The sequence below is a fragment of the Kitasatospora terrestris genome (genome assembly GCF_039542905.1).
In the GTDB taxonomy this organism is placed as follows: domain Bacteria; phylum Actinomycetota; class Actinomycetes; order Streptomycetales; family Streptomycetaceae; genus Kitasatospora; species Kitasatospora terrestris.
Genome location: NZ_BAABIS010000001.1, coordinates 4,791,565 through 4,848,283, shown reverse-complemented (window position 1 = coordinate 4,848,283; position 56,719 = coordinate 4,791,565). Strand labels below are relative to the sequence as shown.

Here is a 56,719-nt window from a genome sequence, read left to right as displayed (position 1 = left end):
CACTCGGAGAGCTACCGATCGTGTCACTCATAGCCGGCTCCCAGCGCCCGCCGGACGTCCGTCCGGCACGGGTCTTTCCATCCCAGGGAATGCCCGGGGACACCACCCCCGCCACCCGGCTTGCCAAGTCTTGGGCCCGAATTGGCGAGGCCTGGGGGAATCCGAGGCCGAAGCTTCGCCGACCCCGGGTTTACGGAGTGCTTCTCTCCAACGTACGCGCGCCGGGGCCGGGCGGCACGCCCGGTCACCCCGCGTGCTTGGCCGCCACCACGGCGTCGAACACCTCGCGCTTGGGCAGGCCGAGTTCGGTCGCGACGGCGGCGATCGCCTCCTTGCGGCGCTCCCCCGCCTCCTCGCGGACGGCGACCAGCCGGGCCAGTTCGGCCGGGGTGAAGTCCTGCGGTGCGGCCGGCGGGGCGCCCGCCACCACCACGGTGATCTCGCCCTTCACGCCGTCCGCCGCCCAGGCGGCCAGCTCGGCGAGCGGGCCGCGCCGGACCTCCTCGTAGGTCTTGGTCAGCTCGCGGCAGACCGCGGCCGGGCGGTCCGCGCCGAACGCCTCGGCCATCGCGGCCAGCGTCTCGGCGATCCGGTGCGGCGCCTCGAAGAAGACCATGGTGCGGGGCTCGGCGGCGATCTCGGCCAGCTGCCGGGAGCGGTCGCCCGCCTTCCGGGGCAGGAAGCCCTCGAAGGTGAAGCGGTCCACCGGCAGCGCGGACAGCGCCAGCGCGGTGAGCACCGCGGACGGGCCGGGGACGGCGGTGACCTTGAGGCCCTTGGCCACGGCGGCGTCGACCAGGCGGTAGCCGGGGTCGGAGACCGAGGGCATGCCGGCGTCGGTGACCAGCAGCACCCGCGCGCCGCCCTCCAGGGCCTCGACCAGCTCGGGCGTCCGGGCCACCTCGTTGCCCTCGAAGTAGGACACCACCCGCCCGGCCGGGGTCACCCCCAGGGCCTGGGTCAGCCGGCGCAGCCGGCGGGTGTCCTCCGCGGCGATCACGTCCGCGGCGGCCAGCTCCGTGAGCAGCCGCGGCGGCGCGTCCGCGACGTCGCCGATGGGGGTCCCTGCGAGTACGAGCACACCAGTCACCCCCACATCCTCCCCCACGATCGGGGACGGCCGCTCCGGGCGCCGGTCGCGAGCAGATCCCCGCTCCCCTGTCGGCGCCGCCGGTTGCGCCCCTACGATGTGGCGCGTGAGCGGCGACCTGGAACGCATGGACAGTGGTATGGACCACCCCGAGCAGGGCGGTGTGTCCGTGCTGGACCCGGCCGAGGGCCGGGCGAAGGCGGTGGTGCCGGCGCAGCGGCTGGTGCCGCCGATGCCGGACGGTCCCGGGGTGACGCCCGAGGACGTCCCGGCCTCGCCCGCGCTGGCCCGGCTGGGCATCGTGCTGCCCGCCCCGCTGTGGGCCTGGCTGTGCCGCTGGTCCGGCTGGCTGGGCCCGATCGCGGTGGCGGTCTTCGCCGGCGTGCTGCGCTTCTCCGGACTGGGCACGCCGAACGCGCTGATCTTCGACGAGACGTACTACGCCAAGGACGCGTACTCGCTCTGGCACGGCGGCTACGAGACCTCCTGGCCGGACGACGCCAACGGCCAGATCACCGCGCCGAACCCGAACATCCCGTTCCGCACCGACCCGGCGTACATCGTGCATCCGCCGGTCGGCAAGTGGATCATCGGCCTGGGCGAGCAGCTGTACGGCATGAACCCGTTCGGCTGGCGGTTCATGACGGCGGTGCTCGGCACCCTGTCGGTGCTGATGATCGCCCGGATCGGGCGGCGGCTGTTCCGCTCCACCCTGCTGGGCTGCGTGGCGGGCCTGCTGCTCGCGGTGGACGGCCTGCACTTCGTGATGAGCCGGGCGGCGCTGCTGGACCTGGTGGTGATGTTCTGGTTCCTGGCCGCGTTCGGCTTCATGCTGCTGGACCGCGACCGGACCCGGGCGCTGCTGGCGAAGCGGCTGGCGGACGGGATGACCGGCGACTGGCTGTTCCTCGGCTGGCGCCCCCACCGCCTGGCGGCGGCGGCCTGCCTGGGCCTGATGACCGCCACCAAGTGGAGCGGCCTGTACGGGCTGCTGGCCTTCGCACTGCTCGCCGCGTGCTGGGACGCCTCGGCCCGGCGGCTGGCGGGCAGCCGCAACTGGCTGCTGTGGGGCCTGTGGGACGCGTTCCTGGCCGGCCTGGTGATGGGCGTGGTCACGCTCGGCGTGTACCTCTCCTCCTGGACCGGCTGGATCCTCAGCTCGACCGCGCCGGGCAAGGGCGGCTACTACCGGGACTGGGGTCTGACCCACCCGGGCTTCGGCCCGGACTGGCTGCGCTCGCTGTGGCACTACCACGTGACGATGGAGGAGTTCCACGTCAACCTGCACAGCCCGCACACCTACCAGTCCAACCCGTGGAGCTGGCTGCTGCAGGGCCGGCCGGTGTCGTTCTTCTACGAGTCGCCGAAGAACGGCCAGGCGGGCTGCCACGTCGCCGAGTGCGCCCGCGAGGTGCTGGGCATCGGCACGCCGCTGCTGTGGTGGGCGGGCGTCGTGGCGCTCGGGTACTGCCTCTACCGCTGGCTGATGCGCCGCGACTGGCGGGCCGGCGCGATCCTGTGCGGCCTGGCCGCCGGGTACCTGCCCTGGTTCTTCTTCCAGGACCGGACCATCTTCCTCTTCTACACCGTGGCGTTCGTGCCGTTCGTGGCGCTCGCGGTGGCGATGATGGTCGGCGCGATGATCGGGCCGGCCGGGGCGTCCCAGGACCGCCGTTCAGTGGGCGGAGTCGGAGCGGGTCTGCTGATTCTCGCCGTCATGTGGAACTTTCTGTACTTCTACCCCCTCTATACAGGGCAGACGATTCCGATGGAGGACTGGCGGGCCAGGATGTGGTTCACCAGCTGGATCTGATGCCCTTGGTCTACCGTGGGCTGGCCGGATCCGTCGGCATACAGACCCATGGGGGATGACAGCGTGAACAAGGGCGCGAAGATCGGTGTCGCCGCCGTCGCCACGGCCATGCTGGCCGTGGCCGGCTACGGCGCGTACAACATCGCCGGTGCGTTGACCGGCTCGGACGCGGCGAGCGCCGCCAAGCCGCGCACGGTGGTGGCCGAGCCGCCGACCGCCGAGCAGGCGGCGGCCGCCGCCAAGGAGTTCCTCGACGCCTGGGCCAAGGGCGACGTGATGGCGGCGGGCAGGCTGACCGACGCGCCGGACGCGGCGACCGCCGCGCTGACCGCCTTCCAGGACAAGGTGAAGCCGAGCGCGGTCCACCTGACCGCGGGCGGTCCGACCAGCTTCCCCTCGCCGTCGGCGTCCGCGGGTGCCAAGTCCTCCGCCCCGGCCGCGCCCTCGGCATCGGCCTCCGCCTCGACAGCCGCCGCGCCGACCGGGGTCCCGCTCTCCTTCAAGGCCAGCATGGAGTTCGCCGAGACCGGCACCCCGTGGGCCTACGACGGCATCCTCGGCCTGGTGAAGATGAGCGACGGCAAGGCCGCCGTGCACTGGGTCCCGTCGGTGATCCACCCGCACCTCGGCGCGGGCGAGACCATCGCGGTGAAGCCGGTCTACGGCACCCCCGGCACGGTCACCGACCGCAACGGCAAGCCGCTGGGCGGCTTCCCCTCGCTCACCGGCGTGCTGGACCGCTTCAAGACCCAGGCCCCGCAGGGCGGCTCCCCGGAGGACGCCGGTTCGGGCGTGCTGATCAGCCCCGACTCGGGCAGCGGGGCTCCGGAGAAGCTCTTCACCATCAAGGAGCCCAAGCCCGTCCCCGCGCTGAAGCTCACCCTGGACGCCACCCTCCAGCAGGCCGCCGAGGCCGCCGTGGCCGAGCAGTCCAAGGGCGGCACCCGGCCCGCCTCACTGGTCGCCATCGAGCCCAGCACCGGCTACATCCTGGCCTTCGCCAACGCCCCGGCCACCGGCCAGAACCGGGCGTTCTCCGGCGCCACCGCCCCCGGCTCCACCATGAAGGTCGTCACCACCGCCGCACTGCTGGAGGCCGGCGTCACCCCGTCCACCCCGGTGGCCTGCCCGGCCACCACCATGGTCACCGGCCGCCCGGTCGCCAACGACTTCCCCGACGCCCGGCCGAACAACACCTTCGCCGACGACTTCACCCAGTCCTGCAACACCGCCTTCATCGAGAAGGGCGCCGCCGTCCTCAAGCCGGACACCCTCCCGAAGATCGCCAAGGACGTCTTCGGCCTCGGCCTGGAGTGGAAGACCGGCCTGTCCAACTTCGACACCAAGATCCCCACCGAGTCGAACATGGCCGGCGCCGCCTCCGAGTTCATCGGCCAGGGCAAGGTGCAGACCAACCCGCTCGGCATGGCCTCGGTCGCCGCCACCGTCCAGAGCGGCGTCTTCAAGATGCCGGTCCTGGTCCCCGGCATGGAGCAGAAGCCCGCCGCCCGACAGCTCTCCGGCGACGTGCTGGGCAACCTCCGCACGCTGATGACCCAGACCGCGAAGAGCGGCACCGCCGCCGAGCCGATGGCCGGCATCCCCGGCGCCGCCGCCAAGACCGGCACCGCCGAGGTCGACGGCAAGGACACCAACAGCTGGTTCACCGCCTACCGCGGCAACCTCGCCGTCGCCGCCGAGGTCGAGGGCGGCCTGCACGGCGCCCAGTCCGCCGGCCCCGCCGTCGCCAAGCTGCTGCGGATCGGCAACGGCTGACCCGACGGCCGGGCGTCAGCCCCTGCCGTAGACGGCGGCGACGTTGTCGGCGGCCGGGTGCGCCCGGCCGCACGGGCCGGCGGCGAACGCCCGCAGCAGGTTCTCGGTGACCCTGCGGGTGAAGTCCCCGGTCCGGCCGTCCAGCCCGTGGTTGCCGTTGCCGCCCGGCCCGGTGGCGTCCAGCGACTCCACCCAGCGCATCGTCCCGGTCGCGAACAGGCCCGCCCCGCCGGGCGCCGAGTGGTAGGCGGTGTCCGCGAAGCTGTTGCGGCCGTCGCAGACCACCGGCGAGTGGGAGAGGACCTCGATCGGCCGCGGCGTCGGGAAGGCGGTGTTCACCCGGTCGTACTCGACGCCGACCAGGTGCGCGAAGGAGTCGCCCGCCTTCGCGCCGGTCCCCTCGTACAGCCAGTGGCCGGGTTCGGTCACCACGTACGGCGCGTCCACCGGGTAGCCGTCGTAGATCACGCCGAGCAGCGAGCTCTCCGGGTCGGCACCCGGCGGGGAGCGGAAGTCGGTGGTGGCGGGCTTGCCCTGCTTGTACCCGGGGTCCTCCTGCCAGGCGCCCTTGTAGCAGACCACGACCCGGTCCGGTCCGAGCTCGCTCGGCTCGTAGCGCACCCGGCGGTAGCAGCAGTTGGCGCCGAGGACGGCCAGGTTGGTGCCGGCGTCCCGGGCGGCGGCGACGTGCGCGCGCTGCTCCGGCGACCAGTACTCGTCGTGCCCGAGCGAGAGCACCGCCGTCGCCCCCGCCAGCAGCCCGGGGTCGGCGGCCACGTCCACGCCGGTGGTGTACGCCAGCGGGATGCCGAGCCGCTCGGCCAGCGCGATCAGCGGCGCCTCGTACACCAGGAACAGCCCGGCGCCGTCGGCGTAGGCGTACGGCCGGTCGAAGGTGACCCGGAGCGACCGGGTCGGCAGGCCGCCGGTCGGGCCGTTGTAGAGGTTGTGACCGCCCCACTCGTTGTAGGCCTGCCAGGTGGCGACGGCGTTCACCACCACCGTGCGGCCGGCGGTGGAGCGGGAGCGCACGGTGATCGGGACGTAGCGCTGGCCGGCGCCACCGTCGGCGTCCAGCCGCAGCAGGTAGCTGCCCTCGGGCCAGCCGGCGGTGTCCACGGCGGTGGTCCGGGGCCAGTCGGTGCGGACCATCCGGGTGCCGGGGTCGACCGTCGGCGCCTTCTGCCGGACGCCGGCCAGCGGCCCGGACCGCCAGACCAGGCGGGCCCGGGCCCCGCCGTACCAGCCCATCCGGTACGCGGAGACCCGGAAGCCGGGCGCGGTGGTCGACACGTGCAGCCCGAACGACTCGCCCGGCAGCACGCTCACCCGGTCGGCGAAGCCCTCGATCGCACCCGGAGGACCGGCGTCGGTCACCCGCCAGTCGGCGTTGCCGGGCCGGGAGCCCTCGTCCCGGGCGGCGCTCGGGGACGGGCTCGGGCTCGCCGTCCCGGACGGGTCGTCAGTGTTCGGCGGCGGATCCGTCCGGGCCGGGCCACACCCCGTCAGACCGGCTGCCGTGCCGACCGCCAACCCCAGAAACCGCCGCCGCCCGTTCACCGCTCGATCCTACGGTCCGGCGCTCGGGGGAGGCGCCGCGCCGGGCGAGCCGCGGCCAGATCACCAGAACGGTCGGCAGCGCGAGGTAGCCGAACCGGCCGGCCGGGGCGAGCGTGAAGGCGACGGTGAGCCCGGCGGCGAGCAGGTCGCAGGCGGCCACCGCGGAGGTCGGCGGGTAGGCGAGCAGCCAGAGCGCGACGGCCAGGCCGCCGACGCAGAGCAGGCTGAGCGAGATGGTGTGCCCGATCGGCCCGAGCCCGGCCAGCACCTTGCCGGGCAGCGGGCTGCCCGCCGGGGTGTGCACGGCCGTCATGCCGAGCGGGAAGCGCACCACCTGCTCGCGGAGCTGCCGCAGGTGGCCGGCCGCGATCGGGAGGATCACCGCGAGGCTCATCCCGGTCCCGATCAGCGCCGCCTCGGCCGCCCGCCGGCGGCCGTACAGCCGCCAGAGCATCAGCACCGCGACCGGCATCGCCGGCCACGCGGTCCACTTGAGCGTGCAGGCGAAGGCGAGGACCAGCCCGGCTCCGGTGGCGCGGCCGCGCGCGGCGAGCGCCATGGCGAGGCAGCAGACGCCGATCAGCGGCAGGTCGACCCCGCCGACCACCAGGGCCATCGCGATCAGCGGCGAGCTGGTGAGCACCGCGAGCGGCAGCACCGGGGTGCGGGCCAGGGCCGGCTGCAGCAGCCGCCAGCCGGCCAGCAGGCAGACCAGGAAGGTGAGGGCGAACCAGATCCGGGCGTCCCCGAGCACCCGGCTGACCGGCCCGGCGCTGCCGAGCACGGCCCGGGGCAGCCCGAAGACCGCCATCGCGGGCAGGTAGGGGTTGTAGTCGGTGACCTGGGCCGGGTCGGGCAGGTACGGGCTGCCGGTGCGCAGCAGCAGGTCGGCCGCGCGTTCGACGACCATCACCTCGGACTGGTGCTGCCCGTGCAGGGCCAGCCGGACGAGCGGCGCGGCGACCGCGCCGAGCGCGGCGGTGGCGGCGGCCAGCCGGGGCGCGATCCGGGGCGGCAGGGTGAGGCACAGGACGCCGGCCAGCAGGTAGGCGGGGGCGGCGACGGAGCCCCAGAAGACCTGGTTGCGCAGGTCGGAGACGAGCGGGAAGGCGGCGGCCCAGCCGGCCGCGACCAGGCAGCCGGCCGCCTGGACGACCGGGTTGGCGGCCCACCGGGCGGCGGCGGTGCGGGGCCCGCGCTGGCGCGGGACACCGCCGCCGGCCGCTCGTCCCGGGTGCCCCTGCACGGCGCATACCGCCTGCTCGGCGCGGTGCTGGGGTCGGGTGCTCGCCATGCCTGGAAGGTTAGGGGTGGGGAGCGTGTGCTGTCCCAGGACTCGGCGTGCTTGTTCTGTGGAGCTTCCTGACACCCCGTCTCACAAGGGCTTTCGTGGAACGGGGTGTTCCGGGGAGTCCAGGGCGTCTCAGACCTTGGTCACGTCGGCCTGCGGCTGCGCCAGTCGGGAGTGCTTGACGCTGTAGCCGAAGTACACCAGCACGGCCACCGCCAGGCTGACGCCGAAGGCGATGAAGGTGTCCCGGTGCAGGCCGGTGATCAGGTAGATGCAGAAGCCGACGCTGGCCAACGGGACGACCGGGTACAACGGGACTTTGAAGCCGCGCTCCAGGTCGGGCCTGGTCCGGCGGAGGACGATCACGCCGATGCTGACCACGGTGAAGGCGACCAGGGTGCCCAGCGAGGTCATGTCGGCGAGCAGCTTCAGCGGGAAGAACGCGGCGAGCAGCGCGACGGCCGCGCCGACCACCCAGGTGTTCCAGACCGGCGTGCCGGTGCGCGGGGAGAGCCGGGCGAAGCGCTCGGGCAGCATGCCGTCGCGGCCCATCGCGTAGAGGATCCGGGTCTGACCGTAGATCACCACCAGGGTGATCGAGAAGATCGACACGATGGCGCCGAGCGCGAAGACGATGGCCGGCCAGCTCTGCCCGGTGACGTTCTGCAGGATCTGCGCGAGACCCGCCTCCTGGCCCTCGAACTGCTCCCAGGGCTGGGCGCCGACCGCGGTGATCGCGACCGCGACGTAGAGCAGGGTGACCACGACCAGCGAGATCACGATCGCCAGCGGCATGGTGCGGCGCGGGTTCCGGACCTCCTCACCGGCGGTGGAGACCGCGTCCAGGCCGATGAAGGAGAAGAAGATCGAGGAGGCGGCGACCTGGACGCCGGCCATGCCGAGCGGCATGAACGGGGTCAGGTTGCCGGAGGAGAAGCCGGTCAGGCCGACCACGACGAAGAGCACCAGGATGGCCAGCTTGATCGCCACCATCACGGCGTTCACCTTCGCCGACTCGCTGACGCCGCGGACCAGCAGCACCACGCACAGGGCCACCAGGACCACCGCGGGCAGGTTGACGTAGCCGCCGTCGCCGGGCGGCGCGGTGACCGCCGCCGGCAGGGTGAAGCCGAAGGCCAGGTCGAAGAACTGGTTGAGGTACTGCCCCCAGCTGACCGCGATCGCGGAGGCCGAGACGCCGTACTCCATCAGCAGGCACACGCCGACGCCGAAGGCGACGACCTCGCCCATGGTGGCGTACGCATAGGAGTACGAGGAGCCGGAGACCGGGATGGCGGAGGCCATCTCGGCGTAGCAGAGCGCGGTCAGGCCGGCGGTGACCGCGGCCAGCACGAAGGACAGGACGACGGCCGGTCCGGCCTCCGGGACGGAGGTGGAGAGCACGAAGAAGATGCCGGTGCCGACGGTGGCGCCGATGCCGATGGCGGAGAGCTGTCCGAGGCCGATGGAGCGGCGCAGGTGCCCCTGGCCCGTCCCCTCCTCGGCCGCGCCGCTCTCGGCGATCAGGGTGTCGACGGGCTTGCGCCTCAGCAGCCGCGCGCCGAGGGACTGGGTGGTGCTCACGAGGGTGGTTCTTTCTTGGTGAGGGTTGATCAAGCACGGACAGTACCAAACCTGTAGATGGCTGCTGATCAGCCACCGAGCACGGCCTGCATCACCGACCGGGCGATCGGCGCGGCCAGGCCGCCGCCGGTGACGTCGGTGGCGTCGCTGTCGGCGATCACCACGGCCACCGCCACCGGCGGGACGTCGTTCGACCCGGCGGGCTTCGCCCAGGAGATGAACCAGGCGTACGGGACGCCGCTGTTGTCCACCCCGTGCTGGGCGGTGCCGGTCTTGCCGCCGACGGTGGCGCCGGCGATCCGCGCGTTGCGGCCGGTCCCGTTCTGCACCACGTCCACCATCAACTGCTGGACCTGCCCGGCGACCGAGGGGCTGAGCGCCTGCCGGTAGGTGGCCGGGTGCATCACCTGGACGCTGGTGCCGTCGCTCTTGGCGAGCCTGTCCACGAGCTGCGGATGCATCACCCTGCCGTTGTTGGCGACGCCCGCCGCGACCATCGCCATCACCAGCGGGGTGGCGGCGGTGTCGTACTGGCCGATCGAGGAGAGCGCCACCTGCGACTGGTTCATCGAGGTGTCGAAGTTGGACCGGGCGGCGCGCACCGGGACGTCCAGCCGGGCGTCGTTGAAGCCGAAGCCCTCGGCCGTCGAGACCATCCGCTCCAGTCCGACCTGCACGCCCAGGTAGCCCATGACGCTGTTGCAGGAGTTGACCATCGCGGCCTCCAGCGACTGGTTCGGCTCGTTGCAGGCCGAGGTGTCGTTGTTCAGCGGCGTGGTGGTGCCCGGCATCACGTACGGGTACGGGGCGCCGGTCGGCGCGTCGACGTCGGTGACCACGCCGCTCGCCAGCGCCGCGGCGGCCGTCACCACCTTGAAGGTGGAGCCCGGCGGGTAGGTCTGGCGCAGCGCCCGGTTGAGCATCGGCTGGTTGGTGTCGGCCTGCAGCCTGTCCCAGGCCTGCTGGTCGGCGGCCGAGGAGCCGGCGAAGGTGCCGGGGTCGTAGGACGGCGTCGAGGCCAGCGCCAGGATCCGCCCGGTGGCCGGCTCGATCGCCGCGACCGCGCCCTGCTGGCCGCCCAGGCCCTTGATCGCGGCCTGCTGGGCGGCCTTGTCGATGGTGGTGTACACGTCGCCGCCGGGCTGCTGCCGGCGGGCGACCTCGTCCCACACCGCCCAGCTCGCCAGCCGGGGATCGGTGCCGGAGAGCAGGTCGTCGTAGATGCCCTCCAGCTGGGTGTTGCCGTAGGTCTGCGAGGAGTACCCGGTGACCGCCGCGTAGGTGGGGCCCGCGGTGTAGGTGCGCTCGTAGGCGTACTTGCCGCCGGTCGGGGCGGAGCCGGTGATCGGCTCGCCCGCCACCATGATGTTGCCGCGCGGCTGGGAGTAGCGCTCGATGGTGAGGCGCTGGTTGGCGCTGTTGTGGTCCAGCGCCTTCTTCTGGAAGACCTGCACCCGGGTGGCCTGCGCGGCCAGCGCGACGATCAGCACCAGGCAGAAGGTGCCGGCCCGCCGCCCGGTGGTGGAGATGCCCGGCAGGTCCTGCGGCTCGCCGTCGGCGGAGCGTTCGCGGGTACGGCGTCTCATGACCCCTCCGGTACGGCCTGGGCCGGCACCTCCGGCGCGGGCCGGCGCGCGCTGTCGCTCATCCGCACCAGCAGCGCCACGATGATCCAGTTGGTCACCACCGACGAGCCGCCCTGGGCGACGAAGGGCAGCGCCATGCCGGTCAGCGGGATGAGGTCGAGCACCCCGCCGGCCACCACGAAGACCTGCAGGCCGACGATCGAGGCCAGGCCGATCGCCAGCAGCCGGCCGAACGGGTCGCGCAGCGCGATCCCGGTCCTGAACCCCCGCGAGACCAGCAGCGCGTACAGCATCAGCACCGAGACCAGGCCGACCAGGCCGAGCTCCTCGCCGATGGTGGCCAGGATGAAGTCGGACTTGGCGGCGAAGCCGATCAGGATCGAGTGGCCGAGCCCGAGGCCGGTGCCGAGCAGGCCGCCCCAGGCGAAGGCGAACAGCGACTGGGCGATCTGGTTGGGCCCCTGGCCGGCGGCGATCGAGCCGAGCGGGTCCAGCCAGTCGGTGACCCGGCTGTGCACGTGCGGGGAGAACCGGCCCACCCCGACGGCGGCGACCGCCGCCAGGAAGAGGCCGATGGCGATCCAGCCACTGCGCGCGGTGGCCACGTACAGCATGATCACGAAGAGGCCGAAGAACAGCAGCGAGGTGCCGAGGTCGGTCTCCAGCACCAGCACGCCGACGAACGCCGCCCAGATCAGCAGCACCGGCCCGAGCACCCGCCCGTGCGGCAGCTGGAACCGCCGGATCCGCCGCCCGGTGAGCGCCAGCGCGTCCCGGCGGACCGCCAGGTACTCGGCGAAGAAGACCGCCAGCAGGATCTTGGCCAGCTCGCCCGGCTGGAAGGAGAGCGGGCCGAGCTGGATCCAGATCCGCGAGCCGTACACCGGCGGGAAGAAGATCGGCAGGATGAGCAGCACCAGCGCCACCAGCGCGCCGATGTACGCGTACCGCCGCAGCACCCGGTGGTCGCGCAGCAGCACCACCACCGCGATGAACAGCGCGACGCCGAGCGTCGACCAGAGCAGCTGGGTGGGCGCCGCGGAACTGCCCGGGGTGGCCAGGTCGAGGCGGTAGATGACGACCAGTCCGATGCCGTTCAGCAGCACCGCGATCGGCAGCGGCAGCGGGTCCGCGTACGGGGCGCGCCAGCGGACCACGCCGTGCGCGACCAGCGCCAGCGCACCGAGCGCGGCACCGTACCACGCCGTGTCGGGCGGTACGGTGCCGTCGGTGTTGACGCCGACCTCGATGTAGCCGAAGACCGCGATCAGGACGGCGGCCAGGACCAGGGCCAGTTCGGTGTTGCGCCGGGTCCTGACCGGCCGCCGGGCGGGCACGCCCGCCCTGACGGTCGCCGGGGAATTGGCCACTGAGGGTGGCGCTCGGTCAGACGCCGGCCGGCTGGGCGGCCTTGGCGATCTCCTTGAGGTGCTCCTCCTCCTCGTGGCTCAGCGAGGTCTGGATCAGCCGGCCGCCGAAGGCCGCCACCGCCGGGACCACCTTGTCCGCGGTGGCCTTGCGGACCAGCGCGAAGACCGCGGCGCCGCCCGGTTCGAGCTGCTCGCCGACCTGGCGCATGAAGTTGTCGTCCACGCCCACGTCGGTGGAGGCGCCGACCGCCGCGCCGGTCGCGCCGCCGACCGCCGCGCCCAGGAACGGCATGAAGAACAGCAGGCCGATCACCCCGCCCCAGAGCGCGCCGGACGCGGCACCGGCGCCGGTGGTGGACACCGCCTGGTGCAGCTTGACCTTCCCGTCGGCGCGGCGCTCGACCACGACGACGTCCTCCAGCTCGATCAGCTTCTGCTTCTGCAGGCCGACCAGCTCGTCCCGTACCTGCTGGGCGGTGGCGAGATCGGGGTACGCGATGGCGAACAGGTTGCTCACGGCGGGGTCCTTCCGACGCTGCGGACGTGACGGTCACCCAGCACCCTAGCCATGGTTTGCCATATTTATTCTCGTTCGTGCCGGTGTGTCCGATTTTTTGGCAGTTCAGGGAGGATCTGCCGCTTGGACGGGCGTGTTGCCGAAGGATTTTCGGCCTACGACTGGAAAACCCGAAAGTTCTGCCTCTTCTCAGCAGGGCATGGCGTACGGCATGATCCCCGGCGGTACCCCTCGACCCCAGGAGGAGTCTTGCCCAGGCTCGCCCTCGCCACCGCCGCCGCGCTCACCGCGCTGGCCGGCCTCGCCACCCCGGCGCTCGCCAAGCCCGCCCCCGGCGGACCCGTGACGCCGGTCGGCAGCGTCTTCATGGTCAACCCGGTGCAGTCCACCGGGAACGAGTCCCTCACCGACACCAAGGACGCCGCCACCGACGTCCCCGCCTCCGCCTACGCCGCGGTCGCCCTGCGCGGCCTCGACGGCAGCGGCCACCTCACCGGCCGGTGGGCCGCCGTCCGTTCCGAGACCGGCACCCCCGCGTACTCGGCCACCGGCGACTACCGGTACACCCGCGACGACGACCGCTTCGAGCAGGTGATGGCCTACTTCTGGGTCAACGAGGCCCAGGAGTACCTGCAGTCGCTCGGCTTCGGCAGCGAGCTGCCCGGTGCCAACAACCGGGTGCAGAACGTCCGGCTCAACCAGTGGGGCTCCGACAACTCCTTCTTCACCGACAAGAAGGACGAGATCCGCTTCGGCAAGGGCGGCGTCGACGACGCCGAGGACGCCGAGGTGATCGTCCACGAGTACGGCCACGCCGTGCACGAGGCCCAGGTGCCCGGGTTCGGCAGCTCTCCCGAGGCCGGCGCGATCGGCGAGGCCTTCGGCGACTACCTCGCCGTCGAGGTCTCCAATGCCGCCGACGCCCGCTACGGCTGGCCGCGCCTCACCCCCGACGCCTGCGTGGCCGACTGGGACTCCACCGGCTACACCCCCGGCCCGGTCCACTGCCTGCGCCACCTCGACACCGGCAAGACCTACGCCGACGTGGTCGGCGAGGTCCACGCCGACGGCGAGATCTGGTCCCAGGCCCTGTACGACATCCGCAAGGCGCTCGGTGCCCGCACCGCCGACCGCATCATCGTCAACGCCCAGTTCTCCTTCGCCCCGGACACCACCTTCGGCGCCGCGGCGCTGAAGACCGTGGCGACGGCCCGGCAGATGTACGGCGACGGCGCGGCCGAAACGGTCCGCCACGCCTTCACGGACCGCCGGATCCCGGGCCTGTAGGGCCCGGAACCCCCGGGTCTGCGCACGCCCCCTGCCTGCGCAGGCCCTACTCCTGGCGGCGGCCGGCGAGCAGTGCGGCCGCCGCCAGGGCAGCACCGGCGACCAGCAGCGCCTCCGGCAGCGCCAGGACGGGCAGGTGCAGGCGCTCGCGGCGCGAGGCGCCGATCAGCGCCCGCAGCACCAGGTTGGCCGGGGTGCCGGCCGTGACCAGCGCCAGCGTCGCCGCCGCCAGGCCCAGCGGGATCCCGTACTGCGCGCCCAGCACCACCGGGCGGTTGAACAGCGAGCCGATCGCCACGCCCGTCAGCACGCAGACCGCGGTGACCAGCAGGCCCGCCGGCACCGTCCACGCCCTGTCCGACCGCGCGTCCCCGGACATCAGCAGCACCGCCGCCAGCCCGAGCGCCCCGAGCGCCGAGGAGGTGAGCAGCGCCGCCAGCAGCGCCCCCAGGTGCGTCCGCACCGGGCCCGCCGCCGCCACCACGCAGGACCGCGCCGCCGCCGGCTCCGCCGTCACCGCGCAGCGCACCAGCCAGGCCGCCACCGGCACCAGCACCGCCCCCGAGAACGCCAGCGCCCCGAACGCCTCCTCCCCCGCGGACATCCCGACGACCAGCAGCAGCACGTACGCGAGGACCGGCGGCAGCCAGCGCTGCGACCGGAGCAGCAGCTCGGTGTAGTAGGCGACCAGGGCACCGAGCGGCGCGCGCGACCCCGCCGCCGCGACGCCCGCCGGTGAGGCCGGCTCCGGGCCGAAGGACGCGGCCGCCGGGGCCTGCGCCGCCGACCGCACCGGCCCCGGGCCGCCGTCCGACTCCCCCACCGCGCGGATGTGCGCGGGCGGATCGATCGTCAGGAGCCGCCGCAGCAGCGCGTCCGAGTGGCGGGCGTCCACCTCCAGCAGCGTCGCGCCGTCGGCCAACGGCTTGCGGGCCGGCGCCCCCGGCAGCCACTCGGGCACCGGCCCCTCGGCCTCGATCCGGACCAGCGGCCCGCCGGGCTGCTGCTCGGCGGGCCCGGCCGCCCGCAGCGTGCCGTCGACAACCGCGTACGCCGCGGTGGTCGTCCCCGCGAGCCGGTTGGGGTCGTGGTCGACGAACAGGACCCGGCCGCCGCCCGCCGTCCGCTCGGCGACCGCGGTGTCGAGCTCGGCGCGGGCCACCCGGTCGAGGCCGGTCCAGGCCTCGTCGAGGAGCAGCACGTCGGCCTCGGCGAGCAGCGCCTGCGCGACGGCGACCTTCTGGCAGGTGCCCTTGGAGAGCCGGGCGATCGGCGTCCCGCTCCGCCCGGCGATGCCGAAGCGCTCCAGCCAGTACCCGGCCCGCCGCTCGGCCTCGTCCCTGCGCAGCCCGTGGATCCGGCCCAGGTGCCGCAGGTAGCCGTGCGCGTGGAAGGGCAGCGCGGGCGGGAACCGCTCGGGCACGTACGCCCGCCGTCCGTCGACCACCACGTCGCCGGTGTCGGCCCGCTCGATCCCGGCGACCAGCCTCAGCAGGGTCGACTTGCCGCTGCCGTTCGGGCCCTCGATCCGGACCAGTTCACCCGACCCGACGGCGAGTTCCGCGTCGCGCAGGATCCAGGGCGTGCCCCGGCCGTACCGCTTCCCCACCGCACCGAGCCGCATCCGTCCCCCTCGCACCGTCCGGCCCCAGTGTGCCCCGGTGGCGGTAGGCCCGGGGTAAGCCGGTGAACTGATGCTCCATAGGATGCGGCCGTGATCACGACGAAACGACGATGGCCGGTCCGACCGGCGAGCCTGCTGGGAGCTCTGGCGATCACCGCCGGTGCCGTCCTCGCGGGCCTGCCGGCCCACGCCGACGAACCCGGCGCTCCGGCGGCAGCCGCCGAACCCCCCAAGGTCGACCTGGTCCTGGACGTCAGCGGCTCCATGCGGGCCACCGACATCCAGGGCAAGAGCCGCCTGGCGGTCGCCCAGCAGTCCCTGAACGAGGTGATCGACGCCCTGCCGGCGGAGACCGAGTTCGGCATCCGGACGCTCGGCGCGACCTACGCGGGCGACAACAAGACCGAGGGCTGCAAGGACACCAAGCAGCTCTACCCGGTGGGGAAGACCGACAAGGTCGAGGCGAAGACCGCCGTCGCCACCCTGCGGCCCAGCGGCTGGACGCCGATCGGCCTGGCCCTGCGCGGCGCCGCCCAGGACCTGGGCACCGGCCCGACCACCCGCCGGATCGTCCTGATCACCGACGGCGAGGACTCCTGCGCCCCGCCGGACCCGTGCGACGTGGCCCGCGAACTCGCCGCCCAGGGCATCCACCTGGTCGTCGACACGCTCGGCCTGGCGCACGACGACAAGACCCGCCAGCAGCTGCTGTGCATCGCCAACGCGACCGGCGGCACCTACACCGACGTCCGCACCCAGGAGCAGCTGACCCAGAAGGTCAAGCAGCTGGTCGGCCGGGCCGGCGAGACCCACGCGGTGACGCCCGCCAGGACGACCGGCACCGACAAGTGCGAGACCGCCCCGCTGCTCGGCCCCGGCGTCTACACCGACCGGCAGAAGTTCTCCGAGCACCGGGTCTACCGGGTGCCGGTGAAGCCCGGTCAGGAGCTGCGCGCCTCCGTCTCGGTCACCCCGGACCGGGCCGTCGCCCGGGACTACGGCGTCCTGCTGCAGGCCACCGACACGCACGGGCAGGAGCTGGTCCGCGGCACCGACGCGGGCAGCGGCCGCACCGACGTCGCCTCCACCGGTGTCCGCTGGTCCGCGGCGGACGACGACGGGGCCTCCGCCTCGCCGACCGGCACCGCGGCCGCCGGCACGACGGTCTGCCTGGTCGTCTCCAACTCCTTCGCCGGCCAGGCCGGCGTCCAGGCCGACCCCGGTCTGCCGCTGGAGCTGACCGTGGACGTGGCCGCCGCCTCGCCCGCGCCGGACGGCCCGGCGATGGGCCTGGGCCGCGGCTGGATCCTGCTGCTGGTCCTCACCCTGGCCGGCCTGCTCACCGGCCTGGTCTTCGGCTGGGTGGCACGCTGGCGGATCGCCGTCTGGCGGGAGAACTGACGATGCGTACTTCCATCCGCGCCGCCCTGCCCGCCCTGGTGCTGGGTCTGACCGCGCTCACCGCCCCGGCCGCCGTCGCGGCCTCGCCCTCGCCGTCCCCCTCGGCCTCCGCCTCCGGCGGCTCCGCGGCCAAGGCACCGCTGAACTCGGCCGGGACCAGCTTCCTGACCGCGACCACGCTGGCGCCCGGACAGGACGCCTCCGTCGCCGCCTCCACCGGTGACTACCTCTACTGGGCGTTCGCCGCCTCGGAGGGGCAGACCGACACCGTCCGGGTCGACGTGGAGCTCCCGCCGTCCGCCGACCGGCACGGCGCGCAGACCTGGACGGTGGAGCTGTTCGACGGCCTGCGCCGCCGGCAGTCCTGCACCGCCGGGCCGCAGAACGCCACCGCCGAGCAGAGCGCCGCCACGGTGACGGTCGCCTGCACCCTGCGGCAGATCCGTTCCTGGGCCGAACCGTGGTCCGGCGACCCGCTGCCGGGCACGTACTACGTCCGGCTCTCGGTGGGCGACGTGCCGCAGGCCGACCTCGGCCTCGCCGCGCAGGTGAAGCTGCACGTCGGCGCCAAGGGCGGCGCGGACGACGCGCAGCCCGAGGGCGGCTCGCTGAAGGCGCCGCTGGTCCCGCCGGTCAACCCCGGCTCCACCGCCGCCGCCTCCGCCCCGGCCGCCGGCGCGTCCGCCGCCCCGTCGGCCGGCGCCCCGCACGCGGCGGCTCCGGCCGAGCCCGAGTCCCACTGGTACTCGGACCTGTTCTCCGGCTGGAACACCCGCTGGTGGTGGACGATCGCCGGCGGCGCCCTCGCCGCGCTGGCCGGTGTCGCGGGCTACCGCCTCACCCGCCACCCGCGCGGCCACCGCCCCACCGGCGCGCCGGTCCCCCGCCAGGCCGCCCCGGCCCCCCAGCCGCCGGCCCCGGCGCCGTACGACCCGTACCGCAACTGACGGCTGCCACGCGACCGGCCCGGGAGCAGGGGTGCTCCCGGGCCGGTGCCGTACCCGGGCTCAGCGCGAGGCGGCCGCCAGGTCGGCGAGGAGGCGGGCGGCCGAGGTGCCGAGGCCGGACGGGGCGCCGACGGCCGGACGGGGCGGGGCCTCGACGGGGGCACGGCCGCTCTCCAGCTCGGCGTCCGGGTAGCGGCGGGTCTCCCGGTGCCAGGTGAGGACGGCGGCCATCCAGTCCTGCAGCTCGCCCAGGTAGTCGTCGAGGGCCTGCCGGGCTTCGGCGCCGAGCGCGAGGTCGTCCTTGAGCAGCGGGAGCTCACCGCTGATCAGGTGCTCGAACTGGCGCATCCGGGAGTCGACGAGGTCGGTGACGATGTGCAGCGCCTGCGGCCGCTCGCAGCCGAAGAAGTTCTCCACCACCCGCACCAGGTTGTGGAACTCGCCCTCGAACTCGACCTCCTTGCGGTACGAGAACACGTCGTTGACCAGCCCGCCGTGATCGGCGGCGGCGTGCTCCAGCGCCTCCACGGTGCCGCTGGAGAGCACCGCGTCCGGCAGGGCGCCGCCGTGGCCGAGCCGGGCCAGGCCCATGGTGAGGTCGGCGCCGAAGGTCGCGCGGCGCATCTCGATGTAGTCGACCGGATCGGGGATGCGGTTCTGCGCCTGGTTGGCGAGCTCCCACAGCCAGCTGTCCAGCATCACCTCGACGGCCCGCCGGAACGTCCGCCGCCCGCCCGGGCCCAGCGGCCCGGCGGTGCGCTCCCAGAGGTCGGCGAGGCCGCGCTCCAGCGCGTTCAGCGGCGCGGTGCCGGCCGGGCCGTCCAGCGGCATCAGCGCGCGCAGCCGCTCGTTGGCCAGCCGGGCGCCGACCAGGTCGCGGCCGCGCCCGAACACCGCCGGGTAGTAGTCGTCGGCGTAGGTGCCCCAGCTGAGCCAGGCGGAGCTCAGGTCGAGCTCCTCGGCGGTGGCGTCGGGGTCGATGCCCGCCGCGCAGAGCGCGAAGTCGAACCCCCGCAGCTTCGGCTCGTCCCAGAGGTCGGAGGCCGGCACGCCGGGCTGCGGCTCCAGCAGCCCGATCCGGTCCGACCACTCGACGACGCCGCGGCGGGCCGCGTCCAGGTGCGGGTTGAGCCGGGTCGGGTACGGCATGTGCAGCTCGGGCGGCCGCCCAGTCGGTCCGACCTCCCGGCGCGGGACGTGGGCGACGCTGCGCAGCCCGGGGACGCCCGCCGCGAGGCGGATGCTCGCCGCCGAGGTGCCGAGGCCGGTCGGGGCGAGCGCGGGCGCCCCGGCGCCGCCGCCGTTCATGTAGCGGCTGGAGCGCAGGTGCCACTCGTGGCCGCCGGACTGCCAGTCCTGCAGGCCCTTCACGTAGCCGGCGACCCGCCCGCACTCCTCGGGGCTCAGACCGAACTCCAGCATCAGCGGCGGCACTTCGGTCAGCGCGGTGTTCTCGAACTGCTGCAGCCGGGAGGTCAGCAGGTCGTTCACCGAGTCCGCCGCCTGCTGGGTCGAGCAGCCGAGGAAGGTCTCCAGGACCAGCACCCCGTTGCTCAACTCGCCTTCGTCACCGATCTCCCGCTCGTACGAGAACAGGTCGTTGCGCAGGTGCACCGCGTCCGAGAAGGCGTCGCGCAGCACCCGCAGCGGCCGCGAGTGCGCCACCGACGCCGGGACCTCGGCCTGCGCCGCGAACTCCACCAGGCCGGCCGACCAGGGCGCGCCGCCGACCTTGCGGCGCATCTCGATGTACTCGACCGGGTTGGCGATCCGGCCCTCGTCGATGTTGGACAGCTCCCACAGCGACTCGTTCAGCAGGTGGCGGGTCGACTCGGCGAACCGGGCCCGCCAGTCGGCCGACATGTGCGGGACCGTCCGCCGCCAGAGGTCCGCCAGGCCCGCCTCGACCGGATTGGTCGGCTCCGGGAAACCGGCCGCGAGGTCCATCGGCATGAACGCCGGCAGCCGGTCCAGGTACGCCTTGCCGCCCTCGCGGTCCAGCGTCCGCTTGAACATCTCCAGGAAGTGGTCGTCGAAGAAGAACACCCAGGTGTACCAGTCGGTCACCAGGGACAGCGCCTCGGCGTCGCAGTCGGGGTGGGTGCAGGAGCAGAGCAGCGCGTAGTCGTGCGAGTCGAGGTCGTGCTCCTCCCAGACGCCCGAGCCCTCCAGCATCCCCAACCCCCGTGCCCACGCCTTGGTGTGCACCCGCGCCTGCTCGTAGTGCGGATTGGTCCGCGCCGGGTACGGCACGTAGAAATCCGGAAGTTCGAACGGCTGCGCCACTGGTACCGCCCCATCGTCGAGTCCACCACGTCCCTGCCGTCCCGAGCCTGCACCGTCCCCCCTCCCCCAATACGCCTTCCACACGGGAAAACCACCCCATCGAGCGACACCCGGGCAGCACGGGCTTCTCCGCCCTCACCGACGGACGCGCCGGACCGGCCTGACAGGCGGTCGGGAAAACAGAAATCCCGCCCGGTCCAGTGGACCGAGCGGGATTTCCCGTTGGGTGGAGCTGAGGGGATTCGAACCCCTGACCCCCTCGATGCGAACGAGGTGCGCTACCGGACTGCGCCACAGCCCCAACGAGAAGAAACTCTATCACCTCCGCGGACCCGCCCGTGACCACCACCGGACGCGGGTCGCCCCGCCGTCGGACCGGTGGTCCGGGGCGGGGCGGGGCGGTCATTCGTTGGCGGCGCGGGGGCGGGGCGCGTAGTCCTCTGCGGCCGGAGGCGGGGCCGGGTCGGCGTACTGGTCGAAGAGCTGGGTGCCCGGCGCGGCAGCCTGGCGGCCGGAGTCCCAGGTGCCCGGCGCGCCGAGGTCGAGGTTGCGGGTGACCCGCGGGGCGACCGGGGCGGTCACGTAGGTGGGCAGCGGGACCGGGACGGGCTCCCAGGAGTCGGGGCCGGCGGCGGCGCGCTCGCGCATGCCGTCGACCCACTCCTCGTGCTCGGTGGCGTCGGCGACGGCCGAGGCCGGGTGCTCGGGCTCGGTGGCGAGCCGCAGGTGCGGCCGGGCCGGCTCGGCGGGGCCGGCGGGCTCGGGGTCGGCCGGTGCGGCCGGGGCCGCGGTGGCCCGGGCGGTCGCGGGCTCGGCGTCCTGCCGCTCCCGGGCGCGGGCGCGGAACCGCTCGGCGGCCTGCGCGGCGCGGACCCGGTCGAGCTTGACCTCGTACCGCTGGCGCTCCAGCCGGCGCAGGTGGCCGATGTAGGCGGTGAGCAGGACGGCGGGGAGCGCGGGCACCCAGATGAAGGCGATCCCGGCCACCGCCGCGACGATCGCGCCGAGCGCGAAGGCGACGAACAGCAGGGTGACCATACGGCGGCGGCGGGCGAGCAGCCGGGCGCGGCGCTCGGCGGACTGCCGGTGCTCGTCCTGCCGGGCGGCGCGTTCGGCCCGTTCGGCCCGCTCCTCCCGTTCGGACCGCGGCTCGCGGGCGGCTCCGGCGGACCGGTCGGCGCGGGACGCCTCGGTGCCGGTCGCCCCGGTGGTCGGCGGCGCGGGCACGGCCGCGGGCGCGGCGTCGGGGCCCGCCGCCGCGGCGGTCGGCCCGGTCGGCGCGGGGGACGCCTCGGTCGCGCCCGGCTCCTCCGCCTCGGAGGGTTCGGACGCGTCCGCGGACGCGGGGTCGCTGTCGTCGTCGCGGTGCTGGTCGTCGAGGGCTCGGGCCGCGCGCCGCTCCATGGCCGACCGTCCGGCCAGCAGGCGGATCGCGGTGCTGAAGCGTTCCGTCGGACGGGACTCGTTGAGCTCGTCCTGCCTGCGGAGCCACATCGGCACCAGATAGGCAGCCCAGGCCCCTACGATGACCGCGTAGATAAGGCCGCTACTGCTCACGTTTCACACGGTACGGGCGCCGGGGAAGGGCTGGCAGCAATTTGGGGCGGCGTGTCGTTCGATCAAGCTGATTCTCCGACTATTTTGCCGGTATTTGTGGCGGCTCGCCCCGGGCGCGATGCCATATTGATATCTATTTCGAACAGATATTCAATTTACCGGTCGGCGGCGGTTCCTGATGGCGCGCCAGCGCGGCATCAGCCCCTCCGGGACCTCCTCGGCGGTGAGCGCGTACACCAGGTGGTCCCGCCAGTCGCCGTCGATGTGGAGGTAGCGGGGGCGCAGGCCCTCCTCGCGGAAGCCGAGCTTCTCGACCACGCGCCGGCTGGGCCGGTTCTCGGGGCGGATGCAGACCTCGATCCGGTGGAGTCCGAGGTCGAGGAAGCAGTGGTCGACGGCGAGGGCCACGGCGGTGGGCATGATGCCGAGTCCGGCGACGGCCTCGTCGATCCAGTAGCCGACGTTGGCGGAGCACATGGAGCCCCAGGTGATGCCGCCGACGGTGAGCTGGCCGACCAGGGTGCCGCGGTGCAGGACGACGAACGGGAGCATCCGGCCGGCGGCGGCCTCGCCGCGCAGGTAGCGGACCATCTGCCGGTAGGTGGGCCGCGGCGCGGCGGACCGGCCGGCCGGGGCGGGCGGCACGGTGGCCTCCCAGCGCCGCAGCCAGTCGCGGTTGCGCCGGCTGACCTCCTGCCAGGAGCGCTGGTCGCGGGCCCGGATCGGGCGCAGCTCGACGTCGCCCTCGCGCAGATCGACCGGCCAGCCGGCGTTCAGCTCGTACTCCCCTCGTCCGCCCCGGCTCCGTCGGCCGGGCGCGGGTGGTCGCCGCCGCCGAGCTGGTCGACGGCGTGGGCGAGCAGCGGTTCGAGGACCGCCAGGCCGTCCTTGACGCCGCCGGTGGACCCGGGCAGGTTGACGATCAGGGTACGTCCGGCGAGGCCGGCGAGGCCGCGCGACAGGGCGGCGGTGGGCACCTTGTCGCGGCCGTACGCCCGGACGGCCTCGGCGATGCCGGGGATCTGCCGGTCGATGACCCGGGCGGTCATCTCGGGGGTGAGGTCCATGGGGGAGATCCCGGTGCCGCCGGTGGTGAGGACGACGTCGTACCCGGCGGCGACGGCCTCGCGCAGCGCCTCCTCGACGGGGGCGCCGTCCGGGACGACCCGGGGGCCGTCGACGGTGAAGCCCATCCCGCGCAGGCCGGCGACCAGCAGCGGGCCGCCCTTGTCCTGGTAGACGCCGGCGGAGGCCCGGTTGGAGACGGTGACGGCGAGCGCGCGCATCACGCCTCCCGCTGCCAGTCGCCGCTCTTGCCGCCGGTCTTGGTGAGCACCCGGACGTCCTCGATGCTCGCCGCCTTGTCGACGGCCTTGACCATGTCGACGACGGTGAGGCCGGCGACGGCCACGGCGGTGAGCGCCTCCATCTCGACGCCGGTGCGGTCGGCGGTCCGCACGGTGGCGGTGATCTCGACGGCCTCGTCGGTGACCGCGAGGTCGACCTTGACGCCGGAGATGGCGATCGGGTGGCAGAGCGGGATCAGGTCGGGGGTCTTCTTGGCGCCCATGATCCCGGCGATCCGGGCGACCGCGAGGGCGTCGCCCTTGGGGACGCCCTCGCCGCGCAGCAGTTCGACGACGCGCGCCGAGACCCGGACCCGCCCGGCGGCGACCGCGGTGCGCACGGTGGTGGCCTTCTCGGAGACGTCGACCATGCGGGCGGCGCCGGTGTCGTCGACGTGGGTGAGGCGGTCGCCGGGGGGTGTGTCGGTCACGGGGTGGCTCCATGCAGCGCGGGTCGAATACCGCGCTACCGTACAGCCCCGACCCGGTCAGTCCGTGAGAAGGACCACATCGAGGACGGTGCCCGCGTCGAGCGAGGTGGTCTCCTCGGGGACGGTGATCAGGCAGTTGGCCCGGGCGAGCGCGCCGACCAGGTGGGAGCCCTCGCCGCCGACCGGGGACACCGTGCCGTCCGCGTACCGGCCGCGCAGGAACTGCCGGCGCCCGGCGGGCGAGCGCAGCGCGGCGGTGCAGGTGGCCCGGACCACCGGGCGGTGCACGTCGGGGGCGCCGAGCATGGTGCGGATCACCGGGCGGACGAAGAGCTCGAAGGAGATGTACGAGCTGACCGGGTTGCCGGGCAGGGCGAGCAGCGGGACGCCGCCGGTGCCGCCGAGCCGCCCGAAGCCCTGCGGCTTGCCGGGCTGCATCCGCAGCCGCCGGAAGTCGACGCCGCCGTAGGACTCGAAGACCTCCTTGACCACGTCGTACGCGCCGACGCTGACGCCGCCGCTGGTGACGATCAGGTCGGCGCGGCCGAGCTGGTCCTCCAGCACGGCGCGCAGGGTGGCCGCGTCGTCGGGGACGCCGCCGACCCGGTAGGCGATGGCGCCGGCGTCGCGGGCGGCGGCGGTGAGGGTGAAGGAGTTGGAGTCGGAGATCTGGCCGGGGCCGATCGGGTCGCCGGGCCGGACCAGTTCGCTGCCGGTGGAGAGCACGACCACGCGCGGGCGGGGCCGCACCCGGACGGTGCCGCGGCCGATCGCGGCGAGCAGGCCGAGCTGGGTGGGGCCGAGCACGGTTCCGGCCTCCAGCACCTGCTCGCCCGCGGTGATGTCGCTGCCGCGGCGGCGGATGTGGGCGCCCTCGGAGACCGGTCGCAGCACCCGCACCTCGTCGCCGGTGCCGGTGCCGGAGGCGGCGCCCATCGAGTCGGCGGCCCGGCCGGTGCCGGTGCCGCCGTCGGTCCACTCGACCGGGGCGACGGCCTCGGCGCCGGGGGGCAGCGGGGCTCCGGTCATGATCCGGGCGGCCTGCCCGGGGCCGACCTTGGGGAGGTCGCCTGCGCCGGCGGCGATGTCGCCGACCACCGCGAGCACCGAGGGGTACTCCTCGGTGGCGCGGGCGGTGTCGGCGGTGCGGACCGCGTAGCCGTCCATCGAGCTGTTGTCGAAGGGCGGCAGGTCGACGCCGGCGGCCACGTCCTCGGCGAGCCGGCAGCCCTGGGCGTCGAGCAGCTGGAGCTCGATCGCGGGCAGCGGGCCGACCGCGGCGAGGACGTCGGCGAGGTGCTCGTCGACGGTCCAGTAGCGGGGCGACGCCGGGGCCGGGGTGCCCTCGCAGCAGCTGTCGGTGGTCCCGGTCATCGCCTCACTCGCCTTCGTCGTGGGTCAGCCCTGCATCTCGCCGGCGACGAACTGCGTGAGCCAGCTCCGGAACTCCGGGCCCAGGTCCTCACGCTCGCACGCCAGTCGGACGATAGCGCGAAGGTAGTCGGCGCGGTCGCCCGTGTCGTAGCGGCGACCCTTGAAGAGCACGCCGTGGACGGGGCCGCCGGCGTCCTCGTCGCGGGTGGCGAGCTCGCGCAGCGCGTCGGTCAGCTGGATCTCGCCGCCGCGGCCGGGCTCGGTCTCGCGCAGCACGTCGAAGACGGCCGGGTCGAGCACGTACCGGCCGATGACGGCGTAGTTGGACGGTGCGTCGGCGGTGTCCGGCTTCTCGACCAGGTCGGTGATCCGGAAGACGTCCTCGCCGAGGCCGTTGGGCTTGACCGCGGCGCAGCCGTAGAGGTGGATCTGCGCGGGGTCGACCTCCATCAGCGCGACGACCGAGCCGCCGAGCTCCTGCTGGACCTCGATCATGCGGGAGAGCAGCGGGTCGCGCGGGTCGATCAGGTCGTCGCCGAGCAGGACCGCGAAGGGCTGGCCGGCGACGTGCTGCTCGGCGACCGAGACGGCGTGGCCGAGGCCCTTGGGGTCGCCCTGGCGGACGTAGTGCATGTTGGCCAGCTGGACGGACTCCTGCACCCGGCGGAGGCGGTCGTGGTCACCCTTGCGGGTGAGCAGCTCCTCCAGCTCGTACGCCCGGTCGAAGTGGTCCTCCAGGGCCCGCTTGTTGCGGCCGGTGACCATCAGTATGTCGGAGAGCCCGGCGGCGGCGGCCTCCTCGACGACGTACTGGATGGCCGGCTTGTCGACGACCGGCAGCATCTCCTTGGGGGTCGCCTTGGTCGCCGGGAGGAAGCGGGTCCCGAGGCCGGCGGCCGGGACGACGGCCTTGGTGACAGGGGTGCGGGCGTTCGTCTTCGTCATGCGTTGACCTTACTGAGGCATGGTTTCCGCCTGGCTGAGAGCGGAGTGAAGCGGCTGTGAGAGACCGCCTGACACCCTACCGGGCTTCTGCGGCGGATTTTCCGCGCGGTTGAGGGCTCCGCGCCAGCAGTCGCCGCCCTCGGCGCGGGCGGCGGCGAGGGCCCGGTCGGCGGCGCGCAGCAGCGGGGCGGCGTGCGAGCCGTCGCGGGGCAGCACGGCGACGCCGATGGCGGCGGTGAGGCCGCTGCGGGCGCCGGGGTCGGGCTCGGCGGGGGTGGCCGGCGTCCAGTTGAGCAGCCGGTGGCGGCGGACCGTCCAGCACAGCCGTTCGGCGACCTGCACGGCGCCCTCGACCCCGGTGTCGGGCAGCAGCACCAGGAATTCCTCGCCGCCGTACCGGCCGAGGGTGTCGGAGCGGCGGATCTCCAGGCCGAGCCGCTGGGCGAGGTCGCGCAGCACGGCGCCGGCCCGGGTGCGGCCGTGCTCGGCGACCACCGCGTCGAAGCCGGCGATCTGCAGCATCAGCACCGCGAGCGGGCGGGGTTCGGCGGCGGCCGCCTCGGCGCGGCGGGACCGCTCGATCTCGCGGTCCAGGGTGATCTGCAGGTGGCGGTAGTTCCAGACGCCGGTGAGCGGGTCGCAGGAGGCGGTGCGCCGGAGCTCGTCGCGCTCCTGCTCCAGCTCGCAGATCCGTTCCTGCAGCCCGGCCTCCCGGGTGCGCGCGGCCGCCACGGTGCGGCGCAGCCGCAGTCCGTACCAGCCCGCGGCGACCAGCGCGGGCGCGCTGAGCCCGGCGAACGCCTGGACCAGGAGCGGGGTGGACATAGCGCGGCCTCCGCGTGTCAGGCTCGTGTCAGCACCATCGACGGCGAGCAGGGGAGTTTCCGGTGACTGCCAATCCATTGCCCAACGACAAGGCGGCCCTGAGGTCACGGCTGCTGGAGCGGAGGCGGGCACTGGGCCCGGAGGAGCGGGCGGCCGCGGCGGCCGCGCTGGCCGGGCACGCGGCGGGCCTGGCCGCGCCGGGCGCGGTGGTGGCGGCGTACGTGTCGGTGGGCGGCGAGCCGGGCACCCGCCCGCTGCTGGACGAGCTGCGCGGGCGCGGGGTGCGGGTGCTGCTGCCCGTGCTGCTGCCGGACAACGACCTGGACTGGGCCGAGTACGCGGGCGCCGGGGAGCTGGCGCCGGCCGCCCGCGGGCTGCTGGAGCCGACCGGGCCGCGGCTGGGCCCGGAGGCGGTGTGCGGGGCCGCCGCGGTGCTGCTGCCGGGCCTGGCGGTGGACGGCCGGGGCATCCGGCTCGGCCGCGGCGGGGGCTCCTACGACCGGGTGCTGGCCCGCCTCGCCCGGGCCGGCGCCCGCCCGCTGCTGGCCACCCTGCTGTACGAGCACGAACTGGTCGACCGGGTGCCCGCCGAGGACCACGACCTCCCGGTGGACGCCGTGGTCACCCCGACGGGCCTGCGCCGCCTGCCCTCCGCCGGCTAACCGGCGGTCAGCGAGAGGACGTGCTGGGCGGACTTGGCGACCGCGTCCGCCGAGTACGCCCAGGGCAGCAGCTCGCCCCGGGCCCAGAGCTCGGTCTGGTCGTTGTAGTTGGGGTGGAAGGCGTGGCCGGAGGCGCCGCCGACGTTGATCCAGCGCGAGGCGTCGAAGTTGCTGAGGTCCACGACCATCCGCATCGACGGGATCCAGTCCACCTCGTACCCGGCGGCGGCGTTCCAGCCGGCCGCGTCGACCGCCGCGGTGCCGCCGGCCAGCTGGTACGGGCCGCGGTTGAGCAGCCGGTGCACCAGGCCGGAGGCGACCGACGACTCGTCGGTGCCGAGGGTGGGCTCCTTGAGGGTCAGCGTGTGCAGCCGGCCCCAGGTCCAGGTGGAGATGTCCTTGCCGAGCTTGGCGGTGAGCTCCTGGCGGGCGTCCTTCATCGCCTCGGCGAGCAGCTTGTCCATGCCCTTCTGCGGCAGGTGGTTGGAGTCGATGTACTCCCACCAGCCGCTGTCCGGCTGGGTGAGCTGCTGGCGGACGACCTCCATCCAGCGGTCGCCGCCGTCCGGCTGGGCCTGCGAGGGCTTGCGGGTGCCGCACTCGGTGACCGCCTGGGCGGCGCCGCCGACGGCGTCGTCGGGCAGCGTCGAGTCGCGCTTCTGACGGACCAGCAGGCAGTCGCCCTCGGCCCGCAGGTCGGCCGGGAACTTCTGGCCGTAGGCCAGGGTGAGCAGGTTGCGCCAGACCCCGTTGTAGTACGCGGCGGCCGCCGAGTCGGCGTCCTGCCGGTAGTTCCAGTCCTTCAGCAGGTCCTGGGCCTCGCGCACGTACGGGTCGTCGATCTGCACCTTGAGCAGCAGCGGGACCAGGGTCTTGGCCATCACGCTGGTGTCGTCCAGCTGGATCGCCTGCATGTCGTCCGGCGAGATCTTGCCGCCGTTCTTCAGCTTGTCCTGGATCTGGTCGTTGATCTCCTTGGCCCGGGTGCCGTACTCCCAGTCGGTGGTGAGCAGGAACGGGTAGCTCGCGTCGGCCACGGCCTGGTTGGCGGTGACGATGTAGCCGGAGGCGGGGTTGTAGCTGTACGGCAGCGACTTGAAGTCGATCGTGCCGGTCCACTTCCAGCTGGAGTCCCAGCCCGGCGCGGGCCAGCGGCCGTCGCCCTTGGCCCGGACCGGGATCACGCCGGGCGCCTGGTAGCCGATGTTGTTCCGGGTGTCGGCGTAGATCAGGTTCTGCGCGGGGACGGCGAAGTCCTTCGCGGCGGCCCGGAACTCGTCGAAGTCGCCCGCCCGGTTCAGCTTGAAGACGGCCTCCATGGTGGAGCCCGGGGTGAGCGCGGTCCACTGCAGGGCCACGCCGTAGCCGGCCGCCCGGTCGGGGGCGGCGTTCCCGGCCGGCGCGTACGTGCCGACCTTCTGCTGCTCCTCGCTCTGGTCGGAGATCAGCGGCAGGCCCTCGCGGGTGGAGCGGACGGTGATGGTGCGGTCCTCGCCGCCGGCGACCTTGATGGTCTCCTTGCGGGTGGTGAACGGCACGTCCTTGCCGTCCACCTGGTAGGTGTCCGGGCCGGTGACCTTCTCCAGGTACAGGTCGGTGACGTCGGCGCCGAGGTTGGTGAAGCCCCAGGCGATGTCCTTGTTGTGGCCGATCACCACGCCCGGCATGCCGGAGAAGGTGTAGCCCGCGGTGTCGAAGGTGCACGCCTTGTTCAGCGCGCGGCAGTGCAGGCCCATCTGGTACCAGATGGACGGCATGCCGGGGCCCAGGTGCGGGTCGTTGGCCAGCAGCGGCAGGCCGGTGGTGGTGTTGGTGCCGCGCACCACCCAGGAGTTGGAACCGATGCCCTGGCCCTGCGGGCCGAGCAGCTGCGGCACCGCGGCGATCCGGTCGGCGAGGCCCTTGAGCACGCCCTGGGTCGCGGCGGCGGCCTGGGCGGTGGGCGGGGCGGCGGCCGCGGCGCCGTCGGCCGGCTTGTAGGTGCCGTCGGCGCCGACCTTGCCGGTCTTCACGATGGTGCCGTTGCGGTCGTACGGGTACGCCGGGTAGAGCTGCTCGATCTTCTCCTTGGAGAAGTCCTGGGTGAGCAGCGAGCGGTCGATCTCCTCCTGGAGGTTTCCGGAGAGGTTCCAGGCCATCGCCTTGAGCCAGGCGACCGAGTCGACCGGATCCCACTTCTCCGGCTGGTAGCCGCTGTTCACCGCGCCGAGCAGGGCGTACTCCAGCGAGGCGCCGGCCCCGCCGGGGTGCTCGGCGAGCCAGGCGTTGACGCCCTCGGTGTAGGCCTGCAGGTTCTTCTTGGTGGACTCCGAGAGCAGCGTCGGGGAGTCCCACTCCTGCTGCGCGACCCGGCGCCAGCCCATGGTGCGCAGGAAGGAGTCGGTCTCCACCTGGCCGGAGCCGAACATCTCGGAGAGCCGGCCGGCGGTGATGTGCCGGCGGACGTCCATCTCCCAGAACCGGTCCTGGGCCTGGACGTAGCCCTGGGCCCGGAACAGGTCGGCGTCGCTGTCGGCGTACAGCTGCGGGATGCCGTTGGCGTCGCGCTTCACGTCCACCGGGGCGGCCATGCCGGGCACCCGGACGGTCCCCTCGACGTCGGGGAAGGAGGAGCGCACCGTGTCCACCGCCCACCAACTGCCGCCGGCCGCGCCGGCCACCAGCAGGACGGCCAGCACGATCACGATCAGACGAGCGCGCCGGAACTTCTTCGAGCGGGGCATCCGAATCCTTGTGGCGAGGGTGACTGCGGCCGTGACAGTGCACCACATTAGGACGACGGGCCTGCACGAGGGGCACGGGGGAACCCCCTAGTTCAAAGATCAGGTAAAATGTTAGACTGGGTAACGTTTCGTCCCCTGCCCCACCCCCGCCGCCGTCCCTCCCCTGCCGAGGTGCCCCTGCGTGACCGTTGACCACCTGAACCAGTTCCTGCTCGAGGTTTCCGTGATCCTCCTGGTCGCGGTGGTCGCGGTGCGCATCTCCACCCGCTCGGGGCTCCCCTCGCTGCTGATCTACCTCGGCATCGGCGTCGCCCTCGGCCAGAACGGCCTCGGCGTCACCTTCAACAACGCCGAGCTGACCCAGGTGCTCGGCTACGCGGCCCTGGTGGTGATCCTCGCCGAGGGCGGCCTGAAGACCAGCTGGAAGGCGATAAAGCCGGTCATGCCGGCCGCCACCGCGCTCGCCACCCTCGGCGTCGCGGTCTCCGTCTTCGTCACCGCCGCCGGCGCGCACTGGCTGGTCGGCCTGGACTGGCGCACCTCGCTGCTGCTCGGCGCGATCGTCTCCTCCACCGACGCCGCCGCGGTCTTCTCGGTGCTGCGGATGGTGCCGCTGCCCAAGCGGCTGACCGGCCTGCTGGAGGCCGAGTCGGGCTTCAACGACGCCCCCGTGGTCATCCTGGTGGTCGCCTTCGCCACCGCCGGCGAGGCCGACGCCTGGTACGTCCTGGTCGGCACGATCATCGCCGAGCTGGCCGCCGGCGCGGTGGTCGGCTACGCGGTCGGCCGGATCGGCGCGTACGGCGTGCGCCGGGTCGCCCTGCCCTCCTCCGGCCTGTACCCGATCGCGGTGCTGGCGCTGATCGTGCTCGCCTACGCGGGCGGCGCACTGCTGCACGCCTCCGGCTTCCTCGCCGCGTACGTGGCCTCGGTGGTGCTCGGCAACGCCAAGCTGCCGCACGGCCCGGCGGTCCGCGGCTTCGCCGACGGCCTGGCCTGGATCGGCCAGATCGGCATGTTCGTGATGCTCGGCCTGCTCTGCACCCCCGCCACCATGGGCAGTGCCGTGGTGCCCGCGCTGGTGGTCGGCGCGGTGCTGGTCTTCCTCGCCCGGCCCGCCTCGGTGCTGCTCACCATGACCCCGTTCCGGATGCCCTGGCGCGAGCAGGCCCTGCTCAGCTGGGCCGGGCTGCGCGGCGCGGTGCCCATCGTGCTGGCCACCATCCCGGTGGTCTACGGCGCCGAGTCGGCCCAGCAGGTCTTCAACGTGGTCTTCATCCTGGTCGTGGTCTTCACCCTGCTCCAGGGCCCCACGCTTCCGCTGGTCGCCCGCTGGCTGCGGATCGGCGAGGGCGACCTGGGCCAGGATCTCGGCATCGAGTCGGCGCCGCTGGAGAAGCTGCACGGCCAGTTGCTCTCGGTCGCACTCGCCCCCGGCTCCCTGATGGCCGGCGTCGAGGTCGGCGAGCTGCGGCTGCCCAAGGGCGCCGCCGTCACCCTGGTGGTGCGCGAGGGCTCCAGCTTCGTCCCGGACAAGACCACCGTGCTGCGCCCCGCCGACGAACTGCTCGTGGTCACCACCGACGAGGTCGCCGAGGCCGCCGAGAAGCGGCTGCGCGCGGTCGACCGCGGCGGCAAGCTGGCCGGGTGGCTGAACGGTCGGTGACGATGTTCACCTTGCATTGGCAGGCCGTTTCGGGCGGCAGCCGGTACAATGAAGGTACACATCTGACGATTGCATCCGTACCACCTGCCTGATGCAGAGTCGGCGCGACCGCTCGGCGGCCCGGCCCGGTGACCTTCCCGGCCGAGGTATCTACCCCGGTCGACGCGCGAGAGGACGACTCTCGGCGCGCGTCCGGGCCCCACCCTCGGCCCCCGGTCCGCGCTACCAGGCGGCAGAGAGGACCGACCGTGGCGGCCCGCCGAACGGTCGACAACCCCACCCGCAACCGCGCCGGCTACGGCACGCTGCTGCGCACCCCCGGCACCCGGACCTTCCTGGTCCCCGCCTTCGCCGCCCGCCTGCCCTACGCCATGCTGAGCCTCGGCATCGTGCTGCTGGTGCTGGACACCCGCGGCTCCTACGGCCTGGCCGGTGCCGTCGCGGCGGCGTCCGCCGTCGCCCAGGCCCTGGTCGGCCCGCAGACCGGCCGGCTCGCCGACCGCTACGGGCAGTCCGCCGTGCTGGTCCCCGGCGTCCTGGTGCACGCCGTGTCGGTCGGCGCGCTGATCGCCCTGGCCCTCGGCCACGCCCCGGCCTGGACGCTCTTCCTGGCCGCCGTCCCGGCCGGCGCCTCGGTGCCGCAGATCGGCGCCATGGTCCGCGCCCGCTGGGTGGCCAAGCTGGCCGACGACCCGGCCGGGCTCAACACCGCCTTCGCCTTCGAATCGGTCACCGACGAGTTCACCTTCGTGATCGGCCCGGTGCTCGCCACCGCGATCGCCACCGGCGTCTCCCCCGCCACCGGCCTGGTCGCCGAGGCCGTGCTCACCGTGGCCGGCGGCCTGGCCTTCGCCGCCCAGCGCGCCACCGCGCCCGCCCTGAAGGTCCCCGCCCCGGGCACCGCGCGCGAGTCCGCGCTGGCCGCACCCGGCGTACGGCTGCTGGTCGGGGCCTTCCTCGGCGTCGGCACCGTCTTCGGCGCGATGCAGGTCTCGGTCACCGCCTTCGCCGAGTCGGCCGGCCGGGCCGGGACGAGCGGCATCGTGTACGGCGTCTTCGCCGGCGGCTCGATGCTGGCCGGCGTGCTCTACGGCATGATCGCCTGGCGGCACTCCGCCCGGCAGCGGATGCTCGGCTGCTACGCGCTGCTGGTGCTCGGCTGCTCCACCCTGTGGGCGATGCCCAACCTGGTCGCCCTCGCGATCGCCGGGCTCTTCTGCGGCCTCGCCATCGCGCCCACCCTGATCACCGGCTACACCCTGGTCGAGACCCTGGTCGCCGACGGCGCCAAGACCGAGGCCTTCACCTGGCTGACCGGCGCGATCGGCCTCGGCCTGGCGGCCGGCTCGACCGCCGCCGGCCAGCTGATCGACCACGGCGGGCCCTCGGCCGGCTTCCTGGTCCCGGTGGTCGGCTCCGGGCTCGGCCTGGTGGCGCTCGTCACGATGCGCCGTCTGCTGGTGGCCCCGGCCACCGCGGCCCGTACCGTTGCCAGGAGCGTCCCGCTCCGGCCGCAGCCGGTCGGCGCCGCCTCGCGCGGCTGACCGCGCGGCCGACGCTGGACTGACGCGGCGGAATGCCGCATCATGGACCGTTGTTAGCACTCATCAGGTGAGAGTGCCAGGGGGAGTGCAGGAGGAAGAGCAAGTGCCCACGTACCAGTACCAGTGCACCGAGTGCGGCAACGGCCTCGAGGCGGTGCAGAAGTTCAGCGACGACGCACTGACCACGTGCCCCGACTGCCAGGGGAAGCTCCGCAAGGTCTTCTCGGCCGTGGGCGTGGTCTTCAAGGGCTCGGGCTTCTACCGCACCGACAGCCGCTCCTCGTCGAGCAGCTCGGTGGGCGCCTCGTCCTCCTCGACCGCCTCCACCTCCTCGTCGACGCCCTCCTCCTCGACGTCGACGTCCTCCGCTCCCGCCGCGAGCTGAGCGAAGCCTTCCCGGAACCCGGTGGTGCCTGCTGGCGCCGCCGGGTTCCGCGTTTTCTCCCCCCGCCCGGGTGTCCCGCTCACGCCCGGGTGCGCGTTCCCACCCGGGTGCGCGCTCCCGCCCGGGTGTGCGTTCCCACCCGTTCTCACCCGGGTGGGGTACTCCGGTTGTCCACAGGGCCGGTCTGTCCACAGGAAATCGGGGGGCCCTGGGCCGGGCCGGCACTCGGTCGCACTCTGGTTCCGCGCCTCCGGCCGGGGGCGTTCCGACCGGAGAAATGCGGTGCCGCCATGACCACGTACCTCGTTCCCCCGCTGCCCGCGACCGCCGTGCCGCCGCGCCGCGACATCCCGCCGTTCCCGCCGATCCGACGCGGCGGGGGCGGCCGCCACCGGCTGCAGCACGCGGTCCGGCGCAGGCCCGGGGTGCTGGTCACCGGGCTGATCGCGGCCCTCACCGCACTCGCGGCCGGCCCGCTGCGACCCGGCCCACCGCCCGCGGCGCCGCCCGCCGGCTGCGTCGCCGCGTCAACCGGGAAGATCGGATTTCACCCGTAACCTCACCGGGCTGACGCCGTTCAGCGCAGCATGAAGGGCTTCAAGGAATTCCTGCTCCGCGGCAATGTCATCGACCTGGCCGTGGCGGTCGTGATCGGCGCCGCATTCACCAACATCGTCAACGCCTTCGTCAAGGGCATCATCGACCCCCTGGTCGGCGCCTTCGGCAGCAAGGACCTGGCCGCCTACAGCTCCTGCATCAAGGGGCCGTGCGTGGTGGACCCCTCGGGGAACGTCACCTCGGGCATCCGGATCCTGTGGGGATCGGTGCTCAGCGCCGCGCTGAGCTTCCTGATCACCGCCGCGGTCGTCTACTTCCTGCTGATCCTGCCGATGAACCACTTCATGGCCAAGCGCAAGACCGTCGAGGAGGAGGCGCTGGAGGCCGAGGCCAAGGAGGTCGAGCTGCTCACCCAGATCCGCGACGCCCTGACCGGCAGCCGCTGAGGCCCCGTCCCCCGTCCGGTCCCCGTCCCCCGTACCCCTCAGGTCCCCCGCACCACTCCCACTCCCCCGTCAGTCCCCGTGGTGCGGGGGCCGCTGGCTCAGGTACCAGTCCAGCCCGCGCTCCCGCCCACCGTTCCCGCCGCCGCCCGCCGGGCCGCCCCAGCCCTGGTCGGTGTCGTCACTGGTCTGCCGCTCCAGCGGATCCCCGAAGACCAGCCTGGCCTTCGCGGCCCCGGCCGCAGCGGCCGCCTCGCCCGTCCGGGCCTTCTCGTCGTCCCGGTCCCCGGTCCGCTCGCTCATCGCCAGTCCTCACTCGTTCCCGACCCTCTCCCCCAGCGTAGGCCCGCACGCCGCGGGCCCCGGCCGCGGCGTGCGCCGCGGCCGGGGCCCCGGGTGCCGGTCAGGCCGCCTCGAAGCCCGCGTGGTCCGCGATCTTCTTCAGCTCGGCCAGCGCGTGCTTCTCGATCTGCCGGATCCGCTCACGGGTCAGGCCGTGCTGCTTGCCGACCTCGGTGAGGGTCCGCTCGCGGCCGTCCTCCATCCCGTAGCGGGAGCGGATGATCGAGGCGGTACGGGTGTCCAGCCGGCCGATCAGGTCGTCCAGCTCCTCGCGGCGGAGCATCACCATCACCGCGTCCTCCGGCGAGACCGCGGCGGTGTCCTCCACCAGGTCGCCGAACTGGGTCTCGCCCTCGTCGTCGACCGACATGTTCAGGCTGACCGGGTCGCGCGCCCAGTCGAGCACGTCCTTGATCCGCTGCTCGGTGGTGTCCAGCTCGGCCGCGATCTCGGCCGGCTCGGGCTCCCGCCCCAGCTCCTTGGCCTTCTCCCGCTGCACCCGCCGGATCCGCCCGAGCTCCTCGACCAGGTGGACGGGCAGCCGGATGGTGCGCGACTGGTCCGCGATCGAGCGGGTGATCGCCTGCCGGATCCACCAGGTCGCGTAGGTGGAGAACTTGAAGCCCTTCGAGTAGTCGAACTTCTCCACCGCCCTGACCAGGCCCGCGTTGCCCTCCTGGATCAGGTCCAGCAACGGCAGGCCGCTGCGCGGGTAGCGCCGGGCGACCGCGACCACCAGACGGAGGTTGGAACGGATGAAGACGTCCTTGGCACGCTCCGCGTCCTCGGCTATCACCTCCAGCTCCTCCCGCGTCGCGCCCTCCGGCAGCTCGCCCTCGTCCAGCAGGTGCTGGGCGAAGACGCCGGCCTCGATGCGCAGCGAGAGCTCGACCTCCTCGGCGGCGTCGAGCAGGGGCGTCCTGGCGATCTCGTCCAGGTACATGCCGACGAGATCGCGGTCGGCCTCGAGGTTGGTCGGGCGGGCCGCGCGACTCCGGTCGGCCCTGTCGCGAACGACGGCACGGGTGGCCATGCTTGCTCCCTTGCTGCTGGTACCGGCCCCTCTGGTGTTGCCGGGCAAAGAGATGCGGGCCACCAAGAGGCTCCCTCCTGGAGGCTCACACGTAACGATCCAACGCACAGAAATCGGACAACATTCCCAAGACACTCAGATTTCCATGAGGGATGCAGTATCCTGCCGATTTTCATCCGGATCCCGCACGGAGCGTGATCCGGCGCACACACCGGGCATTCGCGAGGCGGCCGCAGGTCCTTCAAACAACCGATGCCGAATCGCTATCGCGGCACCGCCGGAACGCCGCTCTCCGCTGGGAAGGTGTCTGCCATGCACCATCCCACCGCCACCGAGCGGGTCGCCGCCGACCGGGCCGCGGCCCTACGGGACGTACAACGCCGGAACCTGCTCAGGTGTGCCGGGCTGGCGCTGTGCTGTGCCGCACTGCTCGGGGTGCTGCTCGCCCTGGTGGAGTCCCGGTGGGGGCCGCTGGCCCGGCTGGACCGGGGCTGGGTGCGGCCGCTGCACGACTACGCCCGGGAGCACGCCGCCTGGACGGCCTCCATGCAGACCCTGGCGGACCTCGGCGGGACGGTCACCATGCGGGTGCTGCTGGGCGCCGCCGCGGTCTGGCTGTGGTGCCTGGGCGCCCGGACGCTGGCCTTCTGGGCGGCCGCGCAGGCCCTGGTCGGCTGGGCGCTGGCGGCGGCCGCCCGGGCCGCGATCGACCGGCCCCGGCCGCACTTCGCCGACGCGGTGGGGCACGCCTCCGGCGGCGCCTTCCCGTCCGGGCACGCGACGGCCTCGGCGATCACCTGCGCGGCACTGCTCGCCCTGGTCTGGCCGCGGGCCGACCGGGTCGGGCGGGCGGTGGCGAGCTCGGCCGCCGCGCTCGCCGTGCTCGCCGTCGGCTGGACCAGGATCGCGCTCGGCGTGCACTGGCCCAGTGACGTGGTCGGCGGCTGGCTGGCGGCCGGCACGGTGCTCGGCGGGGTCACGGTCGCGGTGGAGCTGTGGCGCCCCGGCGCACTGCTCCGCGACGCCCGCCGGGTGGACTGGCGGACCCGGCCGCGGGTGCAGCGCGTCCTCGCCACCGGCGCGGCGCCGAGGGGCGGCCCCGACAAGGACACCTGACGGTCAGTGAGCAAGGTCACACCCGCTCGGACGGAACCACCGGGGAGGGATCGGACGTGGTCGACAATCCACTGATTCCGGGAAATTCGCCACGAATTCCGGCGCCCCGGCCCGCGGCGCACCGCGACGCGTCGCGATCGAGATCATCCGCGCCGGGCATCCGACTCCCCAGCACGTGCTCCGGTAAGGCAGACTGCTCCGGCTGGGTGTACCTGCACCCGGCACCAGGAGCACGGACAAGCCGACTCCGTACACCCACGAGCCGCCGGACGGGCACCGAGTGACGGGGGTCCGATGACCATGCACACCACGGACGGTCCCTCCGAGCCGCACGTGTACGCCGACCCGCCCACCATGCAGTTGGGCAAGGTCCCGGCGCAGCCCGGGCACGGGCAGACACACGGCCAGCCGCCGCTCCCCCCGATGCCCGCCGCGCCGCCCGGCATCCCCGCGCAGTCCTCCGCCGACGAGCAGGACGCCGCGCCCGCCCCCGCCTCGTCCGCCGGGCGGAACGGGCTGATCATGGCGCTCGGCTCGCTCGCCTCCCGCGCGCTCGGCTTCGTCCGCAGCGCGATGATCGTCGCCGCCCTGCACTCCGGGCTGCTCGGCGACTCCTTCAACGTGGGCAACTCGCTGCCGAACATCGTCTACATGATGCTCATCGGCGGCGCCCTGGCCTCGGTGTTCGTCCCCGAGCTGGTGCACGCCGCGCAGACGCACAAGGACGGCGGCGTCGCCTACACCGACCGGCTGCTCACCCTCTGCGGCGTGGTCCTGGTCGTGCTGACCGTCGGCGCCTGGCTGGCCGCGCCCGCCATCGTCGACTTCTACGCCCCCTACGACGGCGCCCAGCGCGACCTGACCATCGCCTTCGCCCGGTACTGCCTGCCGCAGATCTTCTTCTACGGCGTCTTCACCCTGCTCGGCCAGGTGCTCAACTCGCGCGACCGCTTCGGCGCGATGATGTGGACACCGGTGCTGAACAACGTCGTCGCGATCGGCGTCTTCGGCCTCTACATCGCCGTCGGCCACAACGCCACGACCGCCGAGCAGATGACCCCCGGCTTGACCATGCTGCTGGGCCTCGGCTCCACGCTCGGCATCGTGGTCCAGGCGCTCGGCCTGCTCCCCTCGCTCCGCAAGGCCGGCTTCCGCTGGCACCCCCGGTTCGACTGGAAGGGCACCGGCCTGGCCAAGCCGCTCCGCGCGGCCGGCTGGGCCCTGCTGCTGGTCCTGGTCACCCAGCTCGCCTTCGCCGTGATCACCCGGCTCACCACCGGCGCCGGCAAGCTCGCCGACCACTCCGGCCTCGGGGACATCGGCCTGGGCAACGTCCCCTACACCAGCGCCTACCAGCTCTTCGTCGTCCCGCAGGGCGTCATCACCATCTCGCTGGTCACCGCCCTGCTGCCCGGCATGGCCCGTGCCGCTACCGCCGGCAACCTGACCAAGGTCGGCAACGACCTGGCGGACATGCTGCGCTCCTCCGCCGCGATGATCGTCACCGCCGCGGTCCTCTTCGTCGCCCTGGCCCCGCAGATCGCCACCGCCGCCTACGGCTACGGCGGCATGACACCCGCCAGCACCTGGGTCATCGCCCAGGCCCTGATGGCCTTCGCGATCGGCCTCCCCTTCTTCTGCGCCCAGTACGCACTGGCCCGCGGCTTCTACGCGATGGGCGACGCCCGCACCCCGTTCTGGCTGACCGTGGTCACCACCGGCACCAACGTCGGGCTCTCCTGCGTCGCGTACTGGCTGCTCGACCCGCGCTGGATCATCATCGGCATGGCGGTCGCCCACAGCATCGCCTGCGTGGTCTCCGTGGTGCTGACCGGCTGGGCGCTCGGCCGCCGGCTGCGCACCCCCGCGCCGGTCCCCGCGGACGCCACCCTGGACCTCTCCGGCCGCCGCACCAAGCCCCGCAGCGGACTGGACGGCGCCAAGGTGGTCACCCTGCACCTGGCCATCGCCCTGGCCTGCACCCCCGGCGCCTTCGCCGCCCACTGGCTGGCCGGCCGGATCGGCGGCGGCCTGCTGCCCGGGCTGCTGGGCCTCGCCGCCGGTTCCCTGGCCGTCCTGGTCTCGCTCTTCCTCTTCGCCCGTCCGCTCGGCGCCGGCCCCGCCGTCGCCCCGCTGGCCCGCCGCCTGCGCATCCCCTACCCCGACCCCGCCCCGGTCGGCAGCGGCAAGCACCGCCGCTGACCGCGGAGCCGCAGGAACGCCGCAGGCCCCCACCCGGGACGGGTGGGGGCCTGCGTGTCCTGCTGTGCCCCAGACAGGAATCGAACCTGCGACACCGGCTTTAGGAGAGCCGTGCTCTATCCCCTGAGCTACTGAGGCGGGATGTGGCGCCGCCGGACGGCAGCAGACCAGACCACAGCGTAGCGGACCTGGGGCGGGATGTCGGTCGCGGTTGCGGACCGCCCCCGGCCGGGCGGGCCCGCCGACCGCATCGTGCCTGCTCAGCTCCCCTGCCGCCGGCCCCCGGTGGACGCGAACTACCCCGGTGTGGTGGAGTCGGGCGTCCCGGTGGGCGGCACCGGTGCCGCGTCGTTCCCGTCGGTCGTTACCATCGGCACGGGCGATGACTTTCGGCCCGGCCGACCCCCGCGCCACATCAGACGTGAAAGGCACAGACGTGACTGCCCCACAGGAGACCCCCTTCGCCGACCTCGGCAAGGTGCTGGTGATCATCCCGACGTACAACGAGGCCGAGAACGTCGAGCGCATCGTCTCCCGGGTCAGGACAGCGGTGCCCGAGGTCCACGTGCTGGTCGCGGACGACAACAGCCCGGACGGCACCGGCGAGATCGCCGACAAGATCGCCTCCGAGGACGGCAACGTCCACGTGATGCACCGCAAGGGCAAGGAGGGCCTCGGCGCCGCGTACCTGGCCGGTTTCCGCTGGGGCATCGACGCCGGGTACGACGTCCTGGTGGAGATGGACGCGGACGGCTCGCACCAGCCCGAGGAGCTGCACCGGCTGCTCACCGCGCTGCGCACCGCCGACCTGGTGCTCGGCTCGCGCTGGGTGCCGGGCGGCGGCACGGTCAACTGGCCGCCGCACCGCCAGCTGCTGTCCAAGGGCGGCTCGCTGTACTCGCGGGTCCTGCTGAACGTGCCGATCCGCGACGTCACCGGCGGCTACCGGGCGTTCCGCAAGCACACCCTGCTCGGCCTGGGCATGGACGAGGTCGCCTCGCAGGGCTACTGCTTCCAGGTCGACCTGGCGTGGCGCGCGGTGAAGGCCGGCTTCAAGGTGGCCGAGGTGCCGATCACCTTCGTGGAGCGCGAGCACGGCGCCTCCAAGATGAGCCGCAACATCGTGGTCGAGGCGCTGTGGCGCGTGACGGTCTGGGGCGTCGGCGCCCGGGTGGCGAAGCTGACCGGCAAGAAGAAGTAGCGCGCCGGTCCGGTCGACGGGGCGTCAGCCCTGCGGCCGGGTGCGGGTGCGGGTGCGGGTGCCCCGGGGCCGGGTGAGGATGGGATCGATTCCCAGGCCCCGGAGGTCGGCATGACGGATTCCTCGGTGAGTCGGGCGGAACAGGAGCCCGACCCGGGCCGGTGGTCGCGTGCCAGGGACCGGGCGGCCCGGCTGGCCGGCACCGCCAAGGGCATGCCCGAGCGGGTGCCGATGCTCGGCCGCGCGGTGGGCCAGCTGCTCCGGGTGAACCTGCTGGACAACGCGACCCGGCTGGCCGCGCAGGCCTTCCTCAGCGCACTGCCGGCGCTGTTCGTGGTCGCGGTGTTCGCCCCGGCGGCGATCCGCGACGGGGTGACCGGCTCGCTGCGCGACCAGCTGGGGATCCAGGGTCCGGCTCAGGACCAGCTGCGGCAGGTGATGGGCGCCGGGCACGACAGCGTGGCGCAGAGCTTCGGCGTGGTCGGCGCTCTGGTCACCCTGCTGTCCGCGACGGCCCTCAGCCGGGCCCTGCAGCGCGTCTGCGAGCGGGCCTGGGAGCTGCCGAAGTCCGGGACGCGGGTGGCCGCCTGGCGCTGGCTGGTCTGGCTGGCGGTGTGGCTGGTCTTCCTGGTGGTGCAGGTGCCGCTGCGCAAGGGCTTCGGGCTGGGCCTGTGGCTGGGCGTCCCGCTGCTCTTCACCGCCTCCGCGCTGCTGTGGTGGTGGACCCAGCGCCTGCTGCTGGGCGGCCGGGTGCGCTGGTACCCGCTGCTGCCGGGGGCGGTGCTGTGCGGCGTCGGCCAGGTCGGGCTGAGCATCGCCTCGCAGGTGTACCTGCCGGGCGCCGTCAGCCGCAGCGTGAACAAGTTCGGGCCGTACGGGGTGGTGTTCACCTCGCTGTCCTGGCTGATCGCGCTGTTCACCGCGGTGACCCTGGCGCTGGTCCTGGGCCGGGTGATCGCCGACGAGCCCGCGGTCTCCCGCTACCTGGGCACCAGGACCGAGCCCGGACTGTGGCGGCGCAAGCGCTGAGCAGGACCCCGGGGAGCCGGGAGAACGGGGAGCGGCCCCGGACCTGGGGGACAGGTCCGGGGCCGCTCCCCGTGCGGGCTCAGAGCAGCCGCAGCAGGCGGGACATGATGGACGGCGGTGCCAGGTCGCGCTGCAGGACCACGGGCACCTCGACCCGGCCGTCGCCGTCACCGGCGCTCAGCGTGCCGACCTGGGTGCCGGCCTTGGCGGTGTGGCCGAGCGTGCCGACCGGCGCGAGGTTCAGCTTCGCGGTGATGCCGGACCAGCCGGCCACCGTCAGGTCCTTCCCGGCGACCAGCGGCACCGTGCCGCCGAGGCCGTCGTCCACGTGGCCGACCACGTCGCCCTGCTTGGCCAGGGTCTGGCCGGTGAGCGCGGACTGCGCGGCGACGTTGATCTTCTGGCTGACCGGCTGCGCGGCGCGCACCAGGCTCGGCTCCTCCTTGGTGGCGGGCTGGCCCAGGGTCACGCCGAGGACCATCCGCCGCACGCCGCCGATCTCCTTGTACGCCGCCCACATCAGGCAGGAGCCGGCCGGGGTGGAGGAGCCGGTCTTGACGCCGATGTTGCCGTTCTTCCCGAGCAGCGCGTTGGTGTTGAAGATCCGCTGACCGTTGAACTTGGTGTCGGGCTCGGCCACCACCTGGCGGAAGATCTCGTTCTTCATCACCTGCTCGGCCAGCTTCAGCTGGTCCTTGGCGGTCGACTTGGTGTCCGGGTTGTAGCCGGCCGGGTCGACGTAGGTGGTGTTGGCCATGCCGAGCGACTTGGCGGTGTCGTTCATCTTCTGCACGAACGCCGCCTCGGTACCGGAGTCCCACCGGGCGAGCAGCCGGGCCACGTTGTTGGCGGACGGCAGCATCAGCATCTCCAGCGCCTCGTACTCGCTGAGCTGCTGGCCCTCGGTCAGGGTGACCTTGGACTCGTCGGCGTTGGAGGACTCCTGCGCGGCCTGCTTGTCGACGGTGATCGACGGGCCGCTCTCCCCCTTCTTCAACGGGTGCGCCTGGAGGATCAGGTAGGCGTTCATCACCTTGGTGACCGAGGCGATGGAGGCCGGGGTCTCCGGGCCCGAGCTGCCCAGGCTGCCCACGCCGACCACCTCGGCGGCGGCCTGGCCCTTGGCCGGCCACGGGACGTTCAGGGCGTCACCGGCGAAGGTGTAGGCGTCGGCCAGGCCCAGCTTCGCCCTGGCGTCCGGCAGCGGGCGCAGCAGCTGGACGGAGACCAGCACGGCGAGCACCACGATCAGGAACACCGACCAGACGGTGATCCGCTTCATCGCGCGCCGGGCCGGGGTCATCGGGCGGGCGCTGAGTGCGGCCAGCACCTCCATCGCCTCGATGGTGCTGTCCGGGCCGGGCGGCGGCGCGACCGGCCCGGCAGGCGGCTCGGACGGCGGCGGCTGCGACGCTCCGCCGGGAGCGGCGGTCGGTCGGGCGGTCGGTTCGGCGGCGGCCTCGCGGGCCGACGCGGCCGGGCCCGCAGGGGCAGCGGGGGCAGCTGGGGCCGCGGGGGCAGCCGGGCGGGTCAGCTTGGCGGTGGCTTCGTGGGCCGGCGTCGCCGCGGCCGCGGGGACGGCCGGCCGGGTCAGCTTGACGGTGGCCTCGGGGCCCGACGTCGCGGCAGCCCCGGGGGCGGCCGACGAGCGCGGCGGCGCCGCCGGTGCCTCGGCGGCCGACGCAGCGGTGGCCGACGTCTTGGCGGCCGACGCAGCGGTGGCGCCGGTGGCGGCCGCACCGGACGGCTCGGGCGCGGCGGTGCGTGCGGGCCCGGCGTCGGCTTCGGGCTCCGCGGTGGCGGCGGCCCCGGGGGCGCCGGTGGCGGCCGCACCGGACGGCTCGGGCGCGGCGGTGCGTGCGGGCCCGGCGTCGGCTTCGGGCTCCGCGGTGGCGGCGGCCCCGGGGGCGGCCGGGCGGGCCGCCGTGGGGGCGGGTTCCCGGGTGGGCTTGGTGGCGCCCTTGAGGACGGCGCCGGCGGTCTCGCGGCTGTCCCGCATGGCGAGACGCGGGTCGACGCCGGCCGATCGGGCGGGTGCCTCGGCCGCGGGCGGATCGGCGGGGCCGGCCGCGGCGGGCTGCTCCACCCGCTCGTCCCCGGACCCGGCGGGCGCGGCGTCCGCACCGGCCCCGGCGCCGGTGTCCGCACCGTCACCGGCGGCCTCCAACTGGGCGGAGGCCTTCGGGCCGGTGCCGCCGTCGGCCGCTCCGGCGGGGACGCGGAGCACGGTGGTGGCGTTGTCCTCGCGGACCCGCAGCGTGGTGGTGGCCTGGTCGGTGGGCATCCGCAGCGTGGTGGTGCGGGTGTCCACATCGCGGACACGCAGCTGCACGGTGGATCCGCTCGGGCCCTCCGGGCCTGCGGGCTCCTCCGCACCGGCCCCCTCGGCCTCGGCGACCTCAGCGGTCTCGGCGGTCTCGGCGGCTTCGACGCCGTCCGCGTCCCCGGCTTCGGTGTCCGGCTCGGCCGCCTCGGGCCCGACCGGCCCGCGCCCGTCTGCCTGCCGCTCATCCTCGGGGGACTCGCCCACTGCCATCCTCCTCACGGTCCGGGCCGCTGCCGGACGCCGTACGAAATAACTGTTTCCCGCAGGTTCTCCACCTGCCCCGGCCACCTGTACAGTCTCCGGCACCGGCGGCCGATGTCCCGGCCGCACCCCGCCCGACCGGCGGTTTTGCCGCCCGTCCGGCCCGTTGCCGGGTCAGACGCCGGGCCGTCGTGCGCCGGTTCCCCGCCGTCCTCCGCAAGGTCACGATTCGGAGGCGTACTCGACAAGCCTGTGTGAGAGGCGTCACGCTGTCATTCATCCACGCGGGGAGGCTTGGATGGGCAGAGGCCGTAGAACAATTCCCGAGGAGCTCCTGCTGCTCGCACTGGACCCGGCCACGGGTACCACGGCGCAGCCGCAGACCCTCGACCTCGGACTCGCCGGGGCGCAGCTCGTGGAGCTGTCCCTGGCCGGAAGGATAGTCCCGGACGGTGACCGGATCGCCGTGGTGGTGCCGCGGCCGACGGGCGACCCGACCCTGGACCACGCACTGGAGCTGCTGCGCCGTCGTGGCAGTCCGGTACGTGCCGCGCACTGGATCGGCGGCCCGCGCCTGGGTCTCCGACAGACGTACCTGGCGCACCTGGAGCGGTGCGGCATGGTGACGGCGGTCGCGGGCCAGGTGTGCGGGGTGCTGCCGACGACGCGGTACCAGGCGTCGGACGACTGCACCAACGCCGCGATCAAGCAGCGGCTGGACACCGCGATCCGCACCGGTGTCCCGCCGGACCCCAGGACGGCGGCGCTGGCCGCGCTGGCGCACGCGGTTGGTCTGGGCAAGCACCTGTACCCGGGCAACGAGGGCCGCTCCTCGCGGTCCCGGCTGCGTGACCTGATCAGGTACGACCCGCTGGGCGGCATGGTCGCGCACGCGGTGATGGACGTGCAGAACGGTCTGCCGGCCCAGCAGGGCCGGACGGCACCCGCCCAGGCGGGCAGGCCGGCCGGGCGCCCCGCCGTGGGCGGGCGCGGGGTTGCCACCCGCGTGGGCGCGCGATGAACGGCGCGCGCCGTTAGCCGGCAGTTCACTTCCCGGGGCGGTCCGCCCGGCGCCTCGGCGTCGGGCGGACCGCCCCGAGGCGTTCCCGGGGCGGGTGCGCGCCGCCGCGCGGCGCGGTCGGGCGGCCGTCGGCGCAGCTCGGCCCCTTTATCGTTCCGGGCGGGCGGGCGCAAGGGCCCGCATCCCGAATGAACGGTTTTCCGATGATCTGTTCTACAGCGCTCCAGCGATTCCTGGGCACAGACCGCAGGTGAGATGGCATGCTGCTCCACGTCAGGGGGGTTGGTACCAATTTCCGCACTGTTGCCAGAAGTCCGGCCGGAGGTCGATGTGTCCGCCAGCGTCAATCCCACGGTGCGCCGTAGGCGGCTGGGAGCCGAGCTCCGGCGCCTGCGCGAGGTGAAGGGGATGACCGCCGAGGAGGTCGCCGGCCGCCTGATGGTCTCCCAGTCCAAGATCAGCCGGCTGGAGAACGGCCGACGCTCCATCAGCCAGCGCGACGTCCGCGACCTGTGCGACGTCTACGAGGTCGACGACGAGCGGGTGCGCGCCGGGCTGATGGAGATGGCCCGGGAGTCCCGCCAGCGCGGCTGGTGGCACGAGTTCGGCGACATCCCGTACAGCGTGTACATCGGGCTGGAGGCGGAGGCCTCGTCGATCCGGGCGTACGAGTCCTCGTTCGTACCGGGCCTGCTGCAGACCCGGGCGTACGCCGAGGCGGTGGTCGCGGGCACCCAGCCGGACACCGAGCCGTCGGCGATCAAGCGCCGGGTGGACGTCCGGCTGAAGCGCCAGCACCGGATATACGGCGAGGACCAGTTGGGCAGCCTCTGGGTCGTCATCGACGAGGCGGTGCTGACCCGCCGGGTGGGCGGGCCCGAGGTGATGGCGGAACAGCTCTTCCAGCTGGTGGAGCTGGGCGAGCGGCCGAACATCAACCTCCAGGTCATCCCGTTCAGCCACGGTGCGCATCCCGGCATGACCGGGACATTCTCCCTGATGGAGTTCCCCGAGTCGGCGGATTCGACGGTTGTCTACTTCGAAGGAGTGACGAGCGATCTCTACCTCGAGAAGGACGCCGATGTGCGCCGCTATACCAATCTGTACGACCACCTGCGGGCCGCGGCGCTGAGTGTCGCGGAGAGCCGGTCATTGATACACAGCTACGGAGAGGGGTTCATGAAATGAGCAAGTCCACGAGCAACCTGGTCTGGCGCAAGAGCAGCCACAGCGGCGGCAACGGCGCCTGCGTGGAGATCGCCGTGCCGGACACCGCGTCGATCGCGGTCCGCGACTCCAAGGACCCGGAGGGCCCGCAGCTCCGCTTCTCCAACCAGGGCTGGGCCGCCTTCGCCGCCGCCGCCGCGGCGGGCGCCTTCGGCGAGGTCTGATCGCTCCGCACCTCGGTGCCCGCCCCGCTCACGCGGCGGCGGGCACCGCCGTGTCCGGGCCGTCCGCGGTCAGGAGGGGACGGGGTAGCGTCCGGCCCAGGCGGGGCTGCCGTGCAGGTCCGGACCGTGCAGCAGCTCCAGCACGAAGTCGTCGGCCAGCTCCAGCAGGGTGCCCCGGCCCTCCAGCTCGGCCACCAGCTCCGGCGGCAGCGCGGTCTCGCCGTGCAGCGCGCCCAGCAGGTTGCCGCAGATCGAGCCGGTGGAGTCGCTGTCCCCGGAGTGGTTGACCGCCAGCAGCAGTCCGCTCCTGACGTCCTCGGCGACCAGCGCGCAGTACAGGCCGATCGCCAGCGCCTCCTCGGCGACCCAGCCCTCGCCCAGCTCCTCGACCCGTTCCGCCGAGGGCGTCCCGGCCCGCACCGCGTCCAGCGCGCCGCGCAGCGCGGCGGTGGTCTCCTCGTGCCGGGGCCGCTCGGAGAGCAGCGCGAGCGCCAGGTGGACCCCCTCCTCCAGGGTGCCGCCGCGGGCCACCGAGTGGACGATCACCGCGAAGGCGCCGGCCGCCAGGTAGCCGGTGGGGTGGCCGTGGGTCAGCACCGAGCACTCCACCGCGAGTTGGAAGACCAGGCTCGGGTCCCAGGCGGTGAGCAGCCCGAACGGCGCGGCCCGCATCACCGTGCCGCAGCCCTTGGAGTGCGGGTTGCGCGGCTCCTCCACGGTGCCCAGCCGCTCGGCGTCCGGTCCGGAGAGGCCGGACAGGCAGGCCTGACCGGGGGCGCGCCGGGCGTACAGCCACTCCTCGCGGCCGAGCCAGCCGAGGTCGGCGCGGCGCTCGTCCGGGCCCCAGTCCTGCTGGGTGGCGTACCAGCGCAGGTACGCGCGGTGGACGTCGCTCGGCGGGTGCCAGGCGCCGCCGTCCCGGCTGATGTGGGCGCGGATCAGGCCGTCCACCGTCCACATGGTCATCTGGGTGTCGTCGGTGACGGCGCCGCGCCGCCCGTACGCCGGGACGTAGCCGGTGACGCCCCGCTCGCCGTGCTCGGCGCGGATCTTCTCCAGCGGCTCGAACTCGATGCCGGCGCCGAGCGCGTCCCCGATCGCGCCGCCGAGCAGGCAGCCGCGCACCCGGCTGCGGAACTCCTGCTGCTGCGCGCGGGACCACAGTGGCATCACTGGTCGGGGCCTTTCCTCGGGGGCCGGACAGTGGTGCACTGTATTCGAAGATTCCAACCAATCGGGCACCAGTGCCGAACAACAGAACGTCAACAGTCTGTTGCATCGAGGACATCCGCAGGTCACCGAGGTCGGACGCGCGGTCTCCACCGTTCCCGCCCATCACCACCACCCGCACCCGGGTCGCGGCCGCCGCCCTGCTGGAGGGCCGGCGCCGTCCGCGGCAGTGGTCAGGCCCGCGTCACCCCGAGGTGCGTCCGGTGGTGGCGCGGGCGCTCCGCCTCGTCCAGCAGCGCGAGGGCGAAGTCGCCGTACGCGATCCGGGCCGCCGCGTCGGCCGGGGCCGGGCGGTAGCCGCCGGTCGGCGCGCCGCCGTGGTCGAAGTCCCCGCTCGGGCTGAGCACCAGCCAGTCCAGCCCCGTCGCGGCGAGGGCGTCGCGAGCGGCGGCGTGCGCCAGGTAGAACCCGCGGTACTCCTGCGGGTAGCCGGGCGTGTCCATCAGCGGCGTGCCGGCGGCGTCCGGCAGCACCGACGCCAGCCCCACGAACAGCAGCCGCTCCGCGCCCGCCGACGCCATGCCCTCCCCCAGCGCGCGGGCCGCCGCGGCGAAGAACGCGGCCGGGTCCGCGGCCGGGTCGTACACCGCCGCCACCACCGCGTCCCGCCCCCGCGCGTACCGGGCGACGGCCGCCGGGTCCGTCACGTCCCCGGCCACCGGGCGGACGCCGTCCGCCGCCAGGTCCGGGTGCGCCTGCGGCCGCCGCACCACCGCGGTCACCTCGTGCCCCCGCCGCAGCGCCTCCGCCACCGCCGCCCGCCCGGCCCGGCCGCCGGCCCCGAACACCGTGATTCCACCCATGGGTTGCCCCGCTCTCCCGTCGCGATCTCCGTGTGCCGGAACGCTAACCGGGAGCCCGGTTACCGCCGGGGTACCACCGGCCGGACCGGCCGCTCCGCGGGCCGCGCGGGCCGCGGAAGAAACCCCCGTCGACCCGCCCGGAGGGCGGATCGGGGCACTACCGTGATGGTGTGACGCGTGCGCCGCTGGATCCCGAGATGTTCGACCCGGTGTGCCCGACGGACCTGATGCCGTTCCGGGTCGGGGACAAGTGGACGGGCATGGTCATCCGCTGTCTGGAGGGCGGCCCGCGCCGGTTCTCCGAGCTGCGGGTGCCGCTGCGCGGGATCACCGCGAAGGTGCTCACCCAGTCGCTGCGGGCCCTGGAGCGGGACGGCTTCGTCAGCCGCCGGGAGCACCGGGGCCCGGTCCGCCACGTCGAGTACGCGCTGACGCCGCTGGGCCGCAGCCTGCTCGGCCCGCTGGACACCGCCTGCGCGTGGGCCGAGCAGCACTGGGACGAGCTGATCGACGCCCGCGAGGCGGGCCTGGAGCGGGCGGACTAGTCGAGCACGGGCAGCAGTTCGGGCAGGTGCCCGTCCGAGGCGAGGGCCGCGGCCCTGCGTTCGGCGGGCACCTCGCCGTAGGTGGTGGTGCGCTGGCGGGCGGGGCGCCCGGCGGCCTCGGCGATCGCCTCCAGGTCGCGGACGGACTTGTAACTGCCGTACGAGGAGCCGGCCATCCGCGAGATGGTCTCCTCCATCAGGGTGCCGCCGAGGTCGTTCGCGCCGGAGCGGAGCATCTGCGCCGCGCCCTCCGCGCCCAGCTTCACCCAGCTGGTCTGGATGTTGCGGATGTGCGGGTGCAGCAGCAGCCGGGCCATCGCGACCACGGCCCGGTTGTCGCGGGCGGTCGGCCCGGGCCGGGCGATCCCGGCGAGGTAGACCGGCGCGTTGGTGTGGATGAACGGCAGCGTCACGAACTCGGTGAACCCGCCCGTGCGCTGCTGGATCTCCGCGAGCAGCCGCAGGTGCCCGAGCCAGTGCGCCGGGGTGTCGACGTGCCCGTACATCATGGTGGACGAGGAGGGCAGGCCCAGCTCGTGGGCGGTGGTGACGACCTCGACCCAGGTGGCGGCGGGCAGCTTGCCCTTGGTGAGCACCCAGCGCACCTCGTCGTCGAGGATCTCCGCCGCCGTGCCCGGGACGGAGTCCAGCCCGGCCTCCTTGGCCCGCGCCAGCCAGTCGCGGATCGACAGCCCGGTGCGGGTCGCGCCGTTGACCACCTCCATCGGCGAGAAGGCGTGCACGTGGATGCCGGGGACGCGGGCCTTCACCGCGCGGGCGATGTCGAAGTACGCGGTGCCGGGCAGGTCCGGGTGGATGCCGCCCTGCATGCAGACCTCGGTGGCGCCCACCTCCCAGGCCTGGGCGGCCCGTTCGGCGACCTGCTCCAGGGAGAGGGTGTACGCGTCGGCGTCGGTGCGGCGCTGGGCGAAGGCGCAGAAGCGGCAGCCGGTGTAGCAGACGTTGGTGAAGTTGATGTTCCGGGTGACGCAGTAGGTGACCTCCTCGCCGACGGTGTCGCGGCGGACCGCGTCGGCGATCCGGCAGAGCGCGTCCAGCGCCGGGCCGTCGGCGTGGAACAGGGCCAGCGCCTGCGCGTCGGTGAGCCGGGTGGGGTCGTCGGCGGCGACGGCGAGCGCGGCCCGCACCTCGCCGTCCGGCCGCTCGGGGGCGCCCTGCTGCGCGGGGACCTGCTCGCGCAGCACCGCCCAGTCGCCGTAGACCTCGTCGTAGTCGGCCCGGCGGTCGCCGGTGCGGCCCTCGGTGTCGATGGTGCGGTGCAGGTCGGTGCGGCCGTACGCGGCGGGCAGGTCCTCGGGCTCCTGCCAGGGCAGGCCGACCGGGCGGGCGTCCTCGACGGCGAGCCCGGTCTCCGGGTCGGCGAGGGCGGTGACGTGCGGCAGCAGCCGCGGATCGAGCCACGGCTCGCCGCGCCGCAGGTACTCGGGGTACACGGTGAGGCGCTCGCGCAGTTCGAAGCCGGATTCGGCGGTGCGGGCGGCGAGTTCCTCGATGTGCGGCCAGGGGCGCTCGGGGTTGACGTGGTCGGGGGTGAGCGGCGAGACGCCGCCCCAGTCGTCGATGCCGGCGCCGATGATCAGCGCGTACTCGCGGTCGACCAGGTTCGGCGGGGCCTGGATCCGGGCGGACGGGCCGAGCACCAGGCGGGTGACGGCGATCGCGGCGGCGAGCTCGGTGAGTTCGGCGTCGGGCATGGCCCGCATCGCGGTGTCCGGCTTGGCACGGAAGTTCTGCACGATCACCTCCTGGACGCCGTGGTACTGCCGGGCGATCCGGCGGATCTCGAACAGCGCCTCGGCCCGCTCCCGGTACGTCTCGCCGATGCCGATCAGCACGCCGGTGGTGAACGGCACCGAGCTGCGCCCGGCGTCCTCCAGCACCCGCAGCCGCACCGCCGGCTCCTTGTCCGGCGAGCCGTGGTGCGGGCCGCCGGGCTCGGACCACAGCCGGGTCGCGGTGGTCTCCAGCATCATGCCCATCGACGGGGCGACCGGCTTGAGGCGCTGGAAGTCGGTCCAGCTCAGCACGCCCGGGTTGAGGTGCGGCAGCAGGCCGGTCTCCTCCAGCACCCTGACCGCCATCGCCCGCACGTACGCCAGGGTGTCGTCGTAGCCGTGCGCGTCCAGCCACTCGCGGGCCTCGGGCCAGCGGTCCTCGGGCCGGTCGCCGAGGGTGAACAGCGCCTCCTTGCAGCCGAGCGCGGCACCCTGACGGGCGATCTCCAGGACCTCGTCCGGGGAGAGGTACATCCCGTGTCCGTCCCGCTTGAGCTTCCCCGGGACGGTGGCGAAGGTGCAGTAGTGGCAGCGGTCCCGGCACAGCCGGGTGAGCGGGACGAACACTTTCTTGGAGTAGGTGACCACGCCGGGCCGGCCGGCCGCCGCCAGGCCCGCGTCGCGGACCCGGGCGGCGCTGGCGCACAGGTCGCGCAGGTCCTCGCCACCCGCCTGGAGCAGCACGGCGGCCTCGGCGGCGTCCAGCGCCACGCCGTCGCGGGCGCGTCGCAGCGCGCGGCGCATCGCGTTGGCGGTCGGCGGGGTCGGCGAGGGGTCCGGTGTGTCCATGCAGCGACGATACGCGAGCCCCTCCGCCTCGCGGACTACGTCACCCTGAGGAGGCCTCAGGGTCGACTGCGCCGCCAGACGTACCCCGATCCCACCCTTCGGGTCGATGCCGGAGCCCTTGCGCGGGCCTGTAATGGAAGAGGCAAGGACGACGACCGAGGAGGGGAACATGCTGGAGAACGAGGACACGGCGCAGGCGCCGCAGCAGACACCGCACCGCGCACGTCGGCGGACGGCGGTACGGGTGGCGGTGCCGGTCGCGGTGGCGGCGGCCGTGGCGACCGGCGTCGGCCTGGTGCCGGCGCTCGCCAGTGACAGCGCGCCGAGCCTGCCCGCCGTCTCGGCGGAGCAGCTGGTGGCCAAGGTGCTGTCGGCCGACACCGACACGCTGAGCGGCACCGTGAAGATCAGCGCCGACCTGGGGCTGCCCAGCCAGCTGCTGTCGATGGCCGGCGGCGCGAGCCCGGTCCCGGGTCTCGACCTGGGCAGGGCCGGCGGCGGGTCGGGCGGCGGCGGCATCGGCGGCACCGGCATCGCCCCGACCGGGAAGGCGCTGGAGCTGCTCGGCGGCGAGCACGTCGTCACCGTCGCGGCGGACGGGCCGGACCGGCAGCGGGTGGTGCTGCCCGGCGGGTACCAGCTGGTGCACAACGGCGACCAGTTCTGGGCGTTCGACGGCAAGCGCAACGAGGGCGTGCACGGCGTCCTGCCCTCCGGGGGCGGGGACGGCGGCAAGGACGCGCGGCGCGGCCCGGAGGCCGGGGTGCCGACGCCGCAGGAGCTCGCCAAGCGCTTCCTGTCGGCGAGCGCCGGCACCACCACGGTGACCGTGGACGGCACCGAGAAGGTCGCCGACCGGGCCGCCTACCGGCTCAGTGTGAAGCCCGCGCAGCAGGGCTCGACCATCGCCGAGGTGCGGATCTCGGTGGACGCGGAGCGCGGTGTGCCGCTCGGCGTCCAGGTGCGGACGGTGGACGGGTCGAAGGTGTTCGACGCGCACTTCGGCACGGTGGACTTCGCCGTGCCGTCCGCCAAGACCTTCGAGTTCACCGCGCCCAAGGGCGCGAAGGTGACCGAGCAGGGCGACGCGAAGGAGCACTCCGGCGAGATCGCCGCGGCGCTGGAGCAGGCCAAGCAGGAGGCCGCGGAGCAGGGCGCGAAGCCGGACGGCGCCAAGCCGGAGGCCAAGGTGATCGGCGAGGGGTGGACGTCGGTGCTCTCCGTCGCCGGGGGCGGCCAGGAGGTCGGCCCCGCCGTGAAGATGCTCGGCAAGCCGGTCGGCGGCGGCACGCTGGTCTCCACCAAGGTGGTCAACGTGCTGGTGACCGACGACGGCCGGCTGTTCGCGGGCGCAGTGACCCTGCCGACCCTGCAGAACGCGGCCAAGTAGCCACCGCCGCGCGGCGGCCGCGGGCCCGGGGAGCACGCCTCCCCGGGCCCGCGCGTGCGTCGGGGGTCAGCGGTGGCCGCGGGAGGCGGCGGCGGCGACGAGTGCCAGCAGGGGCAGCCGGTCCGGGGAGATCAGGAAGAGCGGGGCGTGGTCGCGGCAGACCAGCCGGATGCCGGCGGTCAGGCCGTGGAGGCGGGCGCGGTAGGAGCCCTTGAGGTCGACCCGGTCGAGCCGGTACGGCGGTTCGAGGAGGACGGCGGGGCCGCCCGGGCTCTGCCAGCAGATCGTGGCGGCACCGGGGTTGACGATCAGTTCGCCGGTCTCCGAGACGCTGCGTTCGCGCCGCACGGCGGGAACGCGCACCGGCTGGTCCGCGCCCGCCCGGGCTCGCGCGGCACGCCGGAACGGACGGGTGGCAGGCCCGATGAGGTGGACCATGGCGAGCCCTCCAGGGACACGCGCCGAGCGGCGGGTAGGTTCAGGATCCGCACGTTAGCAGGCCACCCCTCCGCTTGAGGAGATCCGGAGTGCGAGGTTCTCCTCGTGCGCGCCCTCCCGCCCCTTGACGTGCACGGCGCCTGACGGTGGGATTGGGCGCCGCCCCCGCGCCCCCACCTGTCCTGGCCGCCGTCGTCCATCCCGGGAGTACCGTGCCGATCAGCCGTCGAAGTCTTCTGCTGGGCGGCGGCGCCCTGGCGACGCTGGGCGTGGTCTCGCGGTGCGGCCGGGCGACCGCCGCCCGGGCCGAGGCCGCGGGCCCCGCGGGCCTGCTGGAGGTCGCCACGCCCTGGTCGACGGGCCCGGAGGCGAACGGCCTGCTGGCGCTGCTCGCGGACTTCAAGGGCCGGGCGCCGAACGTGACCTTCGTGCCGGCCCCCGCGGGCGCGGACCCGGCGGCCCGGATGGCCGCCGGGAACCCGCCGGACTGCTTCCTGACCCGGGGCGGCGCGGAGCTGTCGGCGTACGCCGCCGCGGGCCGGCTGGAGCCGCTGGACGCGCTGTACGACCGGGAGGGCTGGGCCGAGCGGCTGCCGGACGGGCTGCTCCCCCGCCTCGGCGCGGGGCCGGTCCGGTACGCCGTCCCGGTGGGCGTGCGCCGGACCAACCTGCTCTGGTCCTCCTCCGCCGTGCTCGACGGGGCGGGTGCGGACCCGGCGCCGCGGACCTTCCCGGCCCTGCTGGACGCGCTGCGCAAGGTCGCCGCGACCGGCTGCCACGGGCTGGCGCTGGGCGGCCCGGAGTGCCTGGAGCAGCTGCTGGAGACGGTGCTGCTGGACGCGCTCGGCCCGGAGGCCTGGACCGCGCTGTGGCAGGACGGCCGGGGCTGGTCGGCGCCGCGGGTGGCGACCGCGCTGCGCGGGCTGGACGAGCTGCTGGGGTACTCCAACCTGGCGCACGGCGGCCCGACGCCGGGCACCTGGGCGGACGCCACCCGGCTGCTGGGGTCCGGGCAGGCGGGCTACCAGCTGACCGGCGACTGGGCCGAGGGCATGCTGCGGGAGGTGCTGGGGCTGCGGGCGTTCAGCGGCTACCGCTGGGTCGCGGCGCCCGGTACGGGCCGGGTGTACCAGTGCCGGGTGGACGCGTTCGCGCTGCCCCGGGGGGTGAGGCACCGGGACGCGGCGCTGGTGTGGCTCGCCGAGTGCGGCAGCTCGGACGGCCAGCTGGCGCTGAACGGGGCGCGCGGCGCCGTCCCGGCCCGGATCGACCTGCCGGCCACCGCCCGGGCGCTGTTCGGCCCGTACCCGCGCTGGTCTCTGGAGGAGTGGGGGGTGCTGCCGCCGCTGGACTCGCTCGCGCACGGCGGGCTGGTCGGGCCGTCCCGCCGCGCCGGGATCGACGCGGCGCTGGCCGAGTACCTGGAGCAGCGCGACCCGGACCGGCTGCGGACGGCGCTGTCGGGCTGAACCGCCCGGCCCCGGGCCGCCCGGGTCAGCGGGCCGCGCGGTCGTACCGCGGAGCGGGCAGCGGCACGCCGGCGGTGGCCAGGCGGTCGGCGCGGACCCGGCGCAGCGCGTCCCAGGTGAGCACCGCGAGGGCCGCCCACACCAGGGTGAAGCCGGCCCAGCGGGCGGGCGGCATGGACTCGTGGAAGACCAGGACGCCGATCGAGAACTGGAACACCGGGGCCAGGTACTGCAGCAGGCCGAGGGTGGTCAGCGGGACGCGGAGCGCGGCGGCGCCGAAGCACATCAGCGGGACGGCGGTGATCAGCCCGCTGAGGACCAGCAGCGCGGAGTGGCCCCAGCCGTACTCGCCGGGCACGGTCCGCAAGAGGGTGCCCCGGCCGTGGGCGGCGAGCCAGACCAGGTAGCCGACCGCGAACGGGAACATCGCGGCGGTCTCCAGCGCGAGGCTCTCCAGGCCGCCGAGCGCGACCTTCTTCTTCAGCAGGCCGTAGCTGCCGAAGGAGAAGGCGAGGACGAGCGCGATCCACGGCGGCCGGCCGTAGGCGAGGGTCAGCACGGCGACGGCAGCCGCGCCGATGCCGACCGCGACCCACTGGGCGCGGCGCAGCCGCTCGCGCAGCAGCAGGACGCCGAAGGCGATGGTGACCAGCGGGTTGATGAAGTAGCCGAGGCTGGTCTCGACGACGTGGCCGGAGTTGACGCCCCAGATGTAGACGCCCCAGTTGAGGGAGATCACCGCGGCGGCGAGGACCGAGAGGGCGAGCCGGCGGGGCTGGGCGAGCAGCGGGCGGATCCACGCCCAGCGCCGCTGGACCAGCATCATCACCGCGACCGCGACCAGCGACCAGGTCATCCGGTTGGCGAGGATGTCGACCGCTCCGGCGGGTTCCAGCAGCGGCCAGAAGAGCGGGAAGAGCCCCCAGATGCCGTAGGCCGCGAAGCCGTTCCAGAGCCCGACCCGGGCCTCCCGCCCCGTGCTTGTCGCCATGCCGGCCGCCCTCCGCGCGCGCTGTTGCTCCGGTCGAACCGTAGCGGCCCGGAGGGCGGGCTGTCATCTCCGTATCCACCTTTTGGTCATGACAGTTGCGTCACGGCCCCCGACCTGCGGAATCAGCCCGCCAGCGCGGCCCTCACCGTCTCGGCCAGCGGCGTGGTCGGGCGGCCGATCAGCCCGCTCAGCACCCCCCGGTCCCGGGCCAGCTCGCCGCGGGCGATGGCGGCGTCCACGTCCACCAGGATGTCCGCGAAGACCTCCGGTACCCCGGCGCCGACCAGCGCCGCCCGGTGCTCCTCGGCACCGACGTTGCGGTACGCCACCGGGCGGCCCGAGGCGGCGGCCAGCTCCGCCGCGTACTCCGAGAACGACCAGGCGGTGTCACCGCTCAGCTCGTACGCCCGGCCCTCGTGGCCCTCTCCGGTGAGCACCGCGACCGCCGCGTCCGCGAAGTCCTGCCGGGAGGCGGTGGCGATCCGGGCGTCGCCGCTGCTGCCGAGCACCGTGCCGTGCTCGATCGCGGCGGCGGCGTTCGCGGTGTAGTTCTCGGTGTACCAGCCGTTGCGCAGGAAGGTGTACGGCAGCCCGGAGGCGCGGATCACCGCCTCGGTCGCCTTGTGCTCGTCCGCGAGCGCGAAGCCCGCCTCGTCCCCGCCCAGCACGCCGGTGTAGACGAGCCGCGCCACGCCCGCGGCCTTCGCCGCCTCCACCACGGCGGTGTGCTGCGGCACCCGGGCACCGACCTCGCTGCCGGAGATCAGCAGCACCCGGTCGCCCGCGCCGAACGCCGCCGCCAGCGTCCCGGGCCG

The 56,719-nt window shown here is 74.0% G+C and carries 48 protein-coding genes and 2 tRNA genes (2 of these 50 running past the window's edge); 21 read left to right on the top strand and 29 right to left on the bottom strand.

Annotated elements, in window-relative coordinates:
- Positions 1–31 carry the start of a hypothetical protein gene (locus ABEB06_RS22435; RefSeq protein WP_345698671.1) on the bottom strand. The gene continues 398 nt to the left of window position 1, outside the view, so only the first 31 of its 429 coding nucleotides appear in the window; its start codon is at positions 29–31; the stop codon falls past the left edge of the window.
- A gap of 213 nt (positions 32–244) precedes the next feature.
- Positions 245–1,090, bottom strand: coding sequence for a 16S rRNA (cytidine(1402)-2'-O)-methyltransferase (gene rsmI / locus ABEB06_RS22430; protein ID WP_345698670.1), 846 nt, complete (start codon positions 1,088–1,090; stop codon positions 245–247).
- A gap of 232 nt (positions 1,091–1,322) precedes the next feature.
- Between rsmI and ABEB06_RS22425 the strand changes: the two genes are divergently transcribed.
- Entirely contained in the window at positions 1,323–2,903 is a 1,581-nt protein-coding gene (locus ABEB06_RS22425; RefSeq protein ID WP_425559797.1) for a dolichyl-phosphate-mannose--protein mannosyltransferase, read from the top strand.
- Between the two features lie 48 nt (positions 2,904–2,951).
- Positions 2,952–4,679 (top strand): penicillin-binding transpeptidase domain-containing protein, encoded by a 1,728-nt coding sequence (locus ABEB06_RS22420; protein ID WP_345698669.1) that lies wholly within the window; start codon positions 2,952–2,954, stop codon positions 4,677–4,679.
- 15 nt (positions 4,680–4,694) lie between these two features.
- On the opposite strand, the gene ABEB06_RS22415 is transcribed toward ABEB06_RS22420, so the two are convergent.
- The 6 genes from ABEB06_RS22415 to ABEB06_RS22390 all read right to left on the bottom strand — a co-directional run bounded on the left by ABEB06_RS22415 (position 4,695) and on the right by ABEB06_RS22390 (position 12,587).
- Positions 4,695–6,056: a N,N-dimethylformamidase beta subunit family domain-containing protein gene (locus ABEB06_RS22415; RefSeq protein WP_345698668.1), complete on the bottom strand. Its 1,362-nt coding sequence runs from the start codon at positions 6,054–6,056 to the stop codon at positions 4,695–4,697.
- An 85-nt stretch (positions 6,057–6,141) separates the two neighbouring features.
- On the bottom strand, positions 6,142–7,533 hold the full coding sequence (locus ABEB06_RS22410; protein WP_345698667.1) for a hypothetical protein: 1,392 nt from the start codon (positions 7,531–7,533) through the stop codon (positions 6,142–6,144).
- 129 nt (positions 7,534–7,662) lie between these two features.
- The gene (locus ABEB06_RS22405) at positions 7,663–9,114 is read right to left on the bottom strand and encodes an APC family permease (protein WP_345698666.1); all 1,452 of its coding nucleotides are present in this window, start codon (positions 9,112–9,114) and stop codon (positions 7,663–7,665) included.
- Between the two features lie 68 nt (positions 9,115–9,182).
- Positions 9,183–10,700, bottom strand: a complete 1,518-nt coding sequence (locus ABEB06_RS22400; RefSeq protein WP_345698665.1) for a penicillin-binding transpeptidase domain-containing protein — start codon at positions 10,698–10,700, stop codon at positions 9,183–9,185.
- On the bottom strand, positions 10,697–12,070 hold the full coding sequence (locus ABEB06_RS22395) for an FtsW/RodA/SpoVE family cell cycle protein (protein WP_345698663.1): 1,374 nt from the start codon (positions 12,068–12,070) through the stop codon (positions 10,697–10,699). The genes ABEB06_RS22400 and ABEB06_RS22395 overlap by 4 nt, the downstream gene beginning before the upstream one ends.
- A gap of 16 nt (positions 12,071–12,086) precedes the next feature.
- Complete coding sequence (locus tag ABEB06_RS22390; protein WP_345698662.1) at positions 12,087–12,587, bottom strand: DUF1269 domain-containing protein; 501 nt, start codon at positions 12,585–12,587, stop codon at positions 12,087–12,089.
- 249 nt (positions 12,588–12,836) lie between these two features.
- On the opposite strand from ABEB06_RS22390, the gene ABEB06_RS22385 reads away from it, so the two are divergent.
- Complete coding sequence (locus ABEB06_RS22385; RefSeq protein WP_345698661.1) at positions 12,837–13,874, top strand: M4 family metallopeptidase; 1,038 nt, start codon at positions 12,837–12,839, stop codon at positions 13,872–13,874.
- Positions 13,875–13,920: 46 nt separating this feature from the next.
- Here ABEB06_RS22385 and ABEB06_RS22380 read toward each other — a convergent pair whose 3' ends face one another.
- Complete coding sequence (locus ABEB06_RS22380) at positions 13,921–15,498, bottom strand: ABC transporter ATP-binding protein (RefSeq protein WP_345698660.1); 1,578 nt, start codon at positions 15,496–15,498, stop codon at positions 13,921–13,923.
- Positions 15,499–15,591: 93 nt separating this feature from the next.
- On the opposite strand from ABEB06_RS22380, the gene ABEB06_RS22375 reads away from it, so the two are divergent.
- The gene (locus ABEB06_RS22375; RefSeq protein WP_425559796.1) at positions 15,592–16,899 is read left to right on the top strand and encodes a VWA domain-containing protein; all 1,308 of its coding nucleotides are present in this window, start codon (positions 15,592–15,594) and stop codon (positions 16,897–16,899) included.
- Between the two features lie 2 nt (positions 16,900–16,901).
- Positions 16,902–17,846: a peptidase gene (locus ABEB06_RS22370; protein WP_345698659.1), complete on the top strand. Its 945-nt coding sequence runs from the start codon at positions 16,902–16,904 to the stop codon at positions 17,844–17,846.
- A 60-nt stretch (positions 17,847–17,906) separates the two neighbouring features.
- Here ABEB06_RS22370 and ABEB06_RS22365 read toward each other — a convergent pair whose 3' ends face one another.
- The 9 genes from ABEB06_RS22365 to ABEB06_RS22325 form a co-directional block, all read right to left on the bottom strand.
- Positions 17,907–20,132 carry a terpene synthase family protein gene (locus ABEB06_RS22365; protein ID WP_345698658.1) on the bottom strand — a complete coding sequence of 742 codons (2,226 nt, stop codon included), beginning with the start codon at positions 20,130–20,132 and terminating at the stop codon, positions 17,907–17,909.
- Between the two features lie 227 nt (positions 20,133–20,359).
- Positions 20,360–20,433 (bottom strand) — tRNA-Ala (locus ABEB06_RS22360).
- 101 nt (positions 20,434–20,534) lie between these two features.
- Positions 20,535–21,689: a divisome protein SepX/GlpR gene (gene sepX, locus ABEB06_RS22355; protein ID WP_345698657.1), complete on the bottom strand. Its 1,155-nt coding sequence runs from the start codon at positions 21,687–21,689 to the stop codon at positions 20,535–20,537.
- A gap of 150 nt (positions 21,690–21,839) precedes the next feature.
- The gene (locus ABEB06_RS22350) at positions 21,840–22,466 is read right to left on the bottom strand and encodes a GNAT family N-acetyltransferase (protein ID WP_345701942.1); all 627 of its coding nucleotides are present in this window, start codon (positions 22,464–22,466) and stop codon (positions 21,840–21,842) included.
- A complete protein-coding gene (locus ABEB06_RS22345; RefSeq protein ID WP_345698656.1) occupies positions 22,463–22,975 on the bottom strand; it encodes a MogA/MoaB family molybdenum cofactor biosynthesis protein in 513 nt (170 codons plus the stop codon). The genes ABEB06_RS22350 and ABEB06_RS22345 overlap by 4 nt, the downstream gene beginning before the upstream one ends.
- The gene (gene moaC / locus ABEB06_RS22340; RefSeq protein WP_425559795.1) at positions 22,975–23,406 is read right to left on the bottom strand and encodes a cyclic pyranopterin monophosphate synthase MoaC; all 432 of its coding nucleotides are present in this window, start codon (positions 23,404–23,406) and stop codon (positions 22,975–22,977) included. Before moaC ends, ABEB06_RS22345 begins: the two co-directional genes overlap by 1 nt.
- Before the next feature lie 117 nt (positions 23,407–23,523).
- On the bottom strand, positions 23,524–24,840 hold the full coding sequence (gene glp / locus ABEB06_RS22335; RefSeq protein ID WP_345698654.1) for a molybdotransferase-like divisome protein Glp: 1,317 nt from the start codon (positions 24,838–24,840) through the stop codon (positions 23,524–23,526).
- A gap of 24 nt (positions 24,841–24,864) precedes the next feature.
- On the bottom strand, positions 24,865–25,785 hold the full coding sequence (galU, locus tag ABEB06_RS22330; protein ID WP_345698653.1) for a UTP--glucose-1-phosphate uridylyltransferase GalU: 921 nt from the start codon (positions 25,783–25,785) through the stop codon (positions 24,865–24,867).
- A gap of 9 nt (positions 25,786–25,794) precedes the next feature.
- Positions 25,795–26,610 (bottom strand): GGDEF domain-containing protein, encoded by an 816-nt coding sequence (locus tag ABEB06_RS22325; RefSeq protein ID WP_345698652.1) that lies wholly within the window; start codon positions 26,608–26,610, stop codon positions 25,795–25,797.
- Positions 26,611–26,672: 62 nt separating this feature from the next.
- On the opposite strand from ABEB06_RS22325, the gene ABEB06_RS22320 reads away from it, so the two are divergent.
- Positions 26,673–27,272: a 5-formyltetrahydrofolate cyclo-ligase gene (locus tag ABEB06_RS22320; RefSeq protein WP_345698651.1), complete on the top strand. Its 600-nt coding sequence runs from the start codon at positions 26,673–26,675 to the stop codon at positions 27,270–27,272.
- Here the strand turns inward: ABEB06_RS22320 and ABEB06_RS22315 are convergent.
- Positions 27,269–29,995, bottom strand: coding sequence for a penicillin acylase family protein (locus ABEB06_RS22315; RefSeq protein WP_345698650.1), 2,727 nt, complete (start codon positions 29,993–29,995; stop codon positions 27,269–27,271). The two genes, ABEB06_RS22320 and ABEB06_RS22315, sit on opposite strands and share 4 nt — an antisense overlap.
- A 181-nt stretch (positions 29,996–30,176) precedes the next feature.
- Here ABEB06_RS22315 and ABEB06_RS22310 point away from each other — a divergent pair, with 181 nt between their 5' ends.
- The 5 genes from ABEB06_RS22310 (at position 30,177) to mscL (ending at position 34,594) form a co-directional block, all read left to right on the top strand.
- Positions 30,177–31,661 (top strand): potassium/proton antiporter, encoded by a 1,485-nt coding sequence (locus tag ABEB06_RS22310; protein ID WP_345698649.1) that lies wholly within the window; start codon positions 30,177–30,179, stop codon positions 31,659–31,661.
- A gap of 248 nt (positions 31,662–31,909) precedes the next feature.
- Positions 31,910–33,205: an MFS transporter gene (locus ABEB06_RS22305; protein WP_345698648.1), complete on the top strand. Its 1,296-nt coding sequence runs from the start codon at positions 31,910–31,912 to the stop codon at positions 33,203–33,205.
- A 103-nt stretch (positions 33,206–33,308) separates the two neighbouring features.
- On the top strand, positions 33,309–33,590 hold the full coding sequence (locus tag ABEB06_RS22300; protein ID WP_345698647.1) for an FmdB family zinc ribbon protein: 282 nt from the start codon (positions 33,309–33,311) through the stop codon (positions 33,588–33,590).
- Between the two features lie 290 nt (positions 33,591–33,880).
- Complete coding sequence (locus ABEB06_RS22295) at positions 33,881–34,147, top strand: hypothetical protein (RefSeq protein WP_345698646.1); 267 nt, start codon at positions 33,881–33,883, stop codon at positions 34,145–34,147.
- 30 nt (positions 34,148–34,177) lie between these two features.
- Positions 34,178–34,594: a large conductance mechanosensitive channel protein MscL gene (mscL, locus tag ABEB06_RS22290; RefSeq protein WP_345698645.1), complete on the top strand. Its 417-nt coding sequence runs from the start codon at positions 34,178–34,180 to the stop codon at positions 34,592–34,594.
- 69 nt (positions 34,595–34,663) lie between these two features.
- Here the strand turns inward: mscL and ABEB06_RS22285 are convergent, their stop codons facing one another.
- Together ABEB06_RS22285 and ABEB06_RS22280 are read right to left on the bottom strand one after the other, a co-directional pair.
- Complete coding sequence (locus ABEB06_RS22285; protein ID WP_345698644.1) at positions 34,664–34,894, bottom strand: hypothetical protein; 231 nt, start codon at positions 34,892–34,894, stop codon at positions 34,664–34,666.
- Positions 34,895–34,994: 100 nt separating this feature from the next.
- Positions 34,995–35,966 carry a sigma-70 family RNA polymerase sigma factor gene (locus ABEB06_RS22280; RefSeq protein WP_345698643.1) on the bottom strand — a complete coding sequence of 324 codons (972 nt, stop codon included), beginning with the start codon at positions 35,964–35,966 and terminating at the stop codon, positions 34,995–34,997.
- 312 nt (positions 35,967–36,278) lie between these two features.
- Here ABEB06_RS22280 and ABEB06_RS22275 point away from each other — a divergent pair, with 312 nt between their 5' ends.
- Positions 36,279–37,082: a phosphatase PAP2 family protein gene (locus ABEB06_RS22275; RefSeq protein ID WP_345698642.1), complete on the top strand. Its 804-nt coding sequence runs from the start codon at positions 36,279–36,281 to the stop codon at positions 37,080–37,082.
- A gap of 294 nt (positions 37,083–37,376) precedes the next feature.
- On the top strand, positions 37,377–39,284 hold the full coding sequence (gene murJ / locus ABEB06_RS22270; RefSeq protein ID WP_345698641.1) for a murein biosynthesis integral membrane protein MurJ: 1,908 nt from the start codon (positions 37,377–37,379) through the stop codon (positions 39,282–39,284).
- Positions 39,285–39,349: 65 nt separating this feature from the next.
- On the opposite strand, the gene ABEB06_RS22265 is transcribed toward murJ, so the two are convergent.
- A tRNA-Arg gene (locus ABEB06_RS22265) sits at positions 39,350–39,422 on the bottom strand.
- 244 nt (positions 39,423–39,666) lie between these two features.
- Between ABEB06_RS22265 and ABEB06_RS22260 the strand changes: the two genes are divergently transcribed.
- On the top strand, positions 39,667–40,485 hold the full coding sequence (locus ABEB06_RS22260) for a polyprenol monophosphomannose synthase (RefSeq protein ID WP_425559674.1): 819 nt from the start codon (positions 39,667–39,669) through the stop codon (positions 40,483–40,485).
- Between the two features lie 111 nt (positions 40,486–40,596).
- Positions 40,597–41,514, top strand: a complete 918-nt coding sequence (locus ABEB06_RS22255; protein WP_345698639.1) for a YhjD/YihY/BrkB family envelope integrity protein — start codon at positions 40,597–40,599, stop codon at positions 41,512–41,514.
- 79 nt (positions 41,515–41,593) lie between these two features.
- On the opposite strand, the gene ABEB06_RS22250 is transcribed toward ABEB06_RS22255, so the two are convergent.
- Complete coding sequence (locus ABEB06_RS22250) at positions 41,594–44,044, bottom strand: hypothetical protein (protein ID WP_345698638.1); 2,451 nt, start codon at positions 44,042–44,044, stop codon at positions 41,594–41,596.
- Between the two features lie 295 nt (positions 44,045–44,339).
- Between ABEB06_RS22250 and ABEB06_RS22245 the strand changes: the two genes are divergently transcribed.
- From ABEB06_RS22245 to ABEB06_RS22235, 3 genes are all read left to right on the top strand, one after another.
- Entirely contained in the window at positions 44,340–45,062 is a 723-nt protein-coding gene (locus tag ABEB06_RS22245) for a GOLPH3/VPS74 family protein (RefSeq protein WP_345698637.1), read from the top strand.
- Between the two features lie 330 nt (positions 45,063–45,392).
- Entirely contained in the window at positions 45,393–46,250 is an 858-nt protein-coding gene (locus tag ABEB06_RS22240; RefSeq protein WP_345698636.1) for a helix-turn-helix domain-containing protein, read from the top strand.
- Positions 46,247–46,453 (top strand): DUF397 domain-containing protein, encoded by a 207-nt coding sequence (locus ABEB06_RS22235; protein WP_345698635.1) that lies wholly within the window; start codon positions 46,247–46,249, stop codon positions 46,451–46,453. The genes ABEB06_RS22240 and ABEB06_RS22235 overlap by 4 nt, the downstream gene beginning before the upstream one ends.
- A gap of 69 nt (positions 46,454–46,522) precedes the next feature.
- Here ABEB06_RS22235 and ABEB06_RS22230 read toward each other — a convergent pair whose 3' ends face one another.
- Positions 46,523–47,623 (bottom strand): ADP-ribosylglycohydrolase family protein, encoded by a 1,101-nt coding sequence (locus tag ABEB06_RS22230; RefSeq protein WP_345698634.1) that lies wholly within the window; start codon positions 47,621–47,623, stop codon positions 46,523–46,525.
- Between the two features lie 233 nt (positions 47,624–47,856).
- Entirely contained in the window at positions 47,857–48,486 is a 630-nt protein-coding gene (locus tag ABEB06_RS22225) for an NAD(P)-dependent oxidoreductase (RefSeq protein ID WP_345698633.1), read from the bottom strand.
- 197 nt (positions 48,487–48,683) lie between these two features.
- Here ABEB06_RS22225 and ABEB06_RS22220 point away from each other — a divergent pair, with 197 nt between their 5' ends.
- The gene (locus ABEB06_RS22220) at positions 48,684–49,031 is read left to right on the top strand and encodes a winged helix-turn-helix transcriptional regulator (protein ID WP_345701941.1); all 348 of its coding nucleotides are present in this window, start codon (positions 48,684–48,686) and stop codon (positions 49,029–49,031) included.
- Here ABEB06_RS22220 and ABEB06_RS22215 read toward each other — a convergent pair.
- Entirely contained in the window at positions 49,028–51,616 is a 2,589-nt protein-coding gene (locus ABEB06_RS22215) for a bifunctional FO biosynthesis protein CofGH (protein ID WP_345698632.1), read from the bottom strand. The two genes, ABEB06_RS22220 and ABEB06_RS22215, sit on opposite strands and share 4 nt — an antisense overlap.
- A gap of 169 nt (positions 51,617–51,785) precedes the next feature.
- Here ABEB06_RS22215 and ABEB06_RS22210 point away from each other — a divergent pair, with 169 nt between their 5' ends.
- Positions 51,786–53,006: a LolA family protein gene (locus ABEB06_RS22210; RefSeq protein WP_345698631.1), complete on the top strand. Its 1,221-nt coding sequence runs from the start codon at positions 51,786–51,788 to the stop codon at positions 53,004–53,006.
- Between the two features lie 66 nt (positions 53,007–53,072).
- On the opposite strand, the gene ABEB06_RS22205 is transcribed toward ABEB06_RS22210, so the two are convergent.
- Positions 53,073–53,369, bottom strand: coding sequence for a hypothetical protein (locus ABEB06_RS22205; RefSeq protein WP_345698630.1), 297 nt, complete (start codon positions 53,367–53,369; stop codon positions 53,073–53,075).
- A 287-nt stretch (positions 53,370–53,656) separates the two neighbouring features.
- Here ABEB06_RS22205 and ABEB06_RS22200 point away from each other — a divergent pair, with 287 nt between their 5' ends.
- A complete protein-coding gene (locus tag ABEB06_RS22200; RefSeq protein ID WP_345698629.1) occupies positions 53,657–54,913 on the top strand; it encodes an ABC transporter substrate-binding protein in 1,257 nt (418 codons plus the stop codon).
- A gap of 25 nt (positions 54,914–54,938) precedes the next feature.
- On the opposite strand, the gene rarD is transcribed toward ABEB06_RS22200, so the two are convergent.
- Together rarD and ABEB06_RS22190 are read right to left on the bottom strand one after the other, a co-directional pair.
- Entirely contained in the window at positions 54,939–55,904 is a 966-nt protein-coding gene (gene rarD / locus ABEB06_RS22195; protein ID WP_345698628.1) for an EamA family transporter RarD, read from the bottom strand.
- A 122-nt stretch (positions 55,905–56,026) separates the two neighbouring features.
- Positions 56,027–56,719 carry the 3' portion of an SDR family oxidoreductase gene (locus ABEB06_RS22190; protein WP_345698627.1) on the bottom strand. 162 nt of this gene lie beyond the right edge of the window, so 693 of the gene's 855 nt are visible here — the last part of the coding sequence; its start codon lies beyond the right edge, outside the window — the gene reads right to left on this strand; it ends in the stop codon at positions 56,027–56,029.

Bases quoted from the DNA above. Each gene is read 5' to 3' on its own strand.
- ABEB06_RS22425 (WP_425559797.1), top strand. From the start codon at position 1,323: ATGCCGGACGGTCCCGGGGTGACGCCCGAGGACGTCCCGGCCTCGCCC.
- ABEB06_RS22420 (WP_345698669.1), top strand. From the start codon at position 2,952: ATGGGGGATGACAGCGTGAACAAGGGCGCGAAGATCGGTGTCGCCGCC.
- ABEB06_RS22410 (WP_345698667.1), bottom strand. From the start codon at position 7,533: ATGGCGAGCACCCGACCCCAGCACCGCGCCGAGCAGGCGGTATGCGCC.
- ABEB06_RS22400 (WP_345698665.1), bottom strand. From the start codon at position 10,700: ATGAGACGCCGTACCCGCGAACGCTCCGCCGACGGCGAGCCGCAGGAC.
- ABEB06_RS22380 (WP_345698660.1), bottom strand. From the start codon at position 15,498: ATGCGGCTCGGTGCGGTGGGGAAGCGGTACGGCCGGGGCACGCCCTGG.
- ABEB06_RS22370 (WP_345698659.1), top strand. From the start codon at position 16,902: ATGCGTACTTCCATCCGCGCCGCCCTGCCCGCCCTGGTGCTGGGTCTG.
- ABEB06_RS22345 (WP_345698656.1), bottom strand. From the start codon at position 22,975: ATGCGCGCGCTCGCCGTCACCGTCTCCAACCGGGCCTCCGCCGGCGTC.
- moaC (WP_425559795.1), bottom strand. From the start codon at position 23,406: ATGGTCGACGTCTCCGAGAAGGCCACCACCGTGCGCACCGCGGTCGCC.
- glp (WP_345698654.1), bottom strand. From the start codon at position 24,840: ATGACCGGGACCACCGACAGCTGCTGCGAGGGCACCCCGGCCCCGGCG.
- galU (WP_345698653.1), bottom strand. From the start codon at position 25,785: ATGACGAAGACGAACGCCCGCACCCCTGTCACCAAGGCCGTCGTCCCG.
- ABEB06_RS22325 (WP_345698652.1), bottom strand. From the start codon at position 26,610: ATGTCCACCCCGCTCCTGGTCCAGGCGTTCGCCGGGCTCAGCGCGCCC.
- ABEB06_RS22315 (WP_345698650.1), bottom strand. From the start codon at position 29,995: ATGCCCCGCTCGAAGAAGTTCCGGCGCGCTCGTCTGATCGTGATCGTG.
- ABEB06_RS22295 (WP_345698646.1), top strand. From the start codon at position 33,881: ATGACCACGTACCTCGTTCCCCCGCTGCCCGCGACCGCCGTGCCGCCG.
- mscL (WP_345698645.1), top strand. From the start codon at position 34,178: ATGAAGGGCTTCAAGGAATTCCTGCTCCGCGGCAATGTCATCGACCTG.
- ABEB06_RS22285 (WP_345698644.1), bottom strand. From the start codon at position 34,894: ATGAGCGAGCGGACCGGGGACCGGGACGACGAGAAGGCCCGGACGGGC.
- ABEB06_RS22280 (WP_345698643.1), bottom strand. From the start codon at position 35,966: ATGGCCACCCGTGCCGTCGTTCGCGACAGGGCCGACCGGAGTCGCGCG.
- ABEB06_RS22275 (WP_345698642.1), top strand. From the start codon at position 36,279: ATGCACCATCCCACCGCCACCGAGCGGGTCGCCGCCGACCGGGCCGCG.
- murJ (WP_345698641.1), top strand. From the start codon at position 37,377: ATGACCATGCACACCACGGACGGTCCCTCCGAGCCGCACGTGTACGCC.
- ABEB06_RS22260 (WP_425559674.1), top strand. From the start codon at position 39,667: ATGACTTTCGGCCCGGCCGACCCCCGCGCCACATCAGACGTGAAAGGC.
- ABEB06_RS22255 (WP_345698639.1), top strand. From the start codon at position 40,597: ATGACGGATTCCTCGGTGAGTCGGGCGGAACAGGAGCCCGACCCGGGC.
- ABEB06_RS22245 (WP_345698637.1), top strand. From the start codon at position 44,340: ATGGGCAGAGGCCGTAGAACAATTCCCGAGGAGCTCCTGCTGCTCGCA.
- ABEB06_RS22235 (WP_345698635.1), top strand. From the start codon at position 46,247: ATGAGCAAGTCCACGAGCAACCTGGTCTGGCGCAAGAGCAGCCACAGC.
- ABEB06_RS22230 (WP_345698634.1), bottom strand. From the start codon at position 47,623: ATGCCACTGTGGTCCCGCGCGCAGCAGCAGGAGTTCCGCAGCCGGGTG.
- ABEB06_RS22225 (WP_345698633.1), bottom strand. From the start codon at position 48,486: ATGGGTGGAATCACGGTGTTCGGGGCCGGCGGCCGGGCCGGGCGGGCG.
- ABEB06_RS22220 (WP_345701941.1), top strand. From the start codon at position 48,684: ATGTTCGACCCGGTGTGCCCGACGGACCTGATGCCGTTCCGGGTCGGG.
- ABEB06_RS22215 (WP_345698632.1), bottom strand. From the start codon at position 51,616: ATGGACACACCGGACCCCTCGCCGACCCCGCCGACCGCCAACGCGATG.
- ABEB06_RS22210 (WP_345698631.1), top strand. From the start codon at position 51,786: ATGCTGGAGAACGAGGACACGGCGCAGGCGCCGCAGCAGACACCGCAC.
- rarD (WP_345698628.1), bottom strand. From the start codon at position 55,904: ATGGCGACAAGCACGGGGCGGGAGGCCCGGGTCGGGCTCTGGAACGGC.